General features: G+C 63.0%; 55 protein-coding genes and 1 tRNA gene (1 of these 56 cut by a window edge). 12 read left to right on the top strand and 44 right to left on the bottom strand.

The features are described 5' to 3' along the window. Window positions 1-304: 304 nt before the first annotated feature. The 6 genes from GCN75_RS14845 to GCN75_RS14820 all read right to left on the bottom strand — a co-directional run bounded on the left by GCN75_RS14845 (window position 305) and on the right by GCN75_RS14820 (window position 9,370). The gene (locus tag GCN75_RS14845) at window positions 305-844 is read right to left on the bottom strand and encodes a GNAT family N-acetyltransferase (protein ID WP_152283187.1); all 540 of its coding nucleotides are present in this window, start codon (window positions 842-844) and stop codon (window positions 305-307) included. Window positions 845-1,053: 209 nt separating this feature from the next. Further along, window positions 1,054-2,928, bottom strand: a complete 1,875-nt coding sequence (sppA, locus tag GCN75_RS14840; RefSeq protein WP_152283186.1) for a signal peptide peptidase SppA — start codon at window positions 2,926-2,928, stop codon at window positions 1,054-1,056. Between the two features lie 75 nt (window positions 2,929-3,003). Continuing rightward, window positions 3,004-4,482 carry a sodium:solute symporter gene (locus GCN75_RS14835; RefSeq protein ID WP_152283185.1) on the bottom strand — a complete coding sequence of 493 codons (1,479 nt, stop codon included), beginning with the start codon at window positions 4,480-4,482 and terminating at the stop codon, window positions 3,004-3,006. A gap of 69 nt (window positions 4,483-4,551) precedes the next feature. Continuing rightward, window positions 4,552-5,769: a YeeE/YedE family protein gene (locus tag GCN75_RS14830; RefSeq protein ID WP_152283184.1), complete on the bottom strand. Its 1,218-nt coding sequence runs from the start codon at window positions 5,767-5,769 to the stop codon at window positions 4,552-4,554. Window positions 5,770-5,902: 133 nt separating this feature from the next. Further along, window positions 5,903-7,114, bottom strand: a complete 1,212-nt coding sequence (locus GCN75_RS14825) for an MFS transporter (RefSeq protein ID WP_152283183.1) — start codon at window positions 7,112-7,114, stop codon at window positions 5,903-5,905. Window positions 7,115-7,363: 249 nt separating this feature from the next. Next, window positions 7,364-9,370: an esterase/lipase family protein gene (locus GCN75_RS14820; RefSeq protein ID WP_152283182.1), complete on the bottom strand. Its 2,007-nt coding sequence runs from the start codon at window positions 9,368-9,370 to the stop codon at window positions 7,364-7,366. 238 nt (window positions 9,371-9,608) lie between these two features. On the opposite strand from GCN75_RS14820, the gene GCN75_RS14815 reads away from it, so the two are divergent. Beyond that, window positions 9,609-9,845, top strand: coding sequence for a DUF3820 family protein (locus GCN75_RS14815; protein ID WP_071076391.1), 237 nt, complete (start codon window positions 9,609-9,611; stop codon window positions 9,843-9,845). Between the two features lie 8 nt (window positions 9,846-9,853). On the opposite strand, the gene GCN75_RS14810 is transcribed toward GCN75_RS14815, so the two are convergent. Then, window positions 9,854-10,237 carry a glutaredoxin gene (locus tag GCN75_RS14810; protein WP_152283181.1) on the bottom strand — a complete coding sequence of 128 codons (384 nt, stop codon included), beginning with the start codon at window positions 10,235-10,237 and terminating at the stop codon, window positions 9,854-9,856. 125 nt (window positions 10,238-10,362) lie between these two features. Here GCN75_RS14810 and GCN75_RS14805 point away from each other — a divergent pair, with 125 nt between their 5' ends. Beyond that, window positions 10,363-10,917: a hypothetical protein gene (locus GCN75_RS14805; RefSeq protein WP_152283180.1), complete on the top strand. Its 555-nt coding sequence runs from the start codon at window positions 10,363-10,365 to the stop codon at window positions 10,915-10,917. 137 nt (window positions 10,918-11,054) lie between these two features. Here the strand turns inward: GCN75_RS14805 and GCN75_RS14800 are convergent, their stop codons facing one another. Together GCN75_RS14800 and GCN75_RS14795 are read right to left on the bottom strand one after the other, a co-directional pair. Beyond that, complete coding sequence (locus tag GCN75_RS14800; RefSeq protein WP_226941400.1) at window positions 11,055-11,894, bottom strand: APH(3') family aminoglycoside O-phosphotransferase; 840 nt, start codon at window positions 11,892-11,894, stop codon at window positions 11,055-11,057. A 16-nt stretch (window positions 11,895-11,910) separates the two neighbouring features. Then, window positions 11,911-12,399, bottom strand: a complete 489-nt coding sequence (locus GCN75_RS14795; protein WP_152283179.1) for an Lrp/AsnC family transcriptional regulator — start codon at window positions 12,397-12,399, stop codon at window positions 11,911-11,913. A gap of 77 nt (window positions 12,400-12,476) precedes the next feature. Here GCN75_RS14795 and GCN75_RS14790 point away from each other — a divergent pair, with 77 nt between their 5' ends. Next, window positions 12,477-13,367, top strand: a complete 891-nt coding sequence (locus tag GCN75_RS14790) for an EamA family transporter (RefSeq protein WP_152283178.1) — start codon at window positions 12,477-12,479, stop codon at window positions 13,365-13,367. 3 nt (window positions 13,368-13,370) lie between these two features. Here GCN75_RS14790 and GCN75_RS14785 read toward each other — a convergent pair whose 3' ends face one another. After that, a complete protein-coding gene (locus GCN75_RS14785; RefSeq protein ID WP_193317517.1) occupies window positions 13,371-14,594 on the bottom strand; it encodes an MFS transporter in 1,224 nt (407 codons plus the stop codon). Between the two features lie 85 nt (window positions 14,595-14,679). Here GCN75_RS14785 and GCN75_RS14780 point away from each other — a divergent pair, with 85 nt between their 5' ends. Then, a complete protein-coding gene (locus tag GCN75_RS14780) occupies window positions 14,680-15,600 on the top strand; it encodes a LysR family transcriptional regulator (protein WP_226941399.1) in 921 nt (306 codons plus the stop codon). Window positions 15,601-15,673: 73 nt separating this feature from the next. After that, window positions 15,674-16,207, top strand: coding sequence for a DUF4256 domain-containing protein (locus tag GCN75_RS14775; protein ID WP_152283176.1), 534 nt, complete (start codon window positions 15,674-15,676; stop codon window positions 16,205-16,207). 44 nt (window positions 16,208-16,251) lie between these two features. On the opposite strand, the gene GCN75_RS14770 is transcribed toward GCN75_RS14775, so the two are convergent. Both GCN75_RS14770 and GCN75_RS14765 read right to left on the bottom strand, forming a co-directional pair. Continuing rightward, window positions 16,252-18,408 (bottom strand): putative bifunctional diguanylate cyclase/phosphodiesterase, encoded by a 2,157-nt coding sequence (locus GCN75_RS14770; protein WP_152283175.1) that lies wholly within the window; start codon window positions 18,406-18,408, stop codon window positions 16,252-16,254. A gap of 188 nt (window positions 18,409-18,596) precedes the next feature. Beyond that, entirely contained in the window at window positions 18,597-19,520 is a 924-nt protein-coding gene (locus GCN75_RS14765; protein ID WP_152283174.1) for a LysR family transcriptional regulator, read from the bottom strand. Between the two features lie 167 nt (window positions 19,521-19,687). Here GCN75_RS14765 and GCN75_RS14760 point away from each other — a divergent pair, with 167 nt between their 5' ends. The 5 genes from GCN75_RS14760 to GCN75_RS14740 all read left to right on the top strand — a co-directional run bounded on the left by GCN75_RS14760 (window position 19,688) and on the right by GCN75_RS14740 (window position 24,088). Beyond that, window positions 19,688-20,389 carry a pirin family protein gene (locus GCN75_RS14760; RefSeq protein WP_152283173.1) on the top strand — a complete coding sequence of 234 codons (702 nt, stop codon included), beginning with the start codon at window positions 19,688-19,690 and terminating at the stop codon, window positions 20,387-20,389. A 33-nt stretch (window positions 20,390-20,422) separates the two neighbouring features. Next, the gene (locus GCN75_RS14755; protein WP_152283172.1) at window positions 20,423-20,839 is read left to right on the top strand and encodes a DoxX family protein; all 417 of its coding nucleotides are present in this window, start codon (window positions 20,423-20,425) and stop codon (window positions 20,837-20,839) included. 145 nt (window positions 20,840-20,984) lie between these two features. After that, a complete protein-coding gene (ribA, locus tag GCN75_RS14750) occupies window positions 20,985-21,638 on the top strand; it encodes a GTP cyclohydrolase II (RefSeq protein ID WP_070224093.1) in 654 nt (217 codons plus the stop codon). Window positions 21,639-21,707: 69 nt separating this feature from the next. Beyond that, a complete protein-coding gene (locus GCN75_RS14745; protein ID WP_152283171.1) occupies window positions 21,708-23,111 on the top strand; it encodes a S1 family peptidase in 1,404 nt (467 codons plus the stop codon). Further along, window positions 23,108-24,088, top strand: coding sequence for an FHA domain-containing protein (locus GCN75_RS14740; protein WP_152283170.1), 981 nt, complete (start codon window positions 23,108-23,110; stop codon window positions 24,086-24,088). Before GCN75_RS14745 ends, GCN75_RS14740 begins: the two co-directional genes overlap by 4 nt. A gap of 100 nt (window positions 24,089-24,188) precedes the next feature. On the opposite strand, the gene GCN75_RS14735 is transcribed toward GCN75_RS14740, so the two are convergent. After that, entirely contained in the window at window positions 24,189-24,845 is a 657-nt protein-coding gene (locus GCN75_RS14735) for a CCXG family PEP-CTERM protein (protein WP_152283169.1), read from the bottom strand. A gap of 528 nt (window positions 24,846-25,373) precedes the next feature. Here GCN75_RS14735 and GCN75_RS14730 point away from each other — a divergent pair. Further along, a complete protein-coding gene (locus GCN75_RS14730) occupies window positions 25,374-25,712 on the top strand; it encodes an MmcQ/YjbR family DNA-binding protein (protein WP_152283168.1) in 339 nt (112 codons plus the stop codon). Here the strand turns inward: GCN75_RS14730 and GCN75_RS14725 are convergent, their stop codons facing one another. Then, window positions 25,713-26,333, bottom strand: a complete 621-nt coding sequence (locus GCN75_RS14725; RefSeq protein WP_152283167.1) for a TetR/AcrR family transcriptional regulator — start codon at window positions 26,331-26,333, stop codon at window positions 25,713-25,715. 92 nt (window positions 26,334-26,425) lie between these two features. Between GCN75_RS14725 and GCN75_RS14720 the strand changes: the two genes are divergently transcribed. Next, entirely contained in the window at window positions 26,426-27,664 is a 1,239-nt protein-coding gene (locus GCN75_RS14720) for an MFS transporter (RefSeq protein ID WP_152283166.1), read from the top strand. A gap of 13 nt (window positions 27,665-27,677) precedes the next feature. Here the strand turns inward: GCN75_RS14720 and GCN75_RS14715 are convergent, their stop codons facing one another. The 30 genes from GCN75_RS14715 to GCN75_RS14570 form a co-directional block, all read right to left on the bottom strand. Beyond that, window positions 27,678-27,980: a hypothetical protein gene (locus GCN75_RS14715; RefSeq protein WP_152283165.1), complete on the bottom strand. Its 303-nt coding sequence runs from the start codon at window positions 27,978-27,980 to the stop codon at window positions 27,678-27,680. Between the two features lie 57 nt (window positions 27,981-28,037). Continuing rightward, window positions 28,038-29,213, bottom strand: a complete 1,176-nt coding sequence (locus GCN75_RS14710; protein WP_152283164.1) for a PQQ-dependent sugar dehydrogenase — start codon at window positions 29,211-29,213, stop codon at window positions 28,038-28,040. A gap of 114 nt (window positions 29,214-29,327) precedes the next feature. Next, a complete protein-coding gene (locus tag GCN75_RS14705; RefSeq protein ID WP_152283163.1) occupies window positions 29,328-31,367 on the bottom strand; it encodes a PKD domain-containing protein in 2,040 nt (679 codons plus the stop codon). A 169-nt stretch (window positions 31,368-31,536) separates the two neighbouring features. Next, the gene (gene ispF / locus GCN75_RS14700) at window positions 31,537-32,037 is read right to left on the bottom strand and encodes a 2-C-methyl-D-erythritol 2,4-cyclodiphosphate synthase (RefSeq protein WP_099388380.1); all 501 of its coding nucleotides are present in this window, start codon (window positions 32,035-32,037) and stop codon (window positions 31,537-31,539) included. A 17-nt stretch (window positions 32,038-32,054) separates the two neighbouring features. Further along, on the bottom strand, window positions 32,055-32,759 hold the full coding sequence (gene ispD, locus GCN75_RS14695) for a 2-C-methyl-D-erythritol 4-phosphate cytidylyltransferase (protein ID WP_152283162.1): 705 nt from the start codon (window positions 32,757-32,759) through the stop codon (window positions 32,055-32,057). 16 nt (window positions 32,760-32,775) lie between these two features. Then, entirely contained in the window at window positions 32,776-33,474 is a 699-nt protein-coding gene (locus tag GCN75_RS14690; protein WP_193317516.1) for a hypothetical protein, read from the bottom strand. An 8-nt stretch (window positions 33,475-33,482) separates the two neighbouring features. Further along, entirely contained in the window at window positions 33,483-34,040 is a 558-nt protein-coding gene (locus GCN75_RS14685) for an NUDIX domain-containing protein (RefSeq protein ID WP_152283160.1), read from the bottom strand. Between the two features lie 75 nt (window positions 34,041-34,115). Beyond that, complete coding sequence (locus GCN75_RS14680; protein ID WP_152283159.1) at window positions 34,116-34,439, bottom strand: DUF2818 family protein; 324 nt, start codon at window positions 34,437-34,439, stop codon at window positions 34,116-34,118. Between the two features lie 2 nt (window positions 34,440-34,441). Next, window positions 34,442-35,944, bottom strand: coding sequence for an NADH-quinone oxidoreductase subunit NuoN (gene nuoN, locus GCN75_RS14675; RefSeq protein ID WP_152283158.1), 1,503 nt, complete (start codon window positions 35,942-35,944; stop codon window positions 34,442-34,444). A 16-nt stretch (window positions 35,945-35,960) separates the two neighbouring features. Beyond that, window positions 35,961-37,460 (bottom strand): NADH-quinone oxidoreductase subunit M, encoded by a 1,500-nt coding sequence (locus GCN75_RS14670; RefSeq protein WP_152283157.1) that lies wholly within the window; start codon window positions 37,458-37,460, stop codon window positions 35,961-35,963. Window positions 37,461-37,489: 29 nt separating this feature from the next. After that, on the bottom strand, window positions 37,490-39,589 hold the full coding sequence (gene nuoL / locus GCN75_RS14665) for an NADH-quinone oxidoreductase subunit L (protein WP_152257083.1): 2,100 nt from the start codon (window positions 39,587-39,589) through the stop codon (window positions 37,490-37,492). A gap of 46 nt (window positions 39,590-39,635) precedes the next feature. After that, window positions 39,636-39,944 carry an NADH-quinone oxidoreductase subunit NuoK gene (gene nuoK / locus GCN75_RS14660; protein ID WP_010399724.1) on the bottom strand — a complete coding sequence of 103 codons (309 nt, stop codon included), beginning with the start codon at window positions 39,942-39,944 and terminating at the stop codon, window positions 39,636-39,638. Then, window positions 39,941-40,573 carry an NADH-quinone oxidoreductase subunit J gene (locus GCN75_RS14655; protein WP_034779507.1) on the bottom strand — a complete coding sequence of 211 codons (633 nt, stop codon included), beginning with the start codon at window positions 40,571-40,573 and terminating at the stop codon, window positions 39,941-39,943. Before GCN75_RS14655 ends, nuoK begins: the two co-directional genes overlap by 4 nt. Before the next feature lie 66 nt (window positions 40,574-40,639). Then, complete coding sequence (gene nuoI, locus GCN75_RS14650; RefSeq protein ID WP_010399726.1) at window positions 40,640-41,128, bottom strand: NADH-quinone oxidoreductase subunit NuoI; 489 nt, start codon at window positions 41,126-41,128, stop codon at window positions 40,640-40,642. Between the two features lie 14 nt (window positions 41,129-41,142). Beyond that, on the bottom strand, window positions 41,143-42,225 hold the full coding sequence (gene nuoH, locus GCN75_RS14645; protein WP_070224109.1) for an NADH-quinone oxidoreductase subunit NuoH: 1,083 nt from the start codon (window positions 42,223-42,225) through the stop codon (window positions 41,143-41,145). Next, complete coding sequence (gene nuoG, locus GCN75_RS14640) at window positions 42,225-44,558, bottom strand: NADH-quinone oxidoreductase subunit NuoG (RefSeq protein ID WP_152283156.1); 2,334 nt, start codon at window positions 44,556-44,558, stop codon at window positions 42,225-42,227. The genes nuoH and nuoG overlap by 1 nt, the downstream gene beginning before the upstream one ends. Window positions 44,559-44,580: 22 nt before the next feature. Continuing rightward, the gene (nuoF, locus tag GCN75_RS14635) at window positions 44,581-45,876 is read right to left on the bottom strand and encodes an NADH-quinone oxidoreductase subunit NuoF (RefSeq protein WP_010399729.1); all 1,296 of its coding nucleotides are present in this window, start codon (window positions 45,874-45,876) and stop codon (window positions 44,581-44,583) included. Next, window positions 45,873-46,352 carry an NADH-quinone oxidoreductase subunit NuoE gene (gene nuoE / locus GCN75_RS14630; protein WP_034749989.1) on the bottom strand — a complete coding sequence of 160 codons (480 nt, stop codon included), beginning with the start codon at window positions 46,350-46,352 and terminating at the stop codon, window positions 45,873-45,875. Before nuoE ends, nuoF begins: the two co-directional genes overlap by 4 nt. Window positions 46,353-46,364: 12 nt before the next feature. Continuing rightward, window positions 46,365-47,618, bottom strand: coding sequence for an NADH-quinone oxidoreductase subunit D (locus GCN75_RS14625; RefSeq protein ID WP_034749992.1), 1,254 nt, complete (start codon window positions 47,616-47,618; stop codon window positions 46,365-46,367). Then, a complete protein-coding gene (locus GCN75_RS14620; protein ID WP_034779526.1) occupies window positions 47,618-48,211 on the bottom strand; it encodes an NADH-quinone oxidoreductase subunit C in 594 nt (197 codons plus the stop codon). Before GCN75_RS14620 ends, GCN75_RS14625 begins: the two co-directional genes overlap by 1 nt. Window positions 48,212-48,228: 17 nt before the next feature. Next, window positions 48,229-48,705, bottom strand: a complete 477-nt coding sequence (locus GCN75_RS14615) for a NuoB/complex I 20 kDa subunit family protein (protein ID WP_010399733.1) — start codon at window positions 48,703-48,705, stop codon at window positions 48,229-48,231. Window positions 48,706-48,708: 3 nt separating this feature from the next. Then, window positions 48,709-49,068, bottom strand: coding sequence for an NADH-quinone oxidoreductase subunit A (locus GCN75_RS14610; protein WP_010399734.1), 360 nt, complete (start codon window positions 49,066-49,068; stop codon window positions 48,709-48,711). A gap of 177 nt (window positions 49,069-49,245) precedes the next feature. Further along, window positions 49,246-49,330 (bottom strand) — tRNA-Leu (locus GCN75_RS14605). Between the two features lie 202 nt (window positions 49,331-49,532). Further along, on the bottom strand, window positions 49,533-49,937 hold the full coding sequence (gene secG, locus GCN75_RS14600; protein WP_034749996.1) for a preprotein translocase subunit SecG: 405 nt from the start codon (window positions 49,935-49,937) through the stop codon (window positions 49,533-49,535). Between the two features lie 28 nt (window positions 49,938-49,965). Continuing rightward, window positions 49,966-50,715: a triose-phosphate isomerase gene (gene tpiA / locus GCN75_RS14595; protein WP_152283155.1), complete on the bottom strand. Its 750-nt coding sequence runs from the start codon at window positions 50,713-50,715 to the stop codon at window positions 49,966-49,968. Between the two features lie 72 nt (window positions 50,716-50,787). Continuing rightward, window positions 50,788-51,768, bottom strand: coding sequence for an NAD(P)H-quinone oxidoreductase (locus GCN75_RS14590; protein ID WP_152283154.1), 981 nt, complete (start codon window positions 51,766-51,768; stop codon window positions 50,788-50,790). A 95-nt stretch (window positions 51,769-51,863) separates the two neighbouring features. Then, window positions 51,864-52,472, bottom strand: coding sequence for a tetratricopeptide repeat protein (locus tag GCN75_RS14585; protein WP_152283153.1), 609 nt, complete (start codon window positions 52,470-52,472; stop codon window positions 51,864-51,866). A 64-nt stretch (window positions 52,473-52,536) separates the two neighbouring features. Next, window positions 52,537-53,298: a GIN domain-containing protein gene (locus tag GCN75_RS14580; protein ID WP_152283152.1), complete on the bottom strand. Its 762-nt coding sequence runs from the start codon at window positions 53,296-53,298 to the stop codon at window positions 52,537-52,539. Window positions 53,299-53,407: 109 nt separating this feature from the next. After that, window positions 53,408-53,617: a hypothetical protein gene (locus GCN75_RS14575; protein WP_152283151.1), complete on the bottom strand. Its 210-nt coding sequence runs from the start codon at window positions 53,615-53,617 to the stop codon at window positions 53,408-53,410. A gap of 161 nt (window positions 53,618-53,778) precedes the next feature. After that, a protein-coding gene (locus GCN75_RS14570; protein WP_193317515.1) for a methyl-accepting chemotaxis protein crosses the window boundary here: on the bottom strand, window positions 53,779-55,565 show its 3' portion. It continues 160 nt past the right edge of the window; 1,787 of the gene's 1,947 nt are visible here — the last part of the coding sequence; its start codon lies beyond the right edge, outside the window; it ends in the stop codon at window positions 53,779-53,781.

Here is a 55,565-nt window from a genome sequence, read left to right as displayed (position 1 = left end):
GAAAAAGCCACGCTCCCATCGTGAAACGACTCTAGCATAGTCATGTTTCTGTTTCATTTCCATTTGAAACAATTACACAGGCGCCCCCAAGGGCCGGGGGCGGCCCGCAGGCGGACGCGGCACGGCCGCCAAGGGGGAACGGAGGAAAAATCAGGCTTGCGGGGCCGGGAGGCGCAGCCGCGGCACACGGCGGGCGGCTGGCATGTCGATACAAACTCGCTACAAAAATCCCGCTGGCGGCCTTGACACTGGCGCCGCGCGGGTACCCGGGCAGAAACGGATGGCAGCAATTCCTTACCCGGTTTTACACGGTCATGCCGAGGATGACGTCCTGGTAGTCGGTGCGGCCCACGCGGAAGGTGCGCCGGCCTACCTGCGCAAAGCCGCAGCGCGCATAGAACGCCAGCGCGTCGCGGTTTTCCGCGTACACGCCCAGCAGCACCCTTCCCGCCCCGCTGGCGCGCGCCTGGCTCAGCGCCGCCTGCATCAGGCGCTGGCCCACGCGCTGGCCCTGGAAGCGGTGCAGCAGGTAGATGCGCTTGATTTCCAGGTCGTCCGGCCGCGGGTCCGCCACCGGCAGGCCGGCGGGACTGAGCACCAGGTAGCCGACGGGCGCGCCGCCCGGCGTGGCCTCGGCCAGCCACAGCCGCATGGCCGGCAGCGCCAGCCAGTCGCGGTACAGCTGCGCATCGTGCTGGCGCTGGCAATGGGCGATGACGTCGGCGCCATCGAGAATGCCGGCAAACGCTTCCAGGAAGGTCGCTTGCCCCACCAGCGCCAGCGCCTGCTCGTCGCCCTTCACGCAGGGACGGATGGTGATCGCCGTGTCAGTTTCTCCGCTCATGTCGCTTGCCATGCCTTGCTCCTCATCGCTGTCCTGCATATGAAACAAGCCGGGCGAAGCCGGCTTGGGGGTGTCATCCATATTGCCGTGTAACGCCTGACAAAATCGTCGCGAGCGACGATGAGTTGTGACCGAGAAGCGGAACTGTGCTTGAGCACAGTGAGCATCGCAGGCCGCAAATCATCGAGCGCAGCAGATTTGGTCAGGTGTTACTTACCGCCCAGGGGCACCTCGCACAGGCAGTGCGTAAGGGCCATGAACGGCTTCTGTTCGCGCGTGATGCCCGACAACCAGCTCAGGTCGCGCGCCATGCCCAGCGCCACGTCGGCCGGCAAGCCCGTGCTGGCCAGGCCCAGCTTCACGTGCTCGCCCAGGCCCAGCGAGGCCATGGCCTTGGAGCCGAACATGCCGATCAGGCGGTCCACGTTCGACGTTTCCTGTTCCAGGTAGGTGACGCGGTAGTCGGCGCCCAGCTTGGCGCGCTTGGCGGCGGAAGCCAGCGCATCGCCGTAGCTGCCGATGCGGTCGACCAGGTTGCGGTCTTTCGCCTGCAAGCCCGTCCAGACGCGGCCCTGCGCCACTTCATTGATCTTTTCCGGCGTGGTCTTGCGCGCCTTGGCGGCCAGGCTCAGGAAGTCGCCATACACGTGGTTGATCGAACCCTGGATCACTTGCGCAAAACGGGGATCGAGCGGACGCAAGGGGTTGCCCGCGTCGGCCAGCCACGTGGTGGGCGAACCGGCCGTGTGGATGCCCAGCTTTTCCACCACCTTGTCGGCCGTCGGCAGAATCGCGAACACGCCGATGGAGCCGGTGATGGTGGCCGCGTCGGCGATCACTTCATCGGACGAGGTGCTGATCCAGTAGCCGCCGGAAGCGGCCACGTTGCCCATCGAGACGACCACCGGCTTGCCGGCAGCGCGCGTCAGTTCCAGTTCACGGCGGATCAGTTCCGAACCGAAGGCGCTGCCGCCCGGCGAGTCGATGCGCAGCACGACGGCCTTGATCGATTTGTCTTCGCGTGCCTGGCGGATCAGGCGCGAGGTGGACAGGCCGCCGATGGCGCCCGGTGGCGCGATGCCGTCGCCGATCTCGCCCGAAGCGATGACCACGCCGACGGCGTCGCCCACGTGCACGGGGCGCAGGCGCGCCAGGTAGTCCATGTAATTGACCTGGCGGAAGTTCGTGCCTTCCGTATTCCTGGCGCCGCGCGCCATCATGAACTGGCGCAGTTCATCGCGCGTCTTCAAGCCGTCGACCAGCTTGCCGTCCAGGGCCAGCTTGCCCAGGTCGCCGCCAGCCGCCGTCATCATGGCGGGCAGGTTGTCGATCGTCTGCATGATGGCGCCGGCCGGCAGCTTGCGCGATTTTTCCACGTCGGTGGTGTACGTCGTCCACAGGCCGCTGTTCAGGTAGCGGTCCGCTTCGGCCGCCGCTTCGGACGGGCCGTTGGCGATGAAAGGCTCGGCCGCGCTTTTGTACGTGCCCACTTTCAGCAGGTTCACCGTCACGCCCACCTTGTCGAGCGCATCGCGGTAGTAATTGCGGTAGCGGCCAAAGCCTTCCAGCATGACGCCGCCCATCGGGTGCACGAACACTTCGTCCGCCTTGGCCGCCACCAGGTACTGGCGCTGGTTGTAGCTGGAACCCCAGGCCGTCACCTTCTTGCCCGTGGCGCGGAAGCGCTCCACGCCAGCCGCCACTTCGCGCAGCGAAGCGAGGCCGCCGCCCTGCAGCTCGTCGAGCAGGATCACCATGGAGCCGATGTTCTTGTCCTTGGATGCTGTGTCGAGCACCGCCAGCACGTCGCGCAGCTGCACGCTTTTCTTGACTTCGCCGCTGACGTTGGCCAGCACGGCCTCGCGCACGCCGCCCGGGGTTTCCTCGACCAGCGGGCCTTGCAAGTCCAGCACCAGGGTGGTCTTGTCCGCCAGGGGCTTGGCGCCGCCGCCGAAGATGGCGATCAGGATGGCGATGACGATCAGCAGGAAAATCAGGTTGATGACCGCGCGGCGGGTGGCGTCCAGCGCGCGCCAGAATGCGCCGAAACCGCGGCGCAGCGGCGGAAAGGGGTTGAGTGACATTGATGCTCCGTGAGGTTATGTACCTAAAGGAAACCAATATAGCTGAAAATGGCCGCGATCGTCTTGGGATTCGTCTTATTTTGACAAGTATTGCGCGCCCCGGCCAGCCGGCCCCGGCGGCGTGGAAATGAGGAACAGGCCGCCCAGCACGAGGGCGCCGTTCAGGATCAGCAATTCCAGGCCGATGCGGTAGTGGTCGAACAGCCGCGCCTGCTCCTGCTCGATCAGCGCGCACAGCAGCGGTCCGGCCACGGCCACCAGAGGCACCCAGCGGTCGCGCACGCCCCGCTTGCTCAACAGACCGAAGGCAAACAGGCCCAGCAGCGGACCATAGGTATAGCTGGCCAGCTTCAGGATCACGCCTATCATGCTGGGATCATCGAGCCACTTGAAGGCCATGATGAGGATCAAAAACAGCGCTGCAAAGCCCAGGTGCACCTTGCGGCGCCAGCGCATCTGCACGGCCGGGCTCAAATCCGTCCGCCGCTGCAGGCCCAGGATGTCGATGCAGAAGGTGGACGTGAGCGCCGTGAGCGCCCCGTCCACGCTGGGAAACAGGGCGGAAATGAGGGCGATGAAGAAGATCAGCTGCACCACGGCGGGGAAATGCCCGAGCACCACGGCGGGAAACAGCTTGTCGCCCGTGGCCGTCACACCGGCCAGCGGCGCGTACAGGTGCAGCAAGCCGCCCAGGAAGAGGAACAGCAGCAGCACGCCCGTGAGCACCACGGTCAGGCTGAGCATATTCTTTTGCGAGTCGCGCAAGGTGCGCACGGAGATATTCTTTTGCATCATCTCCTGGTCCATGCCCGTCATGGCGATGGTGATGAACATGCCGGCAAGAATATGCTTCCACACATAGGCGGGGCTGTCCGGGTCGGTGGTAAAGATGCGCGTGAGGCCCTGTGCGCGCATGCGCTCGAGGCTGTCGACGAGCGACAGGTCCATCTCGCGCAGCAAGAACACGCTGCAGATGAAGAGGCCGGCCAGCATGCACGCCGTTTGCAGGGTATCGGTCCAGACGATGGTCTTGACGCCCCCTTCATACGTGTACAGCAGGATCAGCAGCAGCACGACGCACGCCGTCAGCCAGAACGGCACGCCGAAGCTGTCGAGTATCGTGGCCTGCAGGATATTGACCACCAGGTACAAGCGCGCCGTGGCGCCCAGCAGCCGCGAGACGATGAAGAACGCCGCCCCGCTCTGGTAGGAGCGCCGTCCCAGGCGCAATTCCAGGTAGCGGTAGATGGACGTGAGCTGCAGCCGGTAGTACAGCGGCAGCAGGATGAAGGTGATGGCCAGGTAGCCCAGCACATAGCCGATCATCAGCTGGATATAGCCGAAGCCGTTGCTCCCCACGGCGCCCGGCACGCTGATGAAGGTCACGCCCGTCAGGGTCGTGCCCACCATGCCGAAGGCCACCAGCATCCAGTTGCTGTCCTTGTTACCGATGAAAAAACTGTCGTTGGTGGCATGGCGCGACGTGCGCCACGCCACGCCCAGCAGGATCAGGAAATACGCGAGGACGACGGCAAACAGGATGGTGGGGGACATGGGTATTGCGCTGGCGGCAAAGGTGAACAGGGGCAGAAATATACAGCAAAGCCCCTGTTGACGCCGGCGTCAGCAGCCGCTAGGCTTGACTTTCTCCACTTCCAGGCCGAACCACGGACGCAAACGCGTGCCGAGGACGTTGCCAAGAAAGGCGCAGACCAGCCACAGCCAGCCGTGCAGGCTGCCCGAGACGATGCCGCTGAAATACGCGCCGATATTGCAGCCGTAGGCCAGGCGCGCGCCATAGCCGAGCAGCAAGCCGCCCACGATGGCGGCGATCAGCGAGCGCCGCGGGATGCGCCACACGGGCGCATAGCGGCCGGCCAGCGCCGCTGCCAGCATGGCGCCCAGCACGATGCCGATGTCCATCACGGAAGTCTTGTCTTGCGTCAGCGGCGCAGCCAGCGCGGCGGCGTTGGCCTTGGTGGACCAGTAGGCCCAGCTGGCCGTATCGATGCCGACCACGGACGCGGCCTTTGCGCCCCACAGGGCAAACGCGGACGTCACGCCCCATGGGCGGCCCGACAGCGCCAGCGTGGCAAAGTTCAGCACGACGAGGGCGATGGCGCCCGCCACCAGCGGCCACGGGCCGTGCAGCCAGGGCGACGCGTGCGCCGGGCGCAATGCCGGGGTGATGAGCTTGCCATGGCGGCGTTTTTCCACCCACACCGTGATGCCGGCGATCAATGCGAAGACGATCCAGTTCAGCGCCAGCGCGGGCGCCAGGCCCAGGGTCGTGACGAGGGAAATGGGCTTCAGTTGCGGCAAGGACGTCCAGAACGGCATGTGCGCCGTGCCGATCACGGAACCCACGATGAAGGCGGCCAGGGTGATGAGCATGCGCGTGCTGCCGCCGCCCACCGTGTACAAGGTGCCGGAAGCGCAGCCGCCGCCCAGCTGCATGCCGATGCCGAAGATGAAGGCGCCGAAGATCACGGAAGTGCCGGCCGGCGAGACGAGGCCCGCGACGGGCGTGCCGAACAGGGTGCCGGCCGACAGCGCGGGGAAAAACAGCGCCACGCCCACGGCCAGCATCAGCATTTGCGCGCGCAAGCCGTCGCCGCGGCCATCGGCAATGAAGACGCGCCAGGCGGACGTAAAACCGAAGGCCGCGTGATACAAGGTGATGCCCAGCAAGGCGCCCACCACGTACAGCGCGGCCTGGTTGATGCCGACCGTTTGCGCCAGGTACCATGCGCCCAGCACGATGAGCAACAGGGCAACGCCCAGCGGTTTCGGATTGATATCGGTGCGCAGGCGCAAGGGGGAAGTGGCGGTTTCGGACATGGGAAGTATGGGCTGGAGGAAGGTAAGTCCTATTCTAAACCCTGTGCTCATCCGTTCTGCTGTTTTCTGCCAGCAACTTATTTGCAGGCCAGGCCAGCCGGGACGCTGCGGCCCCGACCAATCTCAGGCCAGCTTAGTGGCCCACGGCATGGAGCGACTTTTCGCTACCCGTGCGCACGGGAATGGGATTGAGACGGTCCAGGCGGCCGCTCAGGGCCGTCAAGCCGAATGCGCCCAGCACGACCAGCGCGCCGATCCAGCCCGTGTGCACGAGGCCCAGGTGCTCCACGATCAAGCCGCCACCCCAGGCGCCGCCGGCGATGCCCAGATTAAAAGCGGCGATATTCAAGCCCGAAGCCACGTCCACGGCGCGGGGCGTGAAGTGTTCGGCTTGCTGTACGACATACACTTGCAGGCCAGCCACATTACCAAAGGCTACGGCGCCCCACAGCAGCACGGTCACGACGACGAGCACGGGATGCGGCGCCGTGAAGGTCAACAGCAGCAGCACGGCCGCCAGCAGAAGGAAGATCAGTTTCAGGGCGCTGACAGGACCTTTCTTGTCGGCCAGTTTGCCGCCCCAGATATTGCCGAAGGCCACGGAGACGCCATACACGAGCATCACCACGCCCACGGCGCCGGCACTGAAACCCGACACTTGTTGCAGGATCGGCGCCAGGTAGGTAAAGGCGATGAAGGAGCCGCCATAGCCGACGGCCGTCATGGCGTACACCAGCAGCAGCCGGGGCTGGCCCAGTACCTGCACTTGCTGCAGCAGGGAAGCCGGTTTGCTGTGCTGGATGGTCGAGGGCACGTACAGCAGGCTGCCGACAAAGGCGATCAAACCCAGCGCAGAGACGGCGAGGAAGGTTTCGCGCCAGCCGAAATGCTGGCCGATGAAGGTGCCCAGCGGCACGCCCGTCACCAGGGCCACGGTCAAGCCCGTAAACATGATGGCAATCGCGCTGGCCGCCTTCTCCTTCGGCACCAGCGAGGTGGCGATGGTCGAGCCGATGGAAAAGAACACGCCATGCGCCAGCCCCGTCAGGATGCGGGCGATGACGAGGGTTTCGTAGCCGGGCGACTTCCAGGCCAGCAAGTTACCCAGGGTGAACAGCACCATCAGGGATAGCAGCAGGGTCTTGCGGGGGATCTTGCCCGTCAGGGCAGTCAGGACAGGCGCGCCGACGGCGACGCCCAACGCATACAGGCTGACCAGCAGGCCGGCCGACGGCAGGTTGACGCCCAGGTCCGCGGCGATCGTGGGCAAGAGCCCCACGATGACAAACTCGGTGGTTCCGATGGCAAATGCGCTGAGGGTCAGCGCGAGCAAGGCAATGGGCATGAAAGACTCCGATATAAGTGGATGCAAGTGCGAGGCTTGCAGTATCGGGGCTTTCTTTATTTCGAAAAATACCTCATCAGGCAGAAGATACTTGCGCATGAATCAATAATCATATATTGCCACGCTGGTACACCAAGCGGCAATGCCGCTACAAGGCGCCGTCATGCAGCGGCATTGCCGGCTATTTCTGCAGCTTCCTGCCGCCCTCCCTTCCCGTCTTCCACGCATTACTGTCTTGTGTGCATTTTGTCACTTCTGCCATTTCTGCACATCCCGTATGTCCTTCAGTTTCTTCTCATTCTCCAATTGTTCTACTTTCTGTGACTTCTGCAGCATTTCCTGCTGTGGCAAGCCGGTGCCCAGCGGCATCTCTCCCTGCCACTCCAGGCCGGGCCCGTCCGGACGCACCTGGCCAGCGCTGATGGCAGATGGCGCGAACATCTTCGGCGCCCCGGTCGCTGTCGGCAGCACAGGCTGCGCCAGTGCGGCCCGTTTGTGCACCATCGTCGCCATTTCCAGCGGCATTTTCTCGGCCGCCACCTCCAGACTGGCAGCATCCCGCCGCAGCGATGTCACGGCAGACATTTCGTGTACCAGCTTGCGGGAAGCCTGCCGATAATCGTCCGAATCCAGCCATGCAGGAATGACGGGCGTGATCAATGCCAGCTGAACAGGATCTCCCGCATAGACCATGTCATGTGGCCTTCCGGCAATGTCATGCGCGATCAACGTATCAGCCCTCTCACGCAGCCACGAGTCCGCGCGGCCTTGTGCCAGCAGTTTTTTATGCAGTTCCTGCGCTGCCGGTTGGTAAAACGTGTCGATGCCGGCACTATGCGCCAAGGCCGTGGCAGCGATATTGGTCAGGTTGGCCGCGGCCAGCAAGTCCGCCGTCAGCAACCACTGCTCGGCGTTGGGCAGGCGCTCGATCCGCTCGCCGAGAGCCTTGCGCGCCACCATTGCCAGTTGCTCATTGAGACGCTGTGGATCATTCTGCAATGCGGCAAGATCGCCCGTCCTGGCCCCGTCGCGCAGGAAATTTGCCAGGTCGGCCGCGACCTTGACGGCATTGCGCTGATGGCCCTGGCGCAACTGGCCCAAATCAGGCACGAGCACTTGTACCTGCACCTTTTGATGGGAAGGCAAATCGCTCTGTAGCGTGAATGCGTAGGAGGCCTGATCGGCGTCAACGCGCAGAGCCACCGTCAGCCACTCGGTGCTCTCGCCCTTGATCTGCTGCGGCGTTGCACCTGGCGACACCAGCAGCGCCTTGCTGGATTTCTCCCCGATCCAGTACTTCATCCTGCCGCGTCCCGTATTCATCAGCCGGGCGTTTTCCTCAGGCGTGGTCAGGGTAAACGTATAGACGTTCTTGTTGCGCTGAAAGTCGGGCAATTCCAGCCGCGCCCCCATCTGCAGTGGCAACACATGCTCAATCAGTTGCCCGGACAGGAACATGTAGGAAGGATGCATGGCCCGGTCCGGCTTGACGAGTGAAATATGGTCGGCATTGTCGATGGCCACCGGGCGCCCGATGCACACGCGCGTGGCACTCCCCCATTGCACGATGCGCACGCCACTCACATTGGCTGTTTCATAGGCGCAACTGACGCGCGGCTTGGCAGCCAGGCTGGCCCAGTCGTCGCTGAGCTGCTTGAGCACGTCATTGCTGTCCACCGGCCGCAGGTTCGACAGCGCGGGATTGCGCGCCACCAGGTCCGCCAGCTGCGCCACCTGCGCGCCCTCCATGGGCGCACTGAACAAAACGATCAGCGGCACCTTTTCGGCCAGTTCGGGGGACTTGTCCAGATTATTGGCCAGGTAGCGCATGATGACGAGTCCACCCATGCTGTGGCCGACAAACACGATAGCCGGGTAGTCGAGTACGCCGGAAGGCTGCAGATAACTTTGCAGCTTGTTGGCCGCTTCGCGGATATCGAGCGAGCCGCCCGCCATGATGTTGGAGCTGAAGCCAAAGGCGTAGGTATCGACTTGCGGTCCCAGCCGCGCATCACTTTTCAGGAGGCGGAAGAAACTTTCGCCATTCCCGCTCGTCCACGTACCGCGCGTGCTGCCAAAGATGCCATGCACGAACACCAGCGCAATCTTGTGCCGGGGATCGGCGCGCTCCACCCAGCCGGGATCCTCGCTATTCGCGGGCGCCGGCCGGTGGCAAGCGGCCAGCAAGACCAGGCAAGCGACGATCAGTGCTCGCCACCACCGCCGGCGACGCAAGGCGACAGCCGTTCGCATCATTGCTCTCCCTTTCCATGGCCACGCTCACCGGGGCGTACCTGCCTGCCGGTAGCACCACGCGCTGCCAAAACAGTATGCGCCGCCAGCGCGCCCCGCGTGACGCGATTCGCCGATCATTTGATCTGGCCCAACACCATGGACCAATATCGTCAGTGACATGCAAAAAATCACGTGCCAGCCGCCAGGTACCTTCGTGCCCGTCTGCTACACTGCGGCGCAAGCATTTGGGAGTACCACCATGAATTCAGAAAAACTGGCGCTGCTGGTCACGCGCGAAATGCCATATGGGAAATATCAGGGACGGCTGCTGGCCGACTTGCCCGGCCACTACCTGGGCTGGTTCGCGCGCGAGGGCTTTCCCTCGGGCGAACTGGGCAGTCTGATTGCGCTGATGTATGAGCTCGACCACAACGATTTGCGCGGCTTGCTTGATCCCTTGCGCACGCGCAAGTCGCCGTGGCGGCCGGGCGAGTAAGGCAGCGCTTAAAACTCGCGCACTTTCTTCGCCAGCATGGCGCTGAACTGGCCATTTTCCACCAGCGTCTGCAGCTCGCTGGCGCCGCCGATGAGCACGCCGTTGACAAAAATCATGGGGAACGTGGGCCAGCCCGTCCACATCTTGAGCGCATTGCGGCGATGCCACTGGCTCAAGTAACTGCCGTATTGCAAGTACTGGTAAGGCGTGCCCAGCACGTCCAGGATCTTGCGCGCCTTGCGCGGAAACGGATTGAGCGCCATGCCGACCACCACCACCTGATGCGCGGCAATGGCCGTCTGCACTGCACGCACGATGTCCGCGTGCCTGCTGCCGATCAAGGGGCGGGCGGCGGGATGGATCTGGCTTTCGTCGAGGATGGCGCGGGTCATGAAAATCCTGTGGTGAGTGGCACGTGGCGTGCGGATCACGCATTGTGCCACGCGTCCAGGCCGGCGTGGGCTACACTGCGCTTCCCATCTCTTCACGTATGCAATGTATGCCAAAAATCACTCCCATGACTGAATGGAAACGCACGCGCCGCCTGACCGGCACGTTTCTGCTGGCCGCCTGCTGCGCCAGCGCCTTCGCCGCAGCCGCTGCTACTGCTGCCGTTACCGATACTGGGCTCGAAAGCGGCCTGCTCCAGGCGCTGCACCTGAAAAAGGGCACGACGCAAAGGGTGGGCACTTCCGGCACGGCCATCCAGGCTTACATGCGCGAAGGCTACATCGGCAAGCGCCCCGACCAGCGCGCCGACTACACCGATTACTACCTGCTCAAGAAGCCCGCCAGCTTCATGGGACATGAACTGGTACTCATCGAGGAAGAATACATCACGCAATACATAGGCTGCTGCGTCAGCCCCGGCGCCGGCGTCACCGTGAAGGTACATGGCAGCACGCAGAAGCTGCAGGCGTTTGCCCGCGCCCAGCGCTGCACCTTGACCGACCCCGTCGATATCCGGCGTGCACTGAACGACGTTGCCATCAAGACCCGGCTGCCCAAGGGCCATTACGCCTCATTGAGCTGCCGGGAACGCGACGCCGGGCGCGACGAATCCGACCAGTAATGGCCGCCCGGCACTCACGCCGCGGCAGTGCGCTTCCTGGCCTCACGTCATCGTTGCCGTCGAATACACCGACAGGATAGGCCCGATTCGTTCCGCCGATGATGCCAGAGGGCAAGCGGCTGCCTGCCGGCTCGTCCTCAAAACAGCTCGTCCAGCAGCAAGTAAAACTGCAGCTTGCCTTGATCGGCATCAACGATCCCATAGGCCCGCAACAACCTTTGCTGCAGCGAGGCGTCCAACTCACCGAGACTACGCCAGACGATGGCCAGGTCTTGGTAACGATCGGCAACACCGGCCCGGCCCACGTCGATGCAGCCCGCGATGGCGCCTTCGTGCATCAGGATATTGTCCAGCGAGAAGTCGCCATGCGTGACGACGAGGTCGGCGAGGTCGGCGAGGTCGGGCGCGAGGGGCAGGCAGCCGTGCAGCGCCGCCCACACCTGTTCCGCCGTCCAGCCCGTCCGTTCGGCATCGAAATCATCCGCATCGACCAGGCCGCCATCGATGCGCTGGCGCGCCTGGGCCAGCCGAAGCGCATGGCCGGCATCGAAGGGGCAGTCGCGCACCGGGACCGCGTGCAGGCGGCGCAGGAATGCCGCCAGCGCGTCGACCACGGCGGGTCCCAGCGCAGGGTTCGCTTCCAGCACTGCGGACGCCGTTGTGCCCGGCATGGCCGTCATCAGCAGCCATGCCTGCTCCGGGTCTGCCGCGCGGGCGAACTGGCGCACGGCCGGCACGGGCAGGTATGGCGCCAGCCAGCGCAGCCGCGCCATTTCATCGGCGATATCGGCGGCGGCCGCCTCCACGCCATGCTTCAGGTACAGGTCGGGCGCAGCGCCCTGGCCCTGCAGGCAGTAGACGGCAGCATCCGATGCGCCCCCGTCGGCGCGCACCCAGCCATGACCGGCCACGGCGGCAGCCATGCTGGCGGGCATGGCTGCCGTCACCGCGGCCAGTGTTTTTTTGGAGATGGTCATTTGCGTGGCCTTTGCGCTATACCAACGGTACGTGCAAGCCCATCTTGAGACAGGTCAATGCCACGGATGTGCGGTAGCGCCGGATATTGTCGTCGCCGCCGAACAGGCGCTCCGTCAGCGCCTCGTATTCGGCCATGCTGCTGGCCGTGATCACCAGCAGGTAATCGGCCTCGCCCGTGATGCCGTAGCACTGCTGTATGGCCGGTTCGGCCATGATGCGCGCGCGCATGCCGGCCGTGCGCAGCGGATGCTCGTCGTGCAAATGCACTTCCACCGTCAGTATCAGGGGGCGGCCCAGGCGGCTCGCGTCGAGCACGGCCACCTCGTTGCGGATCACGCCGCTTTCGCGCAGGCGGCGTATGCGCCGCTGCACGGCCGGCGCCGACAAGTGCACGGCCTGGGCGATTTCGCGCTGCGACGTCGTGTTATCGCGCTGCAAGATGTCCAGGATGGCCAGGTCGAAGGCATCGAGGGCGGGGTCAGGCGTGAGCGAAAGTTGCGTCATGATGGTCAAAATGGAGTGCAAATATCGGATCAGACACAATAAACTTTCACCATTCCGATATCAAGCCTTTTATCACCATGCCATTACGCCGCTATTCCTCGCTGATTCCCCTGCTGGCCATCCTCGGCTCCGTCACCTGCCTGGGACTGGGCACGTCGTGGGCCAAGCACAGCCTGTTTCCGCTGGTGGGCGCGCAAGGCACGACGGCCGTGCGGGTGGGATTTTCCGCGCTGCTGCTGTTGCTGTTCTGGCGCCCGTGGCGCTGGCAGCTGAGCCGCGCCGACCTGCGTACGGTGGCCCTGTACGGCGGGGCGCTGGGCTTGACGAACCTGTGCTTCTACATGGCCTTGCGCACGATACCGTTTGGCATCGCCGTGGCCATCGAATTTTCCGGCCCGCTGGCCGTGGCGCTGCTGGCCTCGCGCCGTCCGCTCGACTTCGTCTGGGTGGCGCTGGCCGTGGCGGGACTGGCGCTGCTCTTGCCGCTAGGCCACGACATCAGCAACCTGGACCCCACCGGCGTACTGTTCGCGCTGGCAGCCGCCGTCTGCTGGGCCACCTATATTATCTTCGGCAAGCGCGCCAGCCATTTGCATGCGGGACACTCCGTCTCGCTGGGCCTGGCCATGGCCGCGCTGGTGGTATTGCCCGTGGGCGTGGCGCACAGCGGCGCCGCCCTGCTCTCGCCCGTCGTGCTGGCCGTGGGCCTGGGTGTCGCGCTCATTTCCAGCGCGATACCGATCTCGCTGGAAATGGTGGCCCTGAAGCGGCTGACGCCGCAAGCATTCGGCATCATGAGCAGCATGGAACCGGCCGTGGCCGCCATGCTGGCGTTCATCCTGCTCGACGAACGCCTGGACACTGCGCAATGGCTGGCCATCGCCATGATCATGGCGGCATCGATGGGCAGTTCCTACATGGCGCAGCGCATGAAGAACACGGCGCCAGCCGCCGCCGTGCATACCTGAATCTCAATGCACGGCCGCGCCAGCGACGTGCGACGCCAGGTTGCGGCGCGCCAGCCAGGCCAGCGGCAGCAGGGCCAGCAGCGCTGCGGCCACGCCTGCCCACGGCGACGACGCCATCAGCTGGCGCGACACCATCAGCGCACCCAGCATGGAACCGAGTGAAATGCCGAGATTAAATGCGGAAATGTTCAGGCCCGAGGCGAAATCGACGGCGCGCGGCGTGTAGCGCTCGGCCGTGGCCAGCATGCCGGCTTGCAGCGCGGGCGACAGGCCGAAGGCAAACACGCCCCAGACGAACAGCATCACCGTCATCATCCACTGCGAACTGATGCTCAGGGCCACGCCCACTTGCGTGGCTGCCAGCAACAGCAGCATCACGCGCAAGGCCTTTTGCCAGCCCAGGTGGCTCGTCAGGTAGCCGCCCGCCAGGTTGCCGGCAAAGGTGGCGATGCCGAACACGATCAGCAAGGCGCTGGCCATGGTGGCGGAAAAGCCCGTCACATCCGTCAGGATGGGCGTGATGAAGGTAAACGCGGCAAAGCTGCTGCCGAAGCCGAACGTGGTGACGGCCATCATGGTCAGGATGGGGCCGCTGCCGAGCGCCGCCAGCTGCGTCATGGGCTTGCCGCCCTTGCCTTGCTGCAAGCCAGCGGGCAGCCAGCGAGCCATGGCCGCCAGGCCCAGCGCGGCCAGCACCACCACGGCAAAGAAGGGCAAGCGCCAGCCCATCAGGTTGCCCAGGAAGCTGCCGAAGGGCACGCCGATCACCATGGCCAGGGTCAAGCCGGCAAACATGACGGAAATCGCCCTGCCCGCCTGCTCCTTGCTGACCAGGCTGGCCGCCACGGTAGCGCCGATGGCAAAGAAGGTGCCATGCGCCACGGCCGTGATGACTCGCCCCAGCAGCAACAGCTCGAACGTGTGGGAAAAGGCGGCCAGCAGGTTACCGGCCAGGAACACGCTCATCAAGCCCAGCAAGGCTGTCTTGCGCGGCAGGCGCGACATCAGCAGCACCAGCAGCGGCGTGCCGATGGCCAGCGCCAGCGCATACAGGCTGACCAGCGAGCCGGCCGATTCGATGGAAATATGCAAATCCTTCGCAATGGCCGGCAAGATGCCTACGACGATGAATTCGGTGACGCCGATGGCAAAGGCGCCGACGGCCAGCGCCAGCACGCCGGGCGGCATCTTGCCCGAGGCGGTGGAAACAGGGGGTATGGTGGTCATGGTGGCTCCAGCAATGGTTCAAGCCAGCCAGTGTATCGAGGGAAGTACTTTTGATATAGACTCTAATAATGGAAACACCTGTGAAATGGATTCAATAATGGCCCGGCAAGACATCAACCGTTCGTTCGAGATGGGCGTCTTCGTGGCCGTGGTGGAAACGGGCGCGTTTTCCGCCGCCGCGCGCCGCCTGGCCCTCACGCCGTCGGCCGTCAGCAAGCTGGTCAGCCGGCTGGAAGCGCGGCTCGGCACGCGCTTGCTGCAGCGCAGTACGCGCCAGCTGCATACCACGCCCGAGGGCGACGCCTTTTTTATCCAGTGCAAGCGCATCCTCGACGATATCGACGGCGCCGAGCGCGAAGCGGCGCAGGGCGCGGCGCCGCGCGGGCGCTTGCGCATCAACTGTTTCGTGCCATTCGGCGTGCGCCACTTGCTGCCCATCCTGCCCGAGTTCGCCAGCCGCTATCCCGACATCGTGCTCGACGTGGTCGTCAGCGACGCCGTCGTCGACCTGCTGGAAGACCGCACCGACATTGCCATCCGCACGGGCAAGCTGAAGGAATCGAACCTGGTGGCGCGCAAGCTGGGCGAAGAGCCGATGCTGGTGGTGGCGTCGCCCGCCTACGTGGCACAGCACGGCCTGCCCCGCACGCCGCAGGAATTATCCGCACACAATTTATTGGCCTTCAATTTCCGCTGCCAGAACGAAACCTGGCCCTTCCTCGATGGCGCAGGCGGAACGCTGCAGGTGACGCCGCAGGGCAATACCTGCGTCAGCGATGGCGAAAGCATGCGCCAGCTGGTGCTGGCGGGCATGGGACTGGGACGTTTTTCGCGCCAGCACGTGCTGCGCGACATCGAGCACGGCGATTTGCTCCCCGTGCTGCAGGACTACAATCCGGGCGACCGGGAACTCGTGCACGCCGTCTTCGTGGGGCCGGGCCTGCAAGTGCCGGCCAGGGTGCGCGTGATGCTCGATTACCTGCTGGAAAAAGTAAAGCTGGGATGAGCGCCGCTGGCACGCATCGCGCCCTATAATCAGCCATATCGTCGATATCGTTGCACTTCCAGGGAGCCGCGCCATGCATGATGACTTGATCCACACCTTGCAGGCGCGCTTCGGCCGCCACATGCACCGCCATCCGGGCTGGACGTGGGACAGCGTGCTGGCGCGACTGGCCCTTCACCCCGCCAGCCTGGCGGTATTGCAGCAGATGGAAGACACGGGCGGCGAACCGGACGTCATCGGGCACGCCAGCGACAAGGGCGCCGTCGCGTTTTGCGACTGCTCGGCAGAAAGTCCGCTGGGGCGCCGCAGCCTGTGTTTCGATGCGGCGGCCTTGTCTGCGCGCAAGGCCAACAAGCCGACCGGCAGCGCCATGGCCATGGCGCAAGCGATGGGCATCGAGCTGCTGACGCAGGCGCAGTACCGCCAGTTGCAGGAACTGGAACCGTTCGACCGGAAAACCTCGAGCTGGATAGCCACGCCGACCAGCATCCGGGCGCTGGGCGGCGCCCTGTTCTGCGACCGCCGCTATGAGCAGGTATTCGTGTATCACAATGGCGCCGAGTCGTATTACGCGGGCCGGGGCTTTCGCGGGATGCTGCGCATTTAGCGCGCCGTCGTGCGGCGCCAGCGCCATGGCCAGGCTGCCAGGCGCTACGCCACCGCTTCCAGGCGCAGCTGCCGCCCCTCGCCCAGCATCACTTCGAATTCCGATGCCGGCACGGCCGGGCTGAACAGATAGCCTTGCAGCTGGTCGCAACCGAGTTCGCGCAAGAAACGCATCTGCTCGGCCGTTTCCACCCCTTCGGCGACGATTTCCTGGCGCAGCTGCTGCGCCATGGTGACGATGGCGCGGGCGATGGCGCAATCGTTTTCCTCGAAGGGCAAGCCGATGACGAAGGAGCGGTCGATTTTCAGGGTGCTGATGGGGAATTTCTTCAGGTAGGCAAGGCTGGAATAGCCGGTGCCGAAATCGTCGAGCGCCAGCGCCAGGCCCATGGCCACCAGCTGGTTCATGATGTCGATCACCTTGTCGGCGCCCCGCATCAACAGGCTTTCCGTGATTTCCAGCATGATCTGCTCGGGCCGTACCTGGTAGCGTTCGAGCACGGCCGCTATGCGCGCCGGCAATTGCTCGTCGAACTGGCGCGCCGACAGGTTGACCGCGATGGCCGGCATGTGCAGGCCCCGGTCTTCCCAGCTGCGGATCTGGCGGCAAGCCTCGTCCAGCACCCAGGTGCCCAGTTCCAGAATCAGGCTGGTTTCCTCGGCAACGGGAATGAAGAGGCCGGGCGAGACCATGCCGCGCATCGGATGCTTCCAGCGCAGCAAGGCTTCCGCGCCCACGATGCGTCCGCTGGCCAGGCTCACCTTGGGCTGGTAATGCAATTCCAGCTCCTTGTCACCCAGCGCCAGGCGCATTTCGCTTTCCAGGCGCAAATGCTCCTTGGCCCGCCGGTTCATGTCTTCGCGGTAAAACAGGAAGGTCGATTCGATGGTCTGCCCTGCCTTGGCCACGGCCACGTCGGCAAAGCGGAACAGGGCCGGCGCTTCCAGGCCGTCTTCCGGATACACGGTGATGCCGATGCTGGCGCCCACGTGCAGCGCGTGCGTCTCGATGTTGATGGGCGCCTCTAGCAAGTTGAGCAGTTTTTGCGCCACGTTTGCCGCGTGCTCGCGCTTTTCGATATGCAGCAGGGCCACGACGAATTTGCTGTTGTCGACGCGCGCCAGGATGTCCGCGTCGCGCAGGGCGCCACGGAACAGCTGGCCGATGGCGATCACCAGCTGGTCGCCCACTTCATGGCCCAGGGTGTCGCTGATGGAACCGATGCGGCTGATGTCGATGACCATCAGCGCGCCGTGCGTGCCCTGGCGCTTCGCTTCGGCCAGGCCCTGGTCCACCAGCTGGTTCAGCAGGCAGCGGTTGGGCAAGCCCGTCAGGCTGTCGTAGTTGGCCATGCGCTGCATGCGCGCCTCGGCATCCTTGTGCACGGAGATATCGGAAAACAGGGAAAACACATGGCTGATTTCGCCGAATTCATCGCGCACGACGCTGATGGTGACGTCTTGCGGGAACAGCTCGCCATTCTTGCGCTTGCCGATGATCTCGCCGCGCCAGGAGCCGTGGCCCCGCATGGCGGCGCGCACCTTGGCGCGGAAATCGGGATCGTGCACGCCCGAGCGCAGCAAGTCCGGCGTGCGGCCGATGGCTTCGGCGGGCGAATAGCCGGTGATGCGGCTAAACGAGCTGTTGATGGACACGATGCGCTCTTCCGCATCCGTGATCAGCACGGCCTGCTCGCTGTCTTCGATGATGCGCGCGTGCAACCTCACCTTGTCCACGTCGGACAGCGGTTCGCTCATGGCCGACAGGCGCACGGCCATGCCGCAGCCCTTGCCTGCCTGGTCGTGGATCACGTGGCGGTGCATGCGCAGCCACGTCACCATGCCCGACTTCTTGCGCCGGCGCACGTCGGTGGCCACGTCGCCCTGCGTGAAATGCAGCTCCAGCACGCTCGCTTCCGCGTCGTCTTCCGGATACAGAAACAGGATGTGCTGGCCCAGCGCTTCCAGTTCGGAATAGCCGAACATCTGTTCGGCGCCATGGTTCCAGCCGATCAGGAAGCCATCCGGGTCGATTTCCAGCAAGGCGTCGGGCGGCGCCACGCGCACCACGGGCCGGCTGGCGCCGCGCAGCCGCTCCAGCTCGTCCTGCAGCCGCGCCAGGGTGGCGGCCTGCTGCGGCCCCGCCTGTTCACGGGCATCCTGGGCCAGGCGCAGGCACAGCGCAACCTTCGCCTCAAGCATGGCAACCCCACGCCAGGACCAGGTCGGGGGAACATATCAGGAGCGCTGCAGTGTGTGTAATCATCAAAATCCCACTATGGGGCATGGAGGTCGGGCGGGAAAGACTGGAAATACTGTGAATATGGTAACTTAAAAATGTTGGCGTATGTCAACATTTTAAGACCTACGCAGAATGGCTGGGTGCGGCGTCAGGCGCGGCCCGGCAGATGCAGCGCCAGGCGGGCAAACACATCCGGCTCGCGCATGCGCGCCATCCACCAGCGCAGCGCCGCGCCATCCTCGCCCACGCGCCACGCCAGGTAAAACGTTTCCGACGGTTTCGGCTCTTCCACGGCCTTTTCCACCAGCACGCCGCGCGCAATGGCGGCGCGCGCGCACGGTCCCGGCAGGAAGCCAAAACCCAGCCCCAGCACCTGGTAGTCGAACTTGACCTGCATGTTGGGCACACTCAAGGCGTCCTGCCCCAGCAACAAGCCCACGGTGCGCGGCGCCATCTGGCGCGCCGAATCGGCCACGACGACGGCCCGGTACTGCTGCAGGTGGCCGCGCGACAGGGGTTCCGCCACCTGCGCCAGCGGATGCGTGGGCGCCACGGTGAACACGAAGTCGAGCATGCCGATCGGCTGCGCGATATAGCCGCCGCCTGCGGGCCCGTCACCAGGCGCACCCACCAGCAAGTCGACCCGCCGGTCCAGCAGCGCTTCCCAGGTGCCGGACAAGGTGTCTTGCGACAGGCGCAAGCGCGTCTGCTGCGCCACCTCGTAAAAGGCGCGCACGTCGTCGGCCAGGGCCACGGCGGAAAACATGGAATCGATACCGATGGACAATTCCGTTTCCCAGCCGGATGCCACCCTGCGCACGCGGTGCTCGAGGTCCTGCGCCGCCTTCAGCAGATAGCGGCCCTCTTTCAGCAATTCCTGCCCGGCCGCCGTCAGCATGACTTTCGGACCGTTGCGCTGGAACACCTGCACGCCCAGGTCGTCTTCCAGCTTGGCCACCGTATAGGAAATGGTGGACGGGACTTTATGCAGCTCCTTGCCGGCCGACGAGAACGATCCGCGGCGGTCGATGGCGTCGACAATTTGCAAGGCTTCCAGGCTCAGTCTTAACATTCGATTTTTTCGATCATAGTACGGTAGATTTTCCGTTTTTCTTTCTGGACAGGGGCGCCTATACTTTCTCCATCGTACAGCGAAGGGCAGAATCGGCGCCACGGCAAGTGCCAGGCAACGGCCCTTCGAAATTATCGCACATTCACTTACCAGAAACGGAGTTCACCATGTTACAGATTCGTCACAGCGAAGAACGCGGCGCCGCCAACCACGGCTGGCTCAATTCCCACCACAGCTTTTCCTTCGGCAGCTACCACGATCCGCTGCACATGGGCTTTGGCCCCTTGCTGGTGATCAATGAAGACAGGGTCACGCCCGGCCAGGGTTTCGGCACGCACGGCCACCGCGACATGGAAATCATTTCGTATGTGCTCGACGGCGCGCTCGAACACAAGGACAGCATGGGCACCGGTTCCGTCCTGCACTACGGCGACGTGCAGCGCATGAGCGCCGGCAGCGGCGTGCGCCACAGCGAGTTCAACAATTCGAACACGGATGGCTTGCACTTCCTGCAGATCTGGATCCAGCCGAACGTGACGGGCATTCCGCCCAGCTATGAAGAGAAGCATTTCTCGCCGGACAGCAAACGGGGCAAGCTGCGCCTGATCGCTTCTGGCGACGGCCGCCAGGGTTCCGTGCTGATCCACCAGAATGCGGCCATCTACGCCAGCATCCTGCAGGAAGGCGAACAGGCCGAACACGCGCTGGAAGAAGGCCGCCTCGCTTATGTGCACCTGATCCGCGGCAGCCTGGTGGTCAACGGCACGCCCCTGAAAGCGGGCGATGCGCTGAAACTGACGCAGGAAGCCAGCGTGAGTATTACCCAAGCGGAAGATGCGGAATTCCTGCTGTTCGACTTGCCTAATTAATGCATCAGTCAATATAAAGAAAAAAAAATCATCATGAAAAACAATACCGATATCCTGTTGCCCCTGGGCCGTGCCGCCCTTGGCGTGCTGTTCTTTGTCTCGGGCTTGCTGAAAATCGGCGGCTTTGCGGGCGTGGCCGGCTACATGGCCAGCCAGGGCTTGCCGCTGGCAAACATCCTGCTCGTCGGCGTGATCGCCCTGGAAGTGGGCGGCGGCCTGCTGCTGATCACGGGCTGGCAGGCGCGCTGGGCGGCGCTGGCCCTGGCGCTGTTCCTGATTCCGACCACCGTGATCTTCCACGCGTTCTGGAGCGCGGACGCGGCCCACTTCCAGGACCAGCTGACGAATTTCCTGAAGAACCTGTCCATCTTCGGCGGCATGCTGTTGCTGGTGGAGCGGGGCTTCGGCAAGGCCAGCCGCCTTGCAAAAGGCGGATCCGGCCGCAATTAGAGGAATATCACCAGGCATTCCAGCCTTCAAATCTCAGCCAGGGGAAATGGCTTCTCCTGCTTTTTGGTATGATGACAGGGCGCGCCGGCACCGGAGTGGTCAGGCGCGCCTTTTATTTTTGACAATTACCTATATGAGCACAACCATGCAAAGCGGCGCAGACCTCCTGGCGACAGGCGAATTGGATTACACGACTTCCTGCGCACTGCCGACGCCGTGGGCCCAGTTCACCCTGCACGCCTTTGTCGAGCACGCCACGGGCAAGGAACACCTGGCCATGGTGCTGGGCGATATCGGCAACGGCGAACCGGTACTGGCGCGCGTGCATTCCGAGTGCCTGACGGGCGACGTGCTGTTTTCCCAGCGCTGCGACTGCGGCGCCCAGCTCGAAGGCGCCCTGAAACGCATCGCCGAGGAAGGCCGCGGCATCTTGCTGTACCTGCGCCAGGAAGGGCGCGGCATCGGCCTGATCAACAAGATCCGCGCCTACCGCCTGCAAGAGGCGGGCGCCGACACCGTGCAGGCGAATGAACAGCTGGGTTTCAAGGCCGATGCGCGCAACTACACCCTGTGCAAGCCCATGTTTGCCCAGTTCGGCATCCACAGCCTGCGCCTGATGACGAACAACCCGCGCAAGATCGCCGCCATGGAAGCGCTGGGCATCACGGTGGCCGAACGGGTGCCCCTGCTGGTCAACCGCAACGCCTTCAACCAGCACTACCTGAACACCAAGCAAAGCAAGCTCGGTCACATGATGACGCCGGAGACGGCGCCGGCGCTGGAAGACGGCGCCCTGTAATCCCCCGGGCTGGCGCGTGCGCGATGCCGCGCCGCGCCGGCCCCGCTCCTGCCCACGCACAAAGGATGCATGAAATTATCTAACTTCGCCTTCTTGCTGGCCAGCCTGTGCGCTGCCGCAGGCGCGCACGCGGCCCCGGCGCCTTCGCCAGCCGCGGCCACCGCCGCTTCGACTCCCCCCATCAAGCCGCCGCCGGCCACCGCCGCGCCCGCCGCCACCGAACATGCGGCCCTGCCGCCGCCCTCGTCTGCCGCGCAAAAACTGTACACGGCCGCGCGCGCCGACATCCTGCAAGTGCGCGTGCTGCTGAAAAATGGCCGCACGCAATCGTCCGTGGGTTCCGGCTTCCTGATCGGTACGGGCGACCTGGTGGTGAGCAACTATCATGTGGTGTCCCAGTTCGCCCTCGATCCCGACACCTACGTGGGCGAATGGGTCGACACGGGCGGCCAGCGCGGCAATGTGGAATTGCTGGCCGTCGACGTGCTGCACGACCTGGCCGTGCTGCGCGTGAACCGCCATGGCACGGGCTTTTTCAAGATGCCGGAACCATTGGCGCCCCTGACCCAGGGCCAGTATCTGTATTCGATGGGCAATCCGCTGGACCTGGGCTTCGCCATCTCGGAAGGCTCGTACAACGGCGTCGTCACGCGCAGCTTCTATGACCAGCTGATGTTTACGGGACCGATCAATTCCGGCATGAGCGGCGGCCCCAGCGTGACGGCCAGCGGCGACGTGGCCGGCGTGAATGTGTCGAAGCGCCTCGATGGCGAACTGGTCAGTTTTCTCGTGCCGGCCCGCTATGCCCAGCAATTGCTGGCCAGGGTGGCCCAGCAGGGCAAGCCGCCGAAAGACTTCAAGCCGCTGGTGACGGCGCAGCTGCTGGCGCACCAGGAAGTCATGCTGGCGCGCCTGCTCGACACGCCCCTGAGCCTGAAAGCCATGGGACCGTACCGCGTGCCCGTGCGCGAATCGGACCAGATGCGCTGCTGGGGCCGCTCCAACGTCAAGTCCGACAAGCCCTATATGCTCGACAACACCAGCTGCGCCATGGAATCGGCCATCTTCATCTCCGGCGCCCTGCAGACGGGACAAGTGTCTATGCGCCACGAATTCCTGCGCAGCAGCGAACTGGGCGCGCTGCGCTTTTCCGAGCTGGCCAGTACCTCGTTCAAGAATGAAAGTTTCGGCAGCTATAAAAGCGTGCACCTGACGGGGCCCCATTGCACCGAACAGTTCGTCAAGAACGCCACCCTGCCCCTGCGCGCCGTGCTGTGCGTGCGCGCCTATCGCAAGTTTACCGGCCTGTACGACTTTGCCCTGCTGGCCGCCAGCACCGATGAGCCACTCATGAGCCTGCAAAGCCGCATCGACGCGCGCGGCGTGTCCTACGCCAACGGCATGCGCGTCACGCGCACCTTCCTCGAGGCGTTGTCGCGCGCGCCCGCCACCACCGGCGCGCGCAAGCCATGAAGCCGCCCTACTACCTTGAAATCCTGGCCGAGAATGGCGAGGTGCAGCAGCGCCAGCGCATCGATGCGCTGCCGATCCACATCGGGCGCGGCTACGACAACGACTTCATCCTCGACGATGCGCATGCGGCGGCCCGCCACGCCATCGTCGAGGACGACGGTGCGGGCGGCCTGCTGCTGCGCGACCTGGGCAGCCAGAATGGCGTGATCCACCGGGGCCAGCGGCAATTGCAAGTGGCCTTGAGCGGCAACAGCATCGTGCGCCTGGGCCACACGCGCCTGCGCGTGCGCGCCTGCGACCATCGCGTGGCGCCCGAACTGAGCGACACCACCCGGCACGACTGGGAAGGCTTGCGCCCCGCCATCGCCGGCCTGGCCATGATCGGTGCCTCGGCCGCCTTCAGCAACTGGCTGGGCGACGCGGATGCGTTCGACCCGATTTCCTACCTGATGATCATCGCCTACGCGCTGGCCGGCGGCCTCGTGTGGGCATCGATCTGGGCCGTGGCAAACCGCCTGTTCGGCCATGTGGCGCGCTTCGGCCGCCACCTGTTCATCATCGGTTGCGGCTTGCTGGCCATGGAAGTGTTGGAACTGGGCAGCAATGTGGCCGCGTATGCGCTGTCGCTGGAAGTGCTGACGCGCTACGGACGGCATATGTTCATCGTCATCGTCTGCGTGATGATCTACTACCATTTGTGCACGATCAAACCCCAGCATCCGCGCCGCTTCGGCCTCGTGGCCGTCGTGCTGGCCATCGTGGGTTCGACCCTGATCCTGCTGAGCAACCTGCAGATCAGCGGCCGCCTGGCCGACGAGGCCTACATGTCCGTGATCTACCCGCCCGCACTGCGCCTGAGCCCGAATCACACGACGGAAGCGTTCTTCCGCGATGCGGCCAGCCTGCAGCGCGCCGTCGACGCCGAGCGCGGCAAGACGGCCAAGGGCGCCGACGAAGACGACGACAGCGGCGACTGACAGTACGCACATACAAAAAGCCCGCCGCATCCTGACGGAGCGGCGGGCTTTTTCACGCGCGCCGAACGGCGCGCGCAATATCGCTGCTTGGAACCTGCGCTTAGAACTTGGCTTCCTGCTTGCGGCGCGCCGTGAAGCCCAGCAGGCCCAGGCCGATCAGCAGCATGGCGTAGGTGGTCGGTTCCGGCACGGCCGACACCAGGCCATCGGTGCTGGAAAAGCTGGTGAAATTGCCGTTGCCTGCCTTGAACTGGACTTGCTGGCCGCCATCGCAGCAGCCTTCCAGGCCGAAGATGCTCAAGGTATGGTTGCCTGCCGACAGGGTGCTCGAACCGGCGAGGAACTGGCTGCTGCTATTGTAGTTACCGGCCCACCACAGGTCGCTGCTCTTGAAGTCCAGCGCCACGCCATCGAGGAACAGGGCGCCGCCATTGCCGAAGTCGACGCCGCTGCGGAAGCTCCAGGCGCCTGCATTGGCCGCGCTGACGCCGAAGTTGATCACCGACTTGAAGGCGACGTTCGAACCACTGCCGAACAGGCTGCTATTCGTGACATTGTTGTAGCTGGCAATCGTCGTCGTGCCATAGCCGGCGCCCGGCGTGGCCACGGCGGCATTCACCACGGACTGGTAGGCGGCGGCGGAAGCTTGCGCGCCTGCGTTCGAGTAGCCGGTGGAGACGGTGATGGTGCTGGCGTTCGCGTGGGCAAACACACCAACGGCGATCAGGGACAAAGCGATTTTAGGCAAGTTTTTCATGATGGATATCCAATCAGTAAGTATTCAACGGGCGCAGCAGGCGTGAGAGCGCTTGAGCTGAATACACGCTGCATTGAGGCGTGTCGGCATAGCGCGGGAAAGTGCAGGAATGAGCGGTCGGGGGCGTAGCTTCCGCAAAACTTCGCGGACTTGCGGCGTGCCATGGCGGCACTGCAAGCGTCCTGGAAAGGGTTCGGGTTCCCGGGACAAGGCCAGACAATTGACGGGTCAGGTGAAACGTTGAGTCTATTCTATCTTAAATTCCTTGGAAGAAAAGTATTTTTCTTTTAGCCATGTAAGATATTTTTATGACAATCGCGCGACAAGCGGGGAAAACGGCCTGGACGGCCGCGCCGCACGGGCGCCAGGCCCCTGAACGCGCCTGCGCACCTGTCGCGCAAGCACCACAACCGGGCGTGCCGGTGTCGCATCTTGCGCATTTCTTTTCGCATGCCGCTGCACCACGGGGCGAAACAGCATGGCAAAATGTAGTCACGCTGCTATCTATCCGAACTGGGGGAAAGAGGAATGGTCGACCTGGAAGAACTACGCTATCTGGCACTGTCGTTTCCCGACGCCACCGAGGAAGAACACCACGACCGTCCGGCCTTCCGCGTGGGCGGGAAGATCTTTGCCACCCTGCCCGACGACGAGCACATCAACGTGCTGCTCGATGCGGAAGCGGCGCATATCGCCACCGTCATCACGCCGTCCGGCTGCGAAAAGCTGTGGTGGGGCGAACGGCTGGCCGGCATCACGGTACGCCTGGCGGATGCCGAGCTGGACATGCTGGCCGCCGCCCTGACGGCCGCCTGGCGGCGCAAGGCGCCCAGCGACCTGGCCAAGACCATCGCCCCCAGCGGCTAGCTACAGCGGCCAATTGCGCAGCAACAAGCCCACCATCTGCTGCAATTGCTCGCGCGATACGCCCGCCGCCGCCTGGATGGCCATGCCCTGCGACAGGGTCACGACAAAGCGCGCCTGCTGCTCGGGACAGGAATCGGGCGGCAAGTCCCCCTCCTCCTTCGCGCGCCGCAAGCGGTCGCGCAACTTGATTTCACCGCGCAGCCGGCGCGCGAACAATTCATCGCGGATCGGCAAGGCGTCGTCGCTGCAGGCCAGCGCCGCATTCACGCCCATGCAGCCGTGCGGACCGTCCGGCATGGTCTGCGCATCCACATACTGCGTCAGCAGGGCTTCCACCACCTGGCGCGCCGTCGGCTGCTCCAGCGCCGCGTCGAAAAACCGCATGCGCGTGTCGCTGTAGCGTTCGATCGCCTTGTGGAACAACTGCTCCTTGTTGCCGAAGACGGCATACAGGCTGGGCCGGTTCATGCCCATGGCTTTCGTCAATTCCGGCAGGGAACTGCCTTCATAGCCCTTTTCCCAGAATACCTTCATGGCGCAATCGAGCGCTTCGTCCGCATCGAAGGTGCGTGGACGGCCCGTTTTCGCCTTGACGGTTTCGTCTTTTTTATCTTGTTTCATACCGTTCGGTAAAAAATTATTGACAACAATGTCTGCCTTCCCTGATTATATACCGACCGGTTAAAAACCTCTCGGCTTTTCAGGACCCCACCATGCACACACCACCTGCTTCCCCATCCGCCACGGCGGCCCCCAGCGACGATACCACCGTCGCGCCCTGGCTGGCCGTCCTGTCGGTCGGCATCGGCGCCTTCGCCCTCGTCACGTCCGAATTCCTGCCCGTCGGCCTGCTGCCGGCCATGGCTGCCGAACTGGCCATCACCAAGGGCCAGGCGGGGCTGATGATCACCACGCCCGGCATCGTTGCCGCATTTGCCGCCATCTTCGTCACCGTCGGCTCGGGCCGCCTCGACCGCCGCATCGTGCTGCTGGCGCTCACGGCGCTGCTGGTCGCATCGAACCTGCTGGTGGCGCTGGCGCCCTCGTTTGGCTGGATACTGCTGGGCCGCGCCATGCTGGGCGTGGGCGTGGGCGGCTTCTGGGCCATCGGCAGCGCCATCGGCCCGCGCCTGGTGGCGCCGCAGCATGCGTCGCGCGCCATGTCCATCATCTTTGCCGGCGTCTCGCTGGGCACGGTGGCGGGCGTGCCGGCCGGCGCGCTCGTGGGCGATCTCGTGGGCTGGCGCGTCGCCTTCGGCGCGGCCAGCGCCATTGCCGTGCTGGTCTTCATCGGCCAGCTGTTGCTGCTGCCCAAGCTGCCACCGACGCAAGCCATCCGCTTGCGCCAGTTGCCGATGATTTTCGGCATCCGCAAGGCCAGGCTGGGCCTGATCGCCACGGCCATGCTGTTCACGGGCCAGTTCGCTGCCTACACGTATATCGCACCTTTCCTCACGCAGATTTCGCACCTGGCCGCCGGCACGGTCAGCGCCATGCTGCTCGTCTATGGCGCGTCCGGCTTCATCGGCAACCTCGTGGGCGGCTGGGCCGCCGGCCGCTACGAGCGGGCCGCGCTGATGGTGACGGGCGCCGTGCTGGGCCTGTCCACCCTGGCCCTGGCCGCGTTCGGCAGCCATTCGGTCACGGCCATGCTGCTGGTGGCCATCTGGGGCTTCGGTTTCGGCGCCATGCCGATCGCCGTGCAAACGTGGATGTTCAAGGCGGCGCCGGAGCTGATGGAAGGCAGCAGCGCGCTGTTTGTCGCCATCGTGCAGGTGTCGCTGGCGTCGGGCGCCTTGCTGGGCGGCATGGCCGTCGACCGGCTGGGCGTATCAAGCGCGATGGTGGTGGGCGGCCTGTTCGCCCTGGGCTGCGCCGTGACGATTGCCATCTTCGGCAAGCCGCGCGCCGCGCCGCAGGTGGCCGCCGGTGCCGCTGCCTGCAAGGCCTAGCGAAAAAACTGGCTCAGATACGGCCGCGACGAAATTCGCCAAGGAATTTCGTCACTTCGGCCGGCGTCATCAGGACGTCCGCATCGCCGTGATACGCATACAGGAAAGGCGTGCCGCCCAGGCGGTCCGTCAGCTTGGCGAACAGCAAAAAGCGGCTGCCCAGCGGATAGCGCTGCAGGTCGGCCAGGCGGCGCGAGCACTGCACGGCCAGCTCGGGCGAAAAAGCCTGGCCCGGCACGGGGCGCATTTCCACACGCCCATTGACCGCGCGCGATTCGACGGCAACGTGCCGGTATGCATAAGTATCACGGGCCATGCCGCCACCTTGTCTTGAATAAAGGCGCCATCTTAAAGGAAGACGGCGCCTGCCGTGCTACTGCGCCACGATGCGCAGCAAGCGGCCATTGTCTTCGTCCGTCAGCGCATACAGGTAGCCATCCGGGCCCTGGCGCACGTCGCGCACGCGCGCGCCGATGGCCAGGCGGTCCTGCCCCGTCACCTTGCCGTTCGCATCGACGGCGATGCGGCGGATATCCTTGGCCGCCAGGCCGCCGCTGAAGATGCTGCCGCGCCAGGCGGCAATCTTGTCGCCCGTGTAGACGGCCAGCCCGGACGGCGCCGGCGACGGCACCCAGGCCACGCTCGGATTGATCATGCCCGCCACCTCATGCTTGCCCACGGGTTCGTGCGTCGTGTAGTCGGCGCCATAGCTTTGCAGGGGCCAGCCGTAGTTGCCGCCCGCCACCACCAGGTTCAGCTCGTCGCCGCCATACGGACCATGTTCCGTGGCCCACACGCGGCCGGAGACGGGATCGAGCGCCAGGCCCTGCACGTTGCGGTGGCCGTACGACCAGATTTCCGGCAAGGCGCCCTTGGCGGCCAGCGGGTTGCCCGGTGCCGGCTTGCCGTCTTCCGTCAGGCGCAGGATGGAACCCTGGTGCGTGGCCAGATTTTGCGCCTGCTCGCGCGCCAGGCGGTCGCCGATGCGCAGCGGCGGGTTGCCGCCATCGGCCACGCTCATCAGCAAAGTGCCGTCCGGCAGCCACAGCAGGCGCGAGCCGAAATGCTGGCCGCCGCTCTTGTCCGTGGCCACCTTGAACAGGGTCTGGATGCCCGTCACCTTCTTGCCGTCGAACACGCCGCGCACGAGGGTCGTGCGGTTGGCGTCATTCGTGCCTGTCGACACCGTCATGTACACGCGCGGGTTCGGCGTGTTGGCATCCTGCGGGTGCAGCACGATATCGAGCAGGCCGCCCTGCCCGCCCGTAAACACCTTGGGCATGCCTTCCAGCGCCACGTCGGTAAAAGTCTTTCCATTCAGCAGATGCAAGGTGCCCTGCTTGCTGGTGACCAGCGCGCGCCCCTCGCCCAGCCAGGCGATGCCCCACGGCTGGCGCACGCCCTCGGCCACCGTGACAGCCTTCCATTGCTGTTTCGCGGCGGGCGGCTCGCCCGTGGCTTGCAGTTCGGCGTGGGCAGGCATGGCCGAGGCCGCGAAGGCTCCCAGCAGCAGGGCGGTGGCAAGGCGTGTGTGCTTGATGGTTGGCATCCCGAATTCTCCTGTGTCGGCTATGAAAAAAGGCGGCCGGGATGGTGTTGGCCATCCCGCCGCCTTCTAAAATATCACATCTTGCACGGCGGACGCGCCGCCGTTTGCATGCGATCAGCGATACACGAGGTAGTACTTGGCGCGCGCGTAACCCTTCTGCGCGCCGCCCGTCTGCACCACCGCGAGCGACTCGCCGGCCGATGTATGGAAGACGCCAAGGCCATAGCTGGCTTCGCCGCCGATCACGGGCAGGCTGACACTGCCTGCAGGGAACAGCAATTCGCCGCTATATTTCTTGTAGCTGGTCTGGTACGTCGTATCGTAGCCCGAAGAAACGTACTCAAGCGAGCTTTCCATCAGCAGCACTTCCGCCGTGGTGGGCGAATAGCTCATCGACAGCATGGTGTTGCTCTGGCCGCTGTTGCCATTACCAAGGATGAAGTGCCCCACATATTTCAGCGTTTCGGTATTGAAATACGAACCGTTTGCGGAAAACAGCAGATCTTCCTTCGGCGACAGGAAGAACGGCGACGTCATGTAGTAATCGCTATAAACATTGCCGCTGGTCAGGATGGCATTCGTTTGCGGATCGAAGGTGAAATACGAGAGGCTGGAGCTGCCAGCCGGCGCGAGAAAGACCTTGCTCTTCGATACGGCGAACGCGCCGCGCAGGACGCCGTAGAAGCCGCCGCCGGCGCCGAAATCGAGCGCAGGCAAAGCCTGCCCCGTGCGGGCATTGATCACGGCGACCGCCGGCCGCGCCGAGGAAGACAGCGTCTGGCCCGAGAGAAAGACCACGCCGTCGTTGGTGACGAATACTTCCGTTTGCGTGCCGCCGGTGCCCGTCGACTTCAGCACGGTGCCGGCGACCAGGTCCACGAGGCTGACCACGCCATCATGCAGCACGCCGGCCAGCTTGCCATCCGGGCTCAGATTGAAGGCCTTGACCGTCGTCGGCAGATCGATGCTGGTGATGGCGCCATCGACCGGATTGATGACTTTCATGGCGTTCGGCTCGGCCGTGATGGCGATCAGGCGATCGGTCGCCACGCTGTAACGTATGTCCAGCGGCTTGAACGGCAACGCGAGCACGCTCGAGGTCGAGGTGACGGCATTGAGTTTCAGGTAGGCGACCGCTGTCTGGCGGCCATTGCTCACCGTCAGCGACAGCACGTAAGCACCGGCCACGTCCGGCGTGAACGACGGTATGGCAGCCGTGGCGGCGCCCAGCGTCGCAACGGAACCGGCAGGACGGCTGTCCACCGTCCAGGCGTAGGTCAATTTCGCGCCGCCCTCGTCATAGCTGAGGATGCCGCTGGTCACCACCGGCTGGCCGACGGGAACCGTTTGATTGTTGCGGCTAACGACAGCCACCGTGCCCTGGATCACGCCCGTCGGCAAGCTGTTGTTGGCGTCGAACTGGTACACCGTCTCGGCATAGGCACCCTTGCCGTCCGCGCCACGGGCGCGCACGATGTACAGGCCCAGCACATCCGGCGAGAAACGGGCCGTTTGACCTGCGGCATACAGCACGGACGCGCTGCCGGACGGTTTCTGCATCAATTCCCACGTGGTGGTGACCTTGTCGCCATCCGCATCGGTACTGCCCGTGGCGTCGAGGACGATGCCGGAGCCCACCGATATGGCCATGGCTGGCTTGACGACCGGCTGCGCCGTGAAGGTGGCATTGACCACCACGACGGCGTTCGGCACCCGGTTATTGACCAGTACCGTGACATTTTTGTCGACCGAGCCGCCCTTGCTATTGGCCAGGCGCAGCTTGAAGACATACGTTCCCAGCACGTCGGCCTGGAAGCTGAGCTTGGCCGCGCTGGCAGCGTCCAGCTTGAGCGCGCTGTCCGCCGGCTTGGAGACGATGCTCCAGGCAAAGGTCAAGGTATTCCCATCGCTATCCTTGCTGCCGCTCGCATCGAGTTCGATGGGTGCACCCATGGTGCCGATCGCGTCGGCGCCTTCGGCCGCCGCTGACACGGCACCGGCAAACAGGATGGCGGGCTGCGGCACGACGGCCGCGGGCGGCGTCACGGCGCTGCCATCATTGCCGCTTCCGCCGCCACATCCGGCCAGCATGGCCATGGCCAGCAGACTGGCGCCCAGCCAGCGCAATACCGGCCCCTGCATACGACTCTTCATATGATTCCGTTCTCTAATATTCCCGTGGTTAGAAAGATGACGTCTTGTCGCGTCTAAAATGCGCACGCATATTATCATGACAACAACGTTAAATTTTCACCAAATTTCACTTTGGAAATATTAATTCACAGAAATCATTAAAAATCAGCAATATTTACCGCCCGCCGCCTCAGGCGCGCAGCAGCAAGGCCACGGCTTCGGCCGCGATACCCTCTTCGCGGCCCAGGTAACCCAGCTTTTCATTTGTCTTGGCCTTGATGTTGACCTGCCCCACCGATACGCCCAGGTCTTCGGCCACGTTGGCGCACATGGCGGCAATGTGCGGCGCCATCTTCGGGCGCTGGGCGATGATGGTGGCGTCGATATTGCCGATGATATAGCCGGTGGCCTGCACGCGGCGCACGGCTTCGCGCAGCAGGGTGCGCGAATCGGCGCCCTTGAATTGTGCATCCGTATCGGGGAAATGGCGGCCGATGTCGCCCAGGGCGGCGGCGCCGAAGATGGCGTCCGTGATGGCGTGCAGCAGCACGTCCGCGTCGGAATGGCCGAGCAGGCCCAGGTGATGGGGAATCTTCACGCCGCCGATGATCAGGTCGCGGTTTTCCACCAGCGCGTGGCAGTCATAGCCCTGGCCGATGCGGAAAGGCAGTACGGGAGTCGTTGTGTTCATGCGGGTCTCTTTAAAATTCAGGAATGGGCCAGATACAGCTCGGCCGTTTGTATGTCGCGCGGCAAGGTCACCTTCAGGTTGCGCGGGTGGCCTTCGACGAGCCTGGGCGCCAGGCCCAGCGCCTCGACGGCGCTGGCGTCGTCCGTGATCGTCTGCGGGTCGGGCGCCTGCGACAGGGCCCGGTGCAGCAAGGCATAGCTGAACATCTGCGGCGTCTGCGCCAGCCACAGGCCGTCGCGCGGCACGGTCTGCGCCGACACATTGGCCGGGCCCGCCCGCTTGACGGTATCGACCACGGGCAAGGCCAGCAAGCCGCCGGCCGGATGCTCGCCCACCTCGTTGATGAGTTTTGCGATCAGTGCCGGCGTCAGGCCGGGACGGGCCGCGTCGTGCACCAGCACCTGGTCGTGCGCGGCAATGCTGCCGTGCAGCGCCTGCAAGGCGTTCAGGATCGTCTCCATGCGCGTGGCGCCGCCGCAGCGCAATACCGTCACGCCCTGCTCTGGCACCAGGCCATCGATCTGCCCGTCGTCCGCGCTGACCACGATGTACGTGTGCGCGATCAGGGGGCTGGCAAGAAAGGCGTCCACGGCGTGGCGCAACATGGGTTTGCCGGCGATGGGCAGGTATTGCTTGGGGCTGCCCGCCTCCATGCGCGCGCCCACGCCGGCGGCGGGGATCAGCGCAAAATAGCGGGGGCGATTCGATGCTGCTGCTGTCATGCGTTTCCTTGTCGTGTCACTGCTGGACGGGCCGTGCCTTGCCCGCCAATATATTCTGGATGTCGCCATTGCACGCCTTGCCCAGGCGCGCATATTCCTGCGGCGAATCGATGGCCGCCTGCAAGACTTCCACCTTGCGCATCTCGGCCTTAATATACGGCAACCAGCCCGTATCGATTTCGCGCGCCAGCGCCGCCCTGGCCGTCCCGCTGGGCGCATACAGGGGCCGCGCCTCGAAGCGCCTGGCCAGCGCGGCGCGCACGGTCTTTTCCACGCGCGGCAGATGCTCCATATACGTTTTCATGTGCCGCAGCTCGTGCGCGAGTATCTCATCATACGCGCAGCTGCCGGGGGCGAACTCGCGGCCGATGTAAATCACCACGGGAGCGTAGTTGAGCTTGACGGATATCTGCGGCGCCACGCATTCGTAGCCGCTGGCAGGATCTTGCAGCATGGGCCCGGCCAGGGCAATCTGCACCTGCGAATCCGTCTTCGTCAGGCCCAGCACCCAGGTATTGGGCCGCGCCATGCCCTTCATCACCGTCAGCGCCTTGTACGACAGATGCGTGTCGATGCTGTAGCCGTTCTGCTGCACCGTCAGCACCGACACCGTCTTGCTGATCGTGTCTTCGCAGCGCACCTGGAACGGCGTGCGCGCCTGCGCCTGCGCCCCCAGGGCGGCACCAGCGAGCAGCAGGAAGAGCGCCTTGCGCATGCGCCGGATCAGGCCGGCTGCCAGGCGCCGCTGGTGATCTTGTCGAGCCAGAAGATGCCGATGACCGTCTTCACGTCCGTGATCGTGCCATCCCTGACCCAGTCCAGCAGCTGCGGCACGGTCGTGGCGAACGTTTCCAGGAACTCGCCGTCGTCGAGGCGGCGCTCGCCGGCCACGAGGCCCCGTGCCAGGAACAGTTCCAGGTGCTCGTCGGAATAGGCGATGGCGTTGTGGATGGTGGAGACGAATTGCCAGTCGGTCGCCGTGTAGCCCGTCTCTTCCAGCAATTCGCGCTGGGCGCAGGCCAGATGGGATTCGCCCGCGTCGATCTTGCCGGCCGGGAATTCGATGAACACGCGGTCCAGCGGATAGCGGTACTGGCGCTCCATCAGCACGGTGCCATCGTCGAGCAGCGGCAGGATGACGACGGCGCCCGGGTGCAGGATGAATTCGCGCACCGTGATCTTGCCATCGGGCAGTGTCACCCGGTCGCGCTGCACGCGCAGGAAGCTGCCCTGGTAGGCCAGCTCGCCATCCACCTTCGTCTCAGTCAAATTCATATCCATGCGTTCAGTATCCATACCTTGATTATGCTCAATAAAAAAAAACGGCGCCAGAGGCGCCGCTTTCGGTCGAGGGGGCTAGCGCCGTTTGCGCAGGTAGCGTGCGACAAAGCCGGGGAAGGCCAGCACCAGGAACAGGCATCCCGTGATGGCATAGAATTCCCACGTCTGCGGAAAACCGTTGCCGATGCGCGCTTCGAGCGCGAATGCCACGGCGCCGACGATGAAGTACAGCACCACCATCTCCAGCAGGCGCAGTGCCAGCGGCTTGCGCCAGCCCTGCTCCGCCAGCGCGGCTTTTTTCAACGGCACGGCGGCAAACAGTTTCTCGTTCAAGAATGGCAGGTTGGCGCCCAGGATGCCCAGGGCGATCACCAGCCAGCTCGAGACGGTGACATCCATGATCAGGACGCCAGGGTCTTGGTGATGGCCGAAGCGCAGGCCGCCAGGATGCTGTTAGGCATCACGCCCAGTGCCAGGACGAACACGCCGTTCAGGGCCAGCACCACGCGCATGTCGCCATGCACGACCAGCGCATTGCTGTCGGTCGGCTCGTCGAACCACATCATTTTCACGACGCGCAGGTAGTAGAAAGCGCCGATCAGCGAGAACAGCACGGCAGCGATGGTCAGCCACAGCTGGCCCGTGGCCAAGACCGAGGCCAACACCGAGTACTTGGCCATGAAGCCCATCAGCGGCGGCACGCCGGCCAGCGAGAACATGAACAGGGTCATCACCAGCGCGAAGATCGGGCTGCGTTTGCCCAGGCCCTTGAAGTCGGCCAGTTCTTCAGCTTCGAAACCATTACGTGCCAACAACATGATCACGCCAAAGGTACCCAGGGTGGTGAACACGTAGGTGATGACGTAGTACATCGAGGCGCCGTAGGCGGTGGCTGCGCCAGCCGCGTTCAGGGTGTTGTTCGGCGCATCGACGGTACCCGACAGCAGGCCCAGCAGCACGAAGCCCATTTGCGCGATGGTCGAGTACGCCAGCATGCGCTTCAGATTGGTTTGCGCGATGGCGGTGAAGTTACCGATGGCCAGCGACATCACGGCCAGCACCAGCAGCATTTGCTGCCAGTCATGCGCCATCGGCAGCAAGCCCTCGCCCAGCAAACGCAGGGTGATGGCAAACGCGGCCAGTTTCGGCGCGCCGCCCAGCAGCAGGGTCACGGCCGTTGGCGAACCTTGGTACACGTCAGGCACCCACATGTGGAATGGCACGACCCCCAGTTTGAAGGCCAGGCCGGCGACCAGGAACACCAGGCCGAAGACCATGATGGTGCCGTTGGTCTTGCCGTTTTCCAGCGCCACGCGCAGTTCGCCCAGGTCCAGGGTGCCGGACGCGCCGTACAGCATCGAAATACCGTACAACATGAAACCGGAAGCCAGTGCGCCCAGGATGAAGTATTTCATGGCCGCTTCCGTGGCCTTGGCATTGTCACGGCGCAAGGCGATCAGCGCGTACAGCGACAGCGACATCAGTTCCAGACCCAGGTAGATGATCAGGAAGTTGTTGGCCGAGATCATGATCATCTGGCCCAGCAGTGCGAACAGGGCCAGCACGTAGAACTCGCCGCCCAGGTTACCCGACAGCATGTTGCGGTCGGTAGCGTAGGCACGCGAATAGATCAGGGTCAGCGCCACGGCGCCGTACGAGAACAGTTTCAGCAGCTGCGACATCGGGTCCGACACGAACATGTTGTGGAACGTGTAGACGGTGGTGCCCGCGTTGAAGTCGCCCACGGTCAGCAAGGCGCAGCCTGCCAACGTCAGCAGGGACAGCGCGTAGGTGATCGAACGCTTCGCCGCAGGCAAGAACATATCGATCAGCAAGAGCGCCGACGTGGCGATCAGCAGAAAGATTTCCGCGTACAGCGGTACCAGATTAGGTGCATTAGTCATGTTATCGGTCTTCTATTTAAGGCAACTTGCTGGTGGCGACATGCTGCAGCAGGTCGGCAACCGAAGTTTGCATCGTGTCGGTGAACGGGGCTGGGTACAGACCCATCACGAGCACGGCGATGGCCAGCACAGCAAGCATGAAGAATTCACGTTTGTTGATGTCGGTCAGTTCGGCCACGTGCTTGTTCTTGATCTTGCCGAACACCACGCGCTTGGCCATCCACAGCGAGTACGCCGCGCCCCAGATCAGTGCCGTTGCAGCCAGCAAGCCGATCCAGAAGTTGAATTTCACCGCGCCCAGGATCACCATGAACTCGCCGACGAAGCCGGACGTCGCTGGCAGACCGCAGTTGGCCATCGAGAACAGCACGAAGAAGGCAGCAAATTTCGGCATGCGGTTCACGACGCCGCCGTAGTCGGCGATGTTGCGGGTATGCATGCGGTCATACAGCACGCCGATGCACAGGAACATGGCGCCGGAGATGAAGCCGTGCGACACCATCTGCACGATACCGCCCTGCACCGAGATGTCGTTGAACATGAAGAAGCCCAGGGTGACGAAACCCATGTGCGCGATCGACGAATAGGCGACCAGTTTTTTCATGTCCGTCTGCACCAGGGCAACCAGACCGATGTAGATGACGGCGATCAGCGACAAGGCGATCATGAAGCCCGACAGGTAGTGGCTCGCGTCTGGCGTGATCGGCAGCGAGAAACGCAGGAAACCGTAGGCACCCAGTTTCAGCATGATGGCAGCCAGCACGGCGGAACCGCCCGTAGGCGCTTCCACGTGGACGTCCGGCAACCACGTGTGCACGGGGAACATCGGCACCTTGACGGCAAACGCCATCAGGAAGGCCAGGAAGATGAAGATCTGTTCGTTCATCGTCAGCTTGAACGCATGCCAGGCCAGGATGTCGAAGGTGCCCGACACATTGCGCAGGTAGATGATGGCAACCAGGGTCAGCAGCGAACCGAAGAAGGTGTACAGGAAGAACTTGAACGACGCGTACACGCGGTTCGAACCGCCCCAGATACCGATGATGATGAACATCGGGATCAGGGTTGCTTCAAAGAAGAAGTAGAACAGCAAGCCGTCCAGCGCGCAGAACACGCCGATCATCAGGCCCGACAGGATCAGGAAGGAGCCCATGTACTGGGCGATGCGCTTCTCGATCACTTGCCAAGCGGAAATCACCACGATCACCGTGATGAATGCCGTCAGCGGCACGAACCACAGGGACAGGCCGTCGATACCCAGCGAATACCAGATATTGAAGGTTTGGATCCACGGTGCTTTTTCGACGAATTGCATGCCGTGTGCGGCGTTGTCGAAATGCTGGATCAGCGGCAAGGTGCACAGCATGCTGAGCACGGCGCCAGCCAGCGACAGCCAGCGGGTAAAGCCCGCTTTGCTGTCACGGCCGAGAGCCAGGATCAGGACGCCGCAAATGATCGGCACCCAGATCGACAGACTCAGGTAAGGAGGTAGTGTAGAAATCGTAGACTGCATCATGGTTCTCAGTATTCTTTTATCAGGTCAGCTTACTTAGCGGGCCAGAATGGCAGGAAATAGATCAGGAAGCCCAGCACGCCCAGGATCATCACGAATGCATAGTGATAGATGTAGCCGGTCTGCAGCACTCGCGACAGCGAGGACAGCCAGGCGACGACCTTGGCGCTACCGTTGACCAGCAGGCCATCGATCAGCTTCTTGTCACCGAAGTTCCACAGGCCATTACCCAGCAAGCGGGCACCGCCGGCGAACACGACTTCATTGAACTTGTCCATGTAGTACTTGTTGTCCAGCAGGGTGTGGATCGCGTGGAACTTGGCAAAGAACCAGGCCGGTACGCGCGGGTTGACCATGTAGCAGTAGTAGGCTGCCACCACGCCGGACAATGCCAGCCAGAACGGTGCCGTCGACAGGCCGTGGATCGCCATCGCCATTGCGCCGTGGAATTCATGCGACAACTCTTCCATTGCTGGATGGTTTTCGCCCACAAAAATCACGCCCTTGAAGAAATCGCCATGCAGCATCGGGCCGATCGTCAGGTAACCGATGATCAAGGAAGGGATCGCCAGCATCACCAGCGGGAACCATACGACGAATGGGGACTCGTGCGGCTTCTGGCCAGGTTCCAGGCCGTGGTGGCCGTGGTCGTCCTCTTCCTCTTCGTGATGGTCGTCATGCGCATCGCCGTGCGCGCCATGGGCCGCTTTCGGTGCGTGATGGTCGTCATGGCCGTGCGCATGCGCCTGGCCGAAACGTTCCTTGCCGTGGAAGACGAGGAAGTACATGCGGAACGAGTAGAACGCGGTGACGAACACGCCAGCCAGCACGGCGAACTGGGCAAAGCCAGCACCCCAGATGTGCGTTGCTTCGACGGCTTCGATGATGCTGTCTTTCGAGTAGAAACCGGAGAACAGCGGCGTGCCGATCAGGGCCAGCGAACCGATCAGGGAAGTGATCCAGGTGATCGGCATGTATTTGCGCAGGCCGCCCATGTTGCGGATGTCCTGGTCATGGTGCATGCCGATGATGACGGAACCGGCGCCCAGGAACAGCAGTGCCTTGAAGAATGCGTGCGTCATCAGGTGGAACACGGCCACGGAGTACGCGGACGAACCCAGCGCCACGGTCATGTAGCCCAGCTGCGACAGGGTCGAGTAAGCGACGACGCGCTTGATGTCGTTCTGGATGATGCCCAGGAAGCCCATGAACAGCGCCGTGATGGAGCCGATCACCAGGATGAAGGACAGTGCCGTGTCGGACAGTTCGAACAGCGGCGACATGCGCGAGACCATGAAGATACCGGCCGTCACCATCGTCGCGGCGTGGATCAGTGCCGAGATCGGGGTAGGACCTTCCATCGAGTCAGGCAGCCACACGTGCAGCGGGAATTGCGCCGACTTGCCCATCGCGCCGATGAACAGGCAGATGCAGGCCACGGTCAGCAGGGCCCAGTCGGTGCCTGGCATCGTCAGCAGCGCCAGTTCGTCTTTCTTGGCGAATACTTCCTGGTAGTTCATGGTGCCGGCAAACGCCAGCAGCAGGCCGATGCCCAGAATGAAGCCGAAGTCGCCCACGCGGTTGACGAGGAAAGCCTTCATGTTGGCCACGATGGCCGTCGGACGCTGGTACCAGAAACCGATCAAGAGGTAGGAAACCAGGCCCACGGCTTCCCAACCGAAGAACAGTTGCAGGAAGTTGTTGGCCATGACCAGCATCAGCATCGAGAACGTGAACAGCGAGATGTAGGCGAAGAAGCGGTTGTAGCCTTCGTCGTCCTTCATGTAGCCGATCGTGTAGATGTGCACCATCAGGGAGACGAAGGTGACCACGCACATCATCATCGCCGACAGCGAATCGATCTGGAAGCCCACTTCCATCTTCAGGGTGCCGATCGTCATCCAGTTATAGATCGTGCCATTGAATGTCGCGCCATCCATCACTGCCAGCAGTGTCTGCACGGACAGGATGAACGCAATCAGTACGCCCAGGATCGTCGCGGTATGCGACGTCTTGCGTCCGACCAAATTACCCAGGAACTGGGTGCCAAGCAAGCCTGCAATCGCGGCACCGGCCAGCGGCGCCAGCGGTACGGCAAGAAGGAGGTTAGGGTTGAGGAGTTGCCCCGCCATGATGAACCTTAATCGTTATTATTCGAGAGATCGAGTCTGAAAAACATCAGCCTTTGAGGCTGTCCAGGTCTTCGACGTTGATGGTATCCAGATTACGGAACATCACCACCAGAATAGCCAGACCGATAGCCGACTCAGCGGCGGCAACCGTCAGGATGAAGAAAACGAAGATCTGACCGGCCGCGTCGCCCATGAAATGGGAGAACGCGATGAAATTCATATTCACCGCCAGCAACATCAATTCGATTGCCATCAGCAATACGATGATGTTCTTGCGGTTCAGGAAAATACCGACGATCGAGATTGCGAACAGGATCGCGCCCAGGACCAGAAAATGTGTGAGCGATAATGTCATGGTGCCTCCTTAACTTCCGGCTCAGCCGCAGGACGCTCGACGACCGCGTCCATCTTGATGATCTTCAGGCGGTCGTTGCGCTTGACGCGTACCGCATCGCCTGGAGCAAAATGCTTGGTGTCCTTGCGTTTGCGCAGGGTCAGTGCAACTGCGGCAACGATGGCCACCAGCAGCACGACGGCAGCGATCTCGAAAGCGAACACATATTTCGTGTAGATCAGCAGGCCCAGTTCCTTGGTGCCGCCCAGGTTGACGTTCACGGGAGCGATGCTCGGCGCAAAGTTGCGGAAACCGTGCCACAGGACGGCAGCCATTTCCAGCACGATGATCACGCCCACCGTCACGGACAGCGGCAGATAGCCCCAGAAACCTTCGCGCATGCGGTCGATATTGATATCGAGCATCATGACCACGAAGAGGAACAGCACCATCACGGCGCCGACATACACCAATACCAGCACGATGGCCAGGAATTCAGCTTGCAGCAGCATCCAGATGCCCGCTGCGGAAAAGAAGGACAGCACCAGGAACAGTACTGCGTGGACCGGATTACGGGCCGTGATGACGCGCGTCGCTGCCAGAATCAAGATCAGCGCGAAGGCGTAAAACAAAATTGTTTTAAAGTCCATAAAAAACCCAATAGACGTACAGATGAACGAGGGGCGCGCCGCAGCCTCTCAGCTGCGGCGCATCCATCAGCGATAAGGTGCGTCGGCGGCGCGCGCAGCGGCGATGTCATTTTCATAACGATCACCTACGGCCAGCAACATCTCTTTCGTGTAATACAAATCCCCGCGTTTCTCGCCGTGGTATTCCAGGATTTGCGTCTCGACGATCGAATCGACCGGGCAGGACTCTTCGCAGAAACCGCAGAAGATGCACTTGGTCAAGTCGATATCGTAACGCGTGGTGCGGCGCGAGCCGTCGTCACGCTGTTCCGATTCGATCGTGATGGCCATCGCCGGGCAAACCGCTTCGCACAGTTTGCAGGCGATGCAACGTTCCTCGCCGTTCGGGTAGCGGCGCAGCGCGTGCAAGCCACGGAAACGCGGCGAGATCGGTGTCTTCTCTTCCGGGAATTGCACCGTGATCTTGCGCGAAAACATGTACTTGCCTGTCAACGCCATGCCCTTGATCAGCTCGCCTAACAAGAGGCTGCTGAAGAAATCTTTTACCTTATCCATTCGTATGCACTCTCTTACTTCCAAATATTCCAGGATGTCTGCATCCAGGCAGCGACGAAGACCAGGTAGACCAGCGTCAACGGGATAAACACTTTCCAGCCGAGGCGCATGATCTGGTCATAACGGTAGCGTGGGAAAGTACCGCGCACCCAGATAAACACCGACACGATGAAGAAGGTCTTGGCGAACAGCCAGAAGAAGCCGCCGAAACCACCCCAGAACTCAAGGAAAGCAAATGGTGCGGACCAGCCACCGAGGAACATGATCGAAGCCAGGGCGCCGATCAGGATCATGTTGGCGTATTCGGCCAGCATGAACATGGCGTAGGCCATGCCCGAGTACTCGACCATGTGGCCGGCCACGATTTCCGACTCGCCTTCGACGACGTCGAACGGGTGGCGGTTGGCTTCAGCCAGGCCCGACACCAGGTAGATGACGAACATCGGCAGCAGCGGCAGCCAGTTCCACGACATGAAGTTCACGCCCTTGTCGGCGAAGAAGCCGATTTGCTGGCCGCCGACGATGTCGATGAAGTTCAGGCTGCCCGAGACCATCAGCACGATGACCATCACGAAGCCCATCGGGATTTCATACGAAATCATCTGTGCCGAAGCGCGCATGGCGCCCATGAACGAGTACTTCGAGTTCGAAGCCCAGCCGGCGATGATGATGCCGTAGACTTCCATCGAGGTAATCGCCAGCAGCATCAGCAAGCCTGCGTTGACGTTGGCCAGCACGGCTTGCGGACCGAACGGCACGACCGACCAGGCGGCCAGGGCCGGCATGATGGTCATGATCGGGCCGATCACGAACAGGCCCTTGGCGGCCTTGGACGGGATGATGATCTCTTTGAACAAGAGTTTCAGCGCATCGGCGATCGGTTGCAGCAAGCCCAGCGGGCCCACGCGGTTCGGACCCACGCGGATCTGGATCCAGCCGATCAGCTTGCGTTCCCACAAGGTCAGGTAGGCAACCAGGCCCATCAGCGGCAGCAGCACGCACAGGATCTTGATCAGGGTCCAGAAGAACGGCCAGGAGCCGCCCAGCAAATCCTGGCCGCTGCTGTTGATGACGTTTACAAATTCAGGCAGAGCCATCAGATTTTCCCCTCTGCTGTTTCAACTGTGATGTCACCGAACATGCCGCCCAGGCTAGCCGTCGAGGCATGCGCCGCCGACACTTTGACCACATTGGCTGGCAGGCCGGCATGGATTGCCGCCACCAGGATGGCGCTGCCGGAGCCTTGCGCCACTTTGACCTTGTCGCCTGCCTTGATGCCCAGCTTGCCAGCCAGTTCGGCGGACAGATGGGCTTGCGGCGCGGCGCCATCGACCGTGCGCAGCAGCGGTTCGGAGCGGCGTACCAGCGCGTCGGCGAAGTAGATCGGCACGTCGGCGATGCGTTGCAGCGCCGGCGATGCCGGTGCGTACGCTGCCGCTTCCGGCGCGTTCTTGGCGATGTTGTTCAGCTGTGCCGACAAATCGGTCACGCCGGCGCCAAACGCTTCGTCGCGGATCGCTTCGGACGTGTCGTAGTCGAAACCGGCCAGGCCCAGGATGTTGCCCAGGACGCGCAGCACTTTCCAGGCCGGACGGGTTTCCGCCAGCGGTTTCACGGTGCCGTTGAAGCTTTGCGCGCGGCCTTCGCAGTTCACGAAGGTGCCCGAGGTTTCAGCGAACGGGGCGATCGGCAGCAAGACATCGGCGTAATCCATGCCGTGCTTGAAGGCCGACATCGCCACGACCATCTCGGCCTTGTCCAGGGCGGCGCGGGCCGCTTGTGGATTGGCGGCATCGAGTTCCGGCTCCGCGTGCAGCAGCACGTAGGCTTTCTTCGGCACGGCAAACGCAGCTTGCACGTTGGCGCGCGGCTTGGCGACCAGGTGCGCGCCAACCGTGTTGGCCGCTTCCGTCAGGTAACCGAGCTTGGCGCCCGTCTGTTCGGCGATCCATTGCGCGGCAGCATGCAGCTGCGACGCTTGCGGGTGTTGCGTTGCCGCGTTACCCAGCAGCACGGCGCCGTTGTCGCCGGCCATCAGGCTGGCGGCAATCGCAACGGCCACGTCCGAAGCGGCAATCGCTTCGAAACCGGCTGGTGCGGCGATTTCTTTCGCTTTGGCAACAGCGACGACCACTTCCGACAAGGCCGCCAGCCAATCGCTAGGCGCTGCGATCATCTTGTTGGCGATGGTGATCAGTTGATCATCGTCGGAGGCGTGCAGGATCGACAGCTTGGCGCCGCCCTTGACGGACGCGCGCAAACGCGTGGCCAGCAACGGGTGGTCCTTGCGCAGGAACGAGCCGATGACGAAGGCGCGCTTGATCTGGCCAAATTCGTTGATCGGCATGCCCAGCCATGGCTTGACGGACGCGTCGAGCGCGAAGTCGGTCTGGCGCAGGCGGAAGTCGACGTGCTCGGAACCGAGACCGTGGGCCACTTTTTGCAGCAGGACCAGCTCTTCGACGGTCGAATGCGGCGTTGCCAGCGCGGCGATGGCGTCGGCGCCATGCTCGTGCTTGATGTTTTTCAAACCGTGCGCCACGTATTCCAGCGCCGTTTGCCAATCGACTTCTTTCCACTCGTTGCCTTGTTTCAGCATCGGGGTGGTCAGGCGTTCGGCGCTGTCCAGCGCTTCGTACGAGAAACGGTCCTTGTCCGAGATCCAGCACTCGTTGACGGCTTCGTTTTCCAGCGGCAGTACGCGCTTGACCTTGCCAGCTTTCACTTGCACGATCAGGTTCGAACCCAGGCCGTCATGCGGGCTGACCGATTTGCGGCGCGACAGTTCCCACGTACGGGCGCTGTAGCGGAACGGTTTCGAGGTCAGTGCGCCGACAGGGCACAGGTCGATCATGTTGCCCGACAGTTCGGAGTCGACCGTCTGGCCCACGAAGGACACGATTTCCGAGTGTTCGCCGCGGCCGATCATGCCCAGCTCCATCACGCCGGCCACTTCCTGGCCAAAGCGTACGCAACGGGTGCACTGGATGCAGCGCGACATTTCCTGCATGGAGACCAGCGGACCGGCTTCCTTCGGCTGCACGACGCGCTTGTCTTCCTTGTAGCGCGATTCGCTCTTGCCGTAGCCCACAGCCAAGTCTTGCAACTGGCATTCGCCGCCCTGATCGCAGATAGGGCAATCGAGCGGGTGGTTAATCAGCAAGAATTCCATGACCGACTTTTGCGCCTGCACAGCTTTGTCGCTGGCGGAGCGCACGATCATGCCGGCACTGACCGGGGTCGCACAAGCGGGCAAAGGCTTGGGCGCCTTTTCCACTTCGACCAGGCACATGCGGCAGTTCGCTGCGATCGACAATTTCTTGTGATAGCAGAAGTGCGGAATGTAGGTTCCCAATTTGTTGGCGGCGTCCATCACCATGCTACCAGCAGGGACTTCGACTTTTTTGCCGTCTATTTCGATTTCAACCATGGTGATCGTTACCTGACGCAGCTTAGATATATGCGGGCACTAAGCAATGCTTGTGCTCGATATGATATTCAAATTCTTCACGGAAATTCTTAATGAAGGCCCGTACCGGCATGGCAGCCGCATCGCCCAGCGCGCAAATGGTGCGGCCCTGGATGTTGTCGGCGATCGAGTTGAGCATGTCCAGGTCGTCTGGACGACCCTGCCCCTGCTCGATGCGGTGCACCATGCGGTACATCCAGCCTGTGCCTTCACGGCAAGGCGTACACTGGCCGCACGATTCTTCAAAGTAGAAGTAGGACAGGCGTTCCAGCGCCTTTACCATGCAGCGTGTTTCGTCCATCACGATGACGGCGCCCGAACCCAACATCGAACCGGCTTTCGCGATCGAGTCATAGTCCAGGTCGGTCTGCATCATGATGTCGCCGCGGATCACCGGAGCGGACGAACCGCCAGGGATCACGGCCTTGATCTTTTTGCCACCGCGCATGCCGCCTGCCAGTTCCAGCAGGGTCGCAAACGGGGTGCCGAGCGGCACTTCGTAGTTGCCCGGTTTTTCCACGTCGCCCGAGATCGAGAAGATCTTCGAACCGCCATTGTTCGGCTTGCCCATGGCCAGGTATTTCTCTGGACCGATGTTCAGCACGAATGGCACGGCCGCGAAGGTTTCCGTGTTGTTGATCGTCGTCGGCTTGCCGTACAGGCCAAACGAGGCAGGGAAAGGCGGCTTGAAGCGCGGCTGGCCTTTCTTGCCTTCCAGCGACTCCAGCAGGGCCGTTTCTTCGCCGCAGATGTAGGCGCCATAACCATGGTGCGCATGCAACTGGAACGAGAACTCGCTGCCCATGATCTTGTCGCCCAGGAAACCGGCGGCGCGCGCCTCTTCCAGCGCTTCTTCGAAACGCAGGTATTCCTGGAAGATCTCGCCGTGGATGTAGTTGTAACCCACGGTGATGCCCATCGCATAAGCGCCAATGGCCATGCCTTCGATCAGCGCATGGGGATTGTAACGAATGATGTCGCGGTCCTTGAAAGTGCCCGGTTCGCCTTCATCTGTATTGCAGACGAGGTATTTTTGACCCGGGAACTGGCGCGGCATGAAGCTCCACTTCAAGCCGGTAGGGAAACCCGCGCCGCCACGGCCGCGCAAGGACGAAGCCTTGAGGTCGGCGATGATCTGTTCCGGCGTGATTTTCTCTTCCAGGATACGCCGCAGGGCCGAATAGCCGCCGCGGTTCACATAATCTTGCAAATGCCAGTTCTTGCCATCCAGATCCTTCAGGATCAATGGATCGATATGGCGGTTGTGGAGTGACGTCATTTCTTGAGTTCCTCCAGCATGGCGTCGATTTTCTCGTTCGACATCCAGCTGCACATGGTTTTATTACTGACCAGCAAGACAGGCGCATCGCCGCAAGCACCCATGCACTCGCCTTCAACCAGGGTGAACTGGCCGTCAGCGGTGGTTTCGCGGAAATCGATACCCAGTTTCTGCTTCAGGTAGTCTGCAGCGCGCACGCCGCCCGACAGGGCGCATGGCAGGTTGGTGCACACGGTGATCTTGTGCTTGCCCACGGGTTTCACGTTGTACATATTGTAGAACGTGGCCACTTCCTGCACGGCAATCGCCGGCATGCCGATGTAATCGGCCAGTTCCTTCATGGTTTCCGGCGCCAGCCAGCCCAGTTCATCCTGGGCATGGGCCAGCGCGGCCATGACGGCCGACTGACGCTGGTCGGCCGGGTACTTGGCCAGCTCGCGGTCAATTTTCTTATAGCATTGCTCTGATAACAACATACTTTTTGCCTCTTAGCGGTCAATACTGCCGAACACGATATCTTGCGTCCCGATGATGGTCACGGCGTCGGCAAGCATGTGCCCACGCGCCATCTCGTCGAGCGACTGCAAGTGGGCGTAGTCTGGCGCGCGCAGTTTCATGCGGTACGGCTTGTTGGCGCCATCGGACACCAGGTACACGCCGAACTCGCCCTTCGGATGTTCCACGGCGCTGTAGGCCTCGCCTGGCGGCACGTGGAAACCTTCCGTAAACAGCTTGAAGTGGTGAATCAGCGATTCCATGTTGGTCTTCATGTCGACGCGGCCCGGAGGCGCCACCTTGCGGTTGCTGGTCATGACAGGACCTTCATTGTTGCGCAGCCACTCCACGCATTGCTTGATGATGCGGTTCGACTGGCGCAGCTCTTCCACGCGGACCAGGTAGCGGTCGTAGCAATCGCCGTTGGTGCCGATAGGAATGTCGAAATCCATCAGGTCGTACACTTCGTACGGCTGTTTCTTGCGCAAGTCCCACTGCACGCCCGAGCCGCGCAGCATGGCGCCCGTAAAGCCCATGGCCAGCGCATCTTCCGGCGAGACCACGCCGATGCCGACGGTACGCTGTTTCCAGATACGGTTGTCGGTCAGCAGGGTTTCGTACTCGTCCACCGAGTTCGGGAAACGGCGCGCGAAGTCTTCGATGAAGTCCAGCAGCGAACCCTGGCGGTTTTCGTTCAGCTTGCCGATGGCCTTGGCGTTGCGGATGATCGACGCCTTGTGCTGCGGCATCGCGTCCGGCAGGTCGCGGTACACGCCGCCCGGACGGTAGTAGGCCGCGTGCATGCGCGCGCCCGACACTGCCTCGTAGGCGTCAAACAAGTCTTCGCGGTCGCGGAAGCAATACAGGAACGGCCCCATGGCGCCGACGTCCAACGCGTGGGTGCCCAGCCACATCAGGTGATTCAGGATGCGCGTCATCTCGTCGAACATGACGCGGATGTACTGCGCGCGCAGGGGCACTTCCAGGCCCAGCATCTTTTCGATGGCCATCACGTACGCGTGTTCATTGCACATCATCGACACATAGTCGAGACGGTCCATGTACGGCACGGATTGCAGGTAGGTCTTTTGCTCGGCCAGCTTCTCGGTGGCGCGGTGCAGCAGGCCGATATGCGGGTCGGCGCGCTGGATGACTTCGCCATCCATCTCCAGCACCAGGCGCAGCACACCGTGCGCGGCCGGATGCTGTGGCCCAAAGTTCAGGGTGTAGTTCTTAATCTCAGCCATTATTTCATCCCGTAATGTTCTTCGCGGATCACGCGCGGCACGTTTTCCCGCGGCTCGATCGTCACGGGCTGGTAAATCACGCGCTTTTGTTCCGGATCGTAGCGCATCTCGACATAGCCGGAGACGGGGAAATCCTTGCGGAACGGATGGCCGATGAAACCGTAGTCGGTCAGCAGGCGGCGCAAGTCGTTGTGGCCTTCGAAGAGGATGCCCAGCAGGTCGAACGCTTCGCGCTCGTACCAGTTGACGGCACGCCAGATACCCACCACGGAAGGCAGCAGCGGCATGTCGTCGTCCGGTGCGAACACGCGCACGCGCACGCGCCAGTTGTGCTTGACCGACAGCAGGTGCGAGACGGCCGCGAAACGCAGGCCATCCCAGCTACCGTCGCCATAGGTCGAGTAGTCGACGCCGCACAGGTCGAGCAATTGCTCGAAATGCAGGGTCGGATCGTCGCGCAAGGTTTGCATCACGGCCAGGTAGTCCTCGGCCTTGACGACCAGGGTCACTTCGCCCAGCGCAACGGTCGTGCTAACGCGATCGCCCAGGGCAGTGCCGAGGGCGTTTTGCAATACTTCTAAATGTGTTGTCATAATCTGAAGCGGCCCCGTTAGCGTGCGATCGTGCTGGTACGCTTGATCTTGTTCTGCAACTGCATGATGCCGTACAACAAGGCTTCAGCGGTCGGAGGACAGCCAGGCACATACACGTCGACGGGCACGATGCGGTCGCAGCCGCGCACCACAGAGTAGGAGTAATGGTAGTACCCGCCGCCATTGGCGCAGGAACCCATCGAGATGACCCAGCGTGGCTCTGCCATCTGGTCGTAGACCTTGCGCAGGGCCGGCGCCATCTTGTTGCACAGGGTGCCGGCAACGATCATGACGTCGGACTGACGCGGCGACGGACGAAACACGACGCCGAAACGGTCCATATCGTAGCGGGCTGCGCCCACATGCATCATTTCGACCGCACAGCAGGCCAGACCGAACGTCATCGGGAACATAGACCCGGTGCGCGCCCAGTTGATCAGCTTGTCGGCCGAGGTGGTGATGAAACCTTCGCTTAATACGCCTTCAATAGCCATGGCTTATTCCCAGTCAAGGGCACCTTTCTTCCAAATGTACCAAAATCCGACCACGAATTCAGCGATGAACACCATCATCGTGACGAAACCGGCCCAGCCCAGGTCGCGCATTGCAACGCCCCATGGGAAAAAGAATGCCGTTTCCAGATCGAACAAAATAAACAGGATTGCGACCAGATAGTAGCGCACATCAAATTTCATGCGCGCGTCTTCGAATGCTTCAAAGCCACATTCGTACGGGGAGAGTTTTGCTGCGTCAGGCTTGTTAGGGCCTAACAGGCGCCCCAGGAGCTGGGGAGCGATACCGACACCAAGGCCGATAATAATGAACAGCAGGACGGGGAAGTAATTTTCGAGGTTCACGATTGATGAGCTTATATTGAACGATCGGTTAAATGAGGACGCTGCGATCATTTGCAGCGTATCTAACGCACGACCCCAATCAAAGCTAAGACCAGGATCGAACGACACATCCTCGTAAAAAAAGCCAGCAACTTTGTACGAGCCATGGCTCGTGCGCCGTTGCTGGCTTCTGATTTCTGGTGCCGACGACGAGACTCGAACTCGTACAGCTTTCGCCACTACCCCCTCAAGATAGCGTGTCTACCAATTTCACCACGTCGGCGGTAAGGCCCGTATTCTACTCTGCTTTGCCGCTAAAGTTAATGCACAAATGCATCAAAACACAGATAAAAACGATAAATTTTTACATCTTCCAGCGCGCCACGATTTTTTCCTGCCGCACTGCTAAAACATTGAGCAATAATCTGCCCGTAATGAGAATTACTCTCGATGAGGTATCGAGTAACTACCCGGCGACTAGCCGATTACTTCGGAATCGCACCGGCCGGGGTGCTGGCAACCGGAGCTGCCGCTGCCGGAGCGCTGGCAGCCGGAGCTGCTGCTGGCACCGTCGTCGGGATGGCGCCTGCGCCGGTCACCGGCACTGGCTTGACGACTTTATCCATCACACCGCCACCCACCGTGGTGGCGCGCTGATTGGCCATCAGCGACAGGGCCAGGGTGGCGCCGAAGAAGATCGCGGCGGCAACGCCCGTCGACTTCGACATGAAGTTCGACGAACCCGTCGCACCGAACAGGCTGCCCGATGCGCCCGAACCGAAGGCGGCACCCATGTCGGCGCCCTTGCCGTGCTGCAGCAACACCAGCGCGATAATCGACAATGCCGAAATAACCTGTACTACCACTACCAGATTGAACATCATGTTCATTGCAATTCCATTCTTAGTTTAAAGTAATTCAATCAGCGGCGTGAATAATCGCCAGGAAATCCGCCGCCTTCAATGCTGCTCCACCGATCAGACCGCCATCGATATCCGGCATCGCCATCAATTCTTTTGCGTTCTCTGGCTTCATGCTGCCGCCGTACAGGATCTGCACGCCGGCCGCCGCTACCGCATTCTTTGCCACCAGCTGGCCGCGCAACTCCTGATGCACGTCCTGCGCCATTTGCGGCGTCGCTGTCTTGCCCGTGCCGATGGCCCAGACCGGCTCGTAGGCCAGCACCAGTTTCGCCACGTCGTCGCCGCCGATGGCTGCCAGCACGGCACCCAGCTGCTGCGCCACTACGGCATTGGTCTGGCCCGCTTCGCGCTGCGCCAGCGTCTCGCCGATACAGACGATGGGCGTGATGCCCGCCGCCAGCGCGGCAACCGTCTTGGCAGCCACTTGCGCATCGCTCTCGCCATGGTAGGCGCGACGCTCGGAATGCCCGATCACCACATAGCTGCAGCCAAAGTCCTGCAGCATGGCGGCCGAGATTTCTCCCGTGTAGGCGCCGCTGGCGTGCGCGGACACATCCTGCGCGCCCCAGCCCAGAGCCGAGCCTGCCAATTGCGCCTGGCACTGCGCCAGATACGGCGCGGGCACGCAGACGGCGCTGGCGGCGCCAGAGGCAGCCAGGCCAGCGACTATTTCAGACAATAACACCGCGTTCGAGGTGCGACTGCCGTTCATTTTCCAATTTCCGACGACGAGTTTGCGACGCATAGTAGCCTAAATTCTAATAACCCGTCATTCTAACTCCGGCACCGATGCCGGTCAAACAGGCAGTGCCCCGTTTCAGGCAACTTGCAACATGATCTTGCCCACGTGCGTGCTCGCCTCCATCAAGGCATGCGCCTCGTTGGCTTTTTCCAAAGGGAAAGTTTTGTAGATCACGGGCTTGATCTTGCCCGCTTCGATCAGGGGCCAGACGGTCGTGCGCAAATGGTTCGCGATGGCAGCCTTGAAGGCGACCGAACGGGGACGCAGGGTGGAACCCGTCACCGTCAGGCGACGGCGCAGCAAGCTACCCAGGTCCAGCTCCGCCTTGGTCCCGCCCTGCACGGCGATCAGGCCGATGCGGCCATCATCGGCCAGGCAATCGATTTCGCGCGGCAGGTAATCGCCGCCCACCATGTCGAGGATGACGTCGACGCCGCGGCCGCCAGTCAGTTCCTTGACGACCGCCACGAAATCTTCCGTGCGGTAATTGATGCCCCGTTCGGCACCCAGTGCTTCGCAGGCACGCGCCTTGTCGTCGCTGCCCGCCGTGGCGAACACGCGATGGCCCAGGGCGGCGGCCAGCTGGATGGCCGCCACGCCGATGCCGGACGTGCCGCCCTGCACCAGCAGGGTTTCGCCATCGGCCAGCGCGCAACGGTCGAAGACATTGCTCCACACGGTAAAGAAGTTTTCCGGCAGGGACGCGCCTTGCAGCGCCGTCAAGCCTTTCGGCAAGGGCAGGCACTGGCCGGCAGGCGCGGCGCAGTATTCGGCATAGCCGCCGCCCTGCACCAGCGCGCAGACCAGGTCGCCCTTGCTGAATCCGGTGTTAGCAAAGTCGCCATCGACGACTTCGCCCGCCACTTCCAGGCCCGGCAAGTCGGAGGCGCCGGCCGGCGGCGCATACTTGCCCAGGCGCTGCAGCACGTCGGGGCGGTTGATGCCGGCCGCGTGCACCTTGATCAGCAATTCGCCTGCCTTGAAGGCGGGAACGGGATGCTCGGCGATCTGCAGAACGTCGGCGGGACCTGGCTGGCTGATGGCAACTGCACGCATGGCGGGACTCTTTCTAGGCAAAACGGCGATTGTACGCCAAGCCGCCCAGCCTTGCAGGCGCCCTCCCGAGGAGCCTGCCGACGCCACCCCCGGCCTTAGCCGGCGCCCGTTTTCGACTGGCGCGGCAAGGGCGTGCCCGGTTTCCACTTCGCCGACAGGGCCTGCCCCTCCTCGACTTGCTCAGGCGTCATCTTGCGCACCACAGCGGCGCGCTGGTCGGCCGCATTCGCATTGCCATTTGCCGCCGCCAGGTTCCACAGCATGTAGGCGATGACGTTGTCCTGCTGCACGCCGCCCATGTGGTAGCGATACATCAGGCCCAGCACCTGCTGCGCCTCTGCATGGTTCTGCTCGGCCGCCTTGCGGAACCAGCCCACGGCTTGCTTGTGATCCTGCAGCACGGCATTGCCCGTGTAATACATGGCGCCCACCACATACTGGGCATCGGCCTTGCCCTGGTCGGCCGCCTTGCGGTGCCAGAACATGGCTTGCTTGTAATCCTGCGGCAAGCCCCGGCCCATGTAATACATCAGGCCCAGCAAATGCTGGGCGTCGGCGTTGCCGGCCTTAGCAAGGGGCAATATTTCCTTGTAGGCTAGCGCGTAATTCTTGTTGTTGTAGGCGCTGGCGCCTTCGACAAAGCCCGCCCGCGCGGGTAGCTGTATGACGCACAGCATGAGTAATGTAATGATCAGTTTTTTCATCGGAATGGGAAGAGGTCTGACTGTACTGTTATCGGAACACGCCTTGCGGCATGCACGGACATCCTTATTTCCAGCTCACTTTGCCCAGGCCCTCGACGCTGACATCGCGGTTGGCCGGCTTGCCGTACACCACCACCGAACCGAGTCCGCTCAGGTTCAGCTTGGCATTCGTATGGGCATTCACCGTGGCATTACCGAGGCCGCTCAATTCCAGGTTGACGGCATCGGCTTCGAATTGCTGCGCATTCAGACTGCCCAGGCCGCCCAGGCTGGCCTTCAGCAGACGCCCGCGTCCGCCCAGCACCACCGAGCCAGCGCCCTGCAAGTCCAGTTCCGCGCGCTCATTGTTGCCGATCCAGATCTGCATGCTGCCCACGCCGCCCAGGCTGGCATTGAGCTTGCGGTAGTCGCCCACCAGCTTGATGCTGCCCGCCCCTTCCAGCGACAGGGTCAGTTCCTCGCCCTTGAAGCCCGTGATGTCCGTGCTGCCAAAGCCTTCCGAGCTCAGCTCGCGCAAGTTCGGCAAGACCAGGTCGGCGCGTATCGACGAAGGGCCGATCTTGATGCCGCGCACTTCCGTTTCGATATGCAGGGTGTCGCCGCTTTGCGCCGTGCTGACATCGGCGATGTAGCGCTTGTCGGCCGTGATGCTCAGCGAAGGCACGTTGCCCTGGCGAATGCGCACTTCCATCACGCCATCGAGCTTGACGCGCACCACGCGGGCGTCGATGTTGCGCATTTCCAGCAGGCGGGTCTCGGCGGCCGCGCCGCGCACCAGGCCCAGTGTCGCCAGGAACAGCAGCGCCAGTTGCAGTGTCTTTTTCATGTAGTGCATCCTCGGTATCTTGTTTTTATGTGTCGTGGCGTCCGCGCGGGACGTCCGCGCATTGCCACTGGCCAACACTGTAGCAGCGCAGAAAACTGCTGACAATCGATTACGCGAAACGGGCTTTTTCGGCGGCGCTCAGGCGCTTGGCCTTGACTACCACCACTTGCATGGCAGCTTTGCCCGCCGGTGCGGCCAGGGTGGCCGTGGTGCTGGCCACTTGCAGGGCCGGGGCGGCCGGGGCGATGGCGTAGCAGCTGGCGCTGACCAGGATGGCGGCGGCAACGGCGATGACTTCCATGTTTTTAGCGACGTTCATTTGAATCTCCTCGGGTGTCTGGCAGTGGGCTTGCGGTATGGTGTCACTATAGCCATACCGGCCCCGGCAGACACGCCGATTGCGACGAACTGCGTTTTTGGCAGGCTGGCCTGACAAAAACGCGGATAAACGTCGATTTGCAGCTGCGCGCTTACAGGCGCTTAAAACTCTTCCCACTCGTCGGCGCCGGACTTGGCCGCCTTGACGGGCCTGGCCGGCGGCAGCACGCGGGCCGGCGCGCGCGGCGCTGGCGCAGCCGGCTTGGCCTTGAGGCGCGTCACGGGCGCGGGCGCCGCGGCAGGGCCCGCATCGCCGAGGCGGAACATGCCGACGGCCTGCGCCAGGTCCACCGCCTGCTCCTGCAAGCTTTCCGCGGCAGCCGCCGCCTGCTCGACGAGAGCGGCATTTTGCTGCGTCATGGTATCCATGTGCGTGACGGCCGTATTGATCTCGCCGATGCCGGCGCTCTGTTCGCGGCTGGCCACCGTGATCTCGCTCATGATGGCCGTCAATTGCTGCACCGACGCCACCACCTGGTCCATGGTCTGGCCCGCCTCATCGACGAGCCTGCCGCCGGCGCCCACCTTCTCCACCGAGTCGCCGATCAGCTCCTTGATTTCCTTGGCCGCCTGGCTCGAACGCTGCGCCAGGTTGCGCACTTCGGATGCCACCACGGCAAAGCCCCTGCCCTGTTCGCCCGCGCGCGCCGCCTCGACGGCCGCGTTCAAGGCCAGGATATTCGTCTGGAAGGCGATGCCGTCGATCACGCCGATGATGTCGACGATCTTGCGCGAGCTTTCCTGGATGCCCGCCATGGTGCCCACCACCTGCTGCACCACGCGGCCGCCCTTGGCCGCCACTTCCGAGGCGGACACGGCCAGCTCGTTGGCCGCATGCGCGTTTTCCGCATTCTGCTTGACGGTCGAAGTCAGCTCATCCATCGAGCTGGCCGTTTCTTCCAGCGCCCCCGCCTGCGCTTCCGTGCGCGAAGACAGGTCGGCGTTGCCGGCGGCAATGTCGGCCGATTCGCTGCGCACCAGGGTACTGATGCTGCGGATCTGTACCAGCACGGTGGCGATCTTTTCCACGAACAAATTGAACGCCTGGGCGATCTGCGCCAGTTCATCCGCGCCTTCCGCATCGAGGCGGCTGGTCAGGTCGCCGTCGCCCGTGGCGATCGCTTCCATCGCATCGCGCACCAGTCCCAGGCGGCGCAAGGCGCGCGCCACCAGCGCGCTCAATACGGTGGCGGCCAGGGCCAGCACCAGCAAGGCCGTCAAGGCCGAGGCGCGCAGCATGGAGCTCAGCGCCTGCGTCGCTTCCGAACGGTCGAGCACAGTAGCGAGCAGCCAGTCGCTGCCCGGCACCTTACTTACATGCAAGATGCCGTCGCGCTCGCCCAGGCGGATGGCGGCGCCATCGCCGCTCTTTTCGATATCGGCCAGCGCCTGCGCGCTCAAGCCCGGGTCCAGTTCGGCCAGCGGCTTCAGGGTCAGCTTGCCGTCCGGGTGGGCGATGATCTTGCCGCCGCCATCGACGAGGAAGGCGTAGCTGGCCGCCGTCGGCTTGATCGAGGCGACGTTCTGCACCACCGCATCCATCATCACGTCGGCCGCCAGCACGCCCGTCACGCTGCCCTTGCCGCCCAGCGGCTCGGCAAACGTCACCACCAGCTTGCCCGTGCTGGCGCCGATGTACGGCGCCGTGATGACGGGGCCGCCCGCTTCGGACGCCAGCTTGTACCAGGGACGCGCCGTGGGATCGTAGTCGGCGGCGCGCTGGCGCTCCTGCGAAAAGACGGCGTGCTTGTCGGCAAAGCCGATATACGCCATGTCAAACGTACCGGCCTGCTCAGCCGCCTTCAGGGCCGGCAACGGATCGGCCGCCGTGGCACCCTGCTTGAGCGAGCCCACGACGGCTTGCTTGGAACGCAGCCACTCGGCAATCG

The organism is Janthinobacterium violaceinigrum (genome assembly GCF_009208555.1).
Classification (GTDB): Bacteria; Pseudomonadota; Gammaproteobacteria; order Burkholderiales; family Burkholderiaceae_D; genus Janthinobacterium; species Janthinobacterium violaceinigrum.
This window is presented reverse-complemented; position numbering and strand designations above follow the sequence as displayed.

What these genes read in the sequence shown, in the direction of transcription:
- nuoK (WP_010399724.1), bottom strand. Translation starts at nt 39,944, where the DNA reads ATGACATTATCGCTCACACATTTTCTGGTCCTGGGCGCGATCCTGTTC.
- GCN75_RS14625 (WP_034749992.1), bottom strand. Translation starts at nt 47,618, where the DNA reads ATGGCTGAGATTAAGAACTACACCCTGAACTTTGGGCCACAGCATCCG.
- GCN75_RS14680 (WP_152283159.1), bottom strand. Translation starts at nt 34,439, where the DNA reads ATGGATGTCACCGTCTCGAGCTGGCTGGTGATCGCCCTGGGCATCCTG.
- GCN75_RS14790 (WP_152283178.1), top strand. Translation starts at nt 12,477, where the DNA reads ATGCCATTACGCCGCTATTCCTCGCTGATTCCCCTGCTGGCCATCCTC.
- GCN75_RS14670 (WP_152283157.1), bottom strand. Translation starts at nt 37,460, where the DNA reads ATGATGCAGTCTACGATTTCTACACTACCTCCTTACCTGAGTCTGTCG.
- GCN75_RS14655 (WP_034779507.1), bottom strand. Translation starts at nt 40,573, where the DNA reads ATGGACTTTAAAACAATTTTGTTTTACGCCTTCGCGCTGATCTTGATT.
- GCN75_RS14725 (WP_152283167.1), bottom strand. Translation starts at nt 26,333, where the DNA reads ATGAAACAAGATAAAAAAGACGAAACCGTCAAGGCGAAAACGGGCCGT.
- nuoG (WP_152283156.1), bottom strand. Translation starts at nt 44,558, where the DNA reads ATGGTTGAAATCGAAATAGACGGCAAAAAAGTCGAAGTCCCTGCTGGT.
- ispF (WP_099388380.1), bottom strand. Translation starts at nt 32,037, where the DNA reads ATGAACACAACGACTCCCGTACTGCCTTTCCGCATCGGCCAGGGCTAT.
- GCN75_RS14590 (WP_152283154.1), bottom strand. Translation starts at nt 51,768, where the DNA reads ATGCGTGCAGTTGCCATCAGCCAGCCAGGTCCCGCCGACGTTCTGCAG.
- nuoF (WP_010399729.1), bottom strand. Translation starts at nt 45,876, where the DNA reads ATGACGTCACTCCACAACCGCCATATCGATCCATTGATCCTGAAGGAT.
- GCN75_RS14580 (WP_152283152.1), bottom strand. Translation starts at nt 53,298, where the DNA reads ATGAAAAAGACACTGCAACTGGCGCTGCTGTTCCTGGCGACACTGGGC.
- GCN75_RS14775 (WP_152283176.1), top strand. Translation starts at nt 15,674, where the DNA reads ATGCATGATGACTTGATCCACACCTTGCAGGCGCGCTTCGGCCGCCAC.
- GCN75_RS14740 (WP_152283170.1), top strand. Translation starts at nt 23,108, where the DNA reads ATGAAGCCGCCCTACTACCTTGAAATCCTGGCCGAGAATGGCGAGGTG.
- GCN75_RS14765 (WP_152283174.1), bottom strand. Translation starts at nt 19,520, where the DNA reads ATGTTAAGACTGAGCCTGGAAGCCTTGCAAATTGTCGACGCCATCGAC.
- GCN75_RS14575 (WP_152283151.1), bottom strand. Translation starts at nt 53,617, where the DNA reads ATGAACGTCGCTAAAAACATGGAAGTCATCGCCGTTGCCGCCGCCATC.
- GCN75_RS14745 (WP_152283171.1), top strand. Translation starts at nt 21,708, where the DNA reads ATGAAATTATCTAACTTCGCCTTCTTGCTGGCCAGCCTGTGCGCTGCC.
- GCN75_RS14720 (WP_152283166.1), top strand. Translation starts at nt 26,426, where the DNA reads ATGCACACACCACCTGCTTCCCCATCCGCCACGGCGGCCCCCAGCGAC.
- GCN75_RS14615 (WP_010399733.1), bottom strand. Translation starts at nt 48,705, where the DNA reads ATGGCTATTGAAGGCGTATTAAGCGAAGGTTTCATCACCACCTCGGCC.
- nuoH (WP_070224109.1), bottom strand. Translation starts at nt 42,225, where the DNA reads ATGGCTCTGCCTGAATTTGTAAACGTCATCAACAGCAGCGGCCAGGAT.
- GCN75_RS14835 (WP_152283185.1), bottom strand. Translation starts at nt 4,482, where the DNA reads ATGTCCCCCACCATCCTGTTTGCCGTCGTCCTCGCGTATTTCCTGATC.
- GCN75_RS14755 (WP_152283172.1), top strand. Translation starts at nt 20,423, where the DNA reads ATGAAAAACAATACCGATATCCTGTTGCCCCTGGGCCGTGCCGCCCTT.
- GCN75_RS14785 (WP_193317517.1), bottom strand. Translation starts at nt 14,594, where the DNA reads ATGACCACCATACCCCCTGTTTCCACCGCCTCGGGCAAGATGCCGCCC.
- GCN75_RS14685 (WP_152283160.1), bottom strand. Translation starts at nt 34,040, where the DNA reads ATGGATATGAATTTGACTGAGACGAAGGTGGATGGCGAGCTGGCCTAC.
- GCN75_RS14805 (WP_152283180.1), top strand. Translation starts at nt 10,363, where the DNA reads ATGACTGAATGGAAACGCACGCGCCGCCTGACCGGCACGTTTCTGCTG.
- GCN75_RS14780 (WP_226941399.1), top strand. Translation starts at nt 14,680, where the DNA reads ATGGATTCAATAATGGCCCGGCAAGACATCAACCGTTCGTTCGAGATG.
- GCN75_RS14825 (WP_152283183.1), bottom strand. Translation starts at nt 7,114, where the DNA reads ATGCCCATTGCCTTGCTCGCGCTGACCCTCAGCGCATTTGCCATCGGA.
- GCN75_RS14760 (WP_152283173.1), top strand. Translation starts at nt 19,688, where the DNA reads ATGTTACAGATTCGTCACAGCGAAGAACGCGGCGCCGCCAACCACGGC.
- ribA (WP_070224093.1), top strand. Translation starts at nt 20,985, where the DNA reads ATGCAAAGCGGCGCAGACCTCCTGGCGACAGGCGAATTGGATTACACG.
- GCN75_RS14710 (WP_152283164.1), bottom strand. Translation starts at nt 29,213, where the DNA reads ATGCCAACCATCAAGCACACACGCCTTGCCACCGCCCTGCTGCTGGGA.
- GCN75_RS14620 (WP_034779526.1), bottom strand. Translation starts at nt 48,211, where the DNA reads ATGACAACACATTTAGAAGTATTGCAAAACGCCCTCGGCACTGCCCTG.
- nuoE (WP_034749989.1), bottom strand. Translation starts at nt 46,352, where the DNA reads ATGTTGTTATCAGAGCAATGCTATAAGAAAATTGACCGCGAGCTGGCC.
- nuoN (WP_152283158.1), bottom strand. Translation starts at nt 35,944, where the DNA reads ATGACTAATGCACCTAATCTGGTACCGCTGTACGCGGAAATCTTTCTG.
- GCN75_RS14795 (WP_152283179.1), bottom strand. Translation starts at nt 12,399, where the DNA reads ATGACGCAACTTTCGCTCACGCCTGACCCCGCCCTCGATGCCTTCGAC.
- nuoI (WP_010399726.1), bottom strand. Translation starts at nt 41,128, where the DNA reads ATGGATAAGGTAAAAGATTTCTTCAGCAGCCTCTTGTTAGGCGAGCTG.
- GCN75_RS14810 (WP_152283181.1), bottom strand. Translation starts at nt 10,237, where the DNA reads ATGACCCGCGCCATCCTCGACGAAAGCCAGATCCATCCCGCCGCCCGC.
- GCN75_RS14730 (WP_152283168.1), top strand. Translation starts at nt 25,374, where the DNA reads ATGGTCGACCTGGAAGAACTACGCTATCTGGCACTGTCGTTTCCCGAC.
- GCN75_RS14820 (WP_152283182.1), bottom strand. Translation starts at nt 9,370, where the DNA reads ATGATGCGAACGGCTGTCGCCTTGCGTCGCCGGCGGTGGTGGCGAGCA.
- GCN75_RS14735 (WP_152283169.1), bottom strand. Translation starts at nt 24,845, where the DNA reads ATGAAAAACTTGCCTAAAATCGCTTTGTCCCTGATCGCCGTTGGTGTG.
- GCN75_RS14830 (WP_152283184.1), bottom strand. Translation starts at nt 5,769, where the DNA reads ATGTCCGAAACCGCCACTTCCCCCTTGCGCCTGCGCACCGATATCAAT.
- GCN75_RS14715 (WP_152283165.1), bottom strand. Translation starts at nt 27,980, where the DNA reads ATGGCCCGTGATACTTATGCATACCGGCACGTTGCCGTCGAATCGCGC.
- GCN75_RS14845 (WP_152283187.1), bottom strand. Translation starts at nt 844, where the DNA reads ATGAGCGGAGAAACTGACACGGCGATCACCATCCGTCCCTGCGTGAAG.
- secG (WP_034749996.1), bottom strand. Translation starts at nt 49,937, where the DNA reads ATGAACATGATGTTCAATCTGGTAGTGGTAGTACAGGTTATTTCGGCA.
- sppA (WP_152283186.1), bottom strand. Translation starts at nt 2,928, where the DNA reads ATGTCACTCAACCCCTTTCCGCCGCTGCGCCGCGGTTTCGGCGCATTC.
- GCN75_RS14800 (WP_226941400.1), bottom strand. Translation starts at nt 11,894, where the DNA reads ATGACCATCTCCAAAAAAACACTGGCCGCGGTGACGGCAGCCATGCCC.
- tpiA (WP_152283155.1), bottom strand. Translation starts at nt 50,715, where the DNA reads ATGCGTCGCAAACTCGTCGTCGGAAATTGGAAAATGAACGGCAGTCGC.
- GCN75_RS14585 (WP_152283153.1), bottom strand. Translation starts at nt 52,472, where the DNA reads ATGAAAAAACTGATCATTACATTACTCATGCTGTGCGTCATACAGCTA.
- nuoL (WP_152257083.1), bottom strand. Translation starts at nt 39,589, where the DNA reads ATGGCGGGGCAACTCCTCAACCCTAACCTCCTTCTTGCCGTACCGCTG.
- ispD (WP_152283162.1), bottom strand. Translation starts at nt 32,759, where the DNA reads ATGACAGCAGCAGCATCGAATCGCCCCCGCTATTTTGCGCTGATCCCC.
- GCN75_RS14770 (WP_152283175.1), bottom strand. Translation starts at nt 18,408, where the DNA reads ATGCTTGAGGCGAAGGTTGCGCTGTGCCTGCGCCTGGCCCAGGATGCC.
- GCN75_RS14815 (WP_071076391.1), top strand. Translation starts at nt 9,609, where the DNA reads ATGAATTCAGAAAAACTGGCGCTGCTGGTCACGCGCGAAATGCCATAT.
- GCN75_RS14705 (WP_152283163.1), bottom strand. Translation starts at nt 31,367, where the DNA reads ATGAAGAGTCGTATGCAGGGGCCGGTATTGCGCTGGCTGGGCGCCAGT.
- GCN75_RS14690 (WP_193317516.1), bottom strand. Translation starts at nt 33,474, where the DNA reads ATGCGCAAGGCGCTCTTCCTGCTGCTCGCTGGTGCCGCCCTGGGGGCG.